Here is a 55,821-nt window from a genome sequence, read left to right as displayed (position 1 = left end):
GGTAGAGCGCCCGGTGGAAGTCCCGGTTGGCCAGCGAACGGTCGGCCTGGTCGCCCGAGGAGTCGGCCCGCTCCAGCGCCTCCTGGGCCTCGTCGAGCGAGGCCCTGCGGGTGATGGAGCGGCGCAGCGCCTCCGGTTCGAGGAGCAGTCGTACGTCGTACACCTCGCGGGCCATGGTCGCGTCCACGAGGCGTACGGTCGCGCCCTTGTACTGGCTCATGACGACGAGCCCGGTTCCGGCGAGCGTCTTGAGCGCCTCGCGGACGGGGGTCTTCGACACCCCGAACCGCGCGGCGAGTTCGGTCTCGACGAGCGCCTGCCCTGGTGTCAGCTGCGCCGTGAGGATCGCGTGCTTGATCGCCTCCAGCACGTACTGGGTGCGGGACGGAATCGGGGTGGGCGCAAAGGTCATGAGTGAAGGGCTCTCGCATCTCGCGTATCGCGTCTCATATATGACGTACGAAGTACGACGCGATGAAGCTAGAGGCGCCGGGAATGTTTCGTCAACGCTTCTCGCAGAAGAACTTCGCGGAACGCGGCGACTTCCCTACCCCGCCCCCGGACCGGACCCGCGCGGCCCCTTCCGTCTAGGGCATCCGCCCGATGCCCGCCCCGGGCCTCGGCCCGCAGCCTGGCTGCGTAACGGACGCGCAGGTCAGGGAGGTTCGCATGGATACGGTGGCGGGGTCGGCGGCACGGCGGGTCCTGGGGGACCGGACGGCCGCGCTGTTCCTCACGGCGGTCGTCGTCTCGGGATTCGGCAGCTCCGCGATGACGCTGGCGGTCGGCGTCTGGGTCAAGTCGCTGACGGGGTCCAGCAGTCTGGCGGCGCTCGCCCTCTTCGCGGTCTGGCTGCCGGTCCTCTTCGGGCCCCCGCTCGGCGCGCTCGCGGACCGACTGCCCCGCAAGGCCCTGCTCGTCGCGTCGAACCTGGTCATGGCCGTGCTGCTGACCACCCTGACCGCCGTGGACTCGGCCGGGCGGGTCTGGCTGCTGTTCGCGGTCCTCGTGGTGTACGGAACGGGCTCCGTCCTCACCGACGCGGCCGAATCGGCCCTGGTCGCCCGGGCCGTGGAGACCAGGCTGCTGGGGGACTTCAACGGCCTGCGGATGACCGCCAACGAGGGCATGAAACTGATCGCGCCCCTGACCGGCGCGGCACTCTACGCCCGGTACGGGGGCGGCGCGGTGGCGCTCCTGGACGCCGCGTCCTTCGTGCTGGCCGCCGGACTGTACGCCCTGCTCAGGACGCGCGGGAGGGCCCGGGACGCCGCGCGAACGGACCGGCGGGGCGGCTGGGCGACGGGGCTGCGCCGCATCCGGGGGTCGTCCACGCTGCGGCCCCTGGTCCTCGCCGCGGGGGCCACCATGCTCTGCGCCGGCCTCAACGGGGCCACGCTGTACGCCGTCCTGGACCGCACCCTGGACCGCTCCCCCACGTACGCCGGCGTGCTGTCCGCCGTCCAGGGCGCCGGGTCCGTCGCGATCGGGCTGCTCGCCGGACCTCTCCTGCGCCGGCTGCCGGAGCGGGTCTTCGCGGCGGGAGGCACCGCGGTGTTCGGGGTGGCGGTGGTGCTGCGCGCGGTGCCGGACGACACGGTGGCCCTGGCCGCCTGCGCGCTCATCGGGGCGGGCCTGCCCTGCGTCCTGATCGCCGCGATGACGGCCGTCCAGCGGGAGACCCCGGACGCGGTCCTCGGCCGGACGTCCGCGACCGCCGGCACGCTGATGATGGCCCCGAACGCCGCCGCGCTGGCCCTCGGGGCGGGGCTGGTCGCCGTGACGGACCTCCCGGTCCTGCTGTCCCTGATCGGCGCGGCGGCCCTGCTGACCGCCGCGCTGCTGGCCCCGGGCCGGCGGGGTCGTGCCGCCGCCGGCCCGGGGCCGTCAGCCGCCGAGGTGTGACAGGACCGCGCGGACCGACGCGAGGTCGGGGTCCGAGGCCAGGCCCGCGTGGTACAGGCGCAGTTGGTTCGCGCCGAGCGAGACGGCGTGCGCCGCGTCGCGCTCCAGGGTGTCCGGGCTGCCGCCCATCCCCCCGACCACGGTGAAGTTGGCCGCGACGACGCCCGCCCGCCCGGCGAACGGGGCGAGCACCGCCGCCCGCGCCGCCTCCCCGCCCGTGCAGGGCAGCACCACACCGTCGGTCACGGACAGGATGTGCCCGGCGTCGACCCCGACGTTGGCACCGCAGCGGTGCGGGGCGGGGTCCGCGTGCAGCAGCACCTGGAAATCCGGCGCGGCGGCGGCCCGCACGGCGGCGACCACCGACTCCTGGAGCCCCCGCGCCACTTCGGTGCGCCAGGAGAGCGTGACGGCCGCGAGGTCCGCGCCGAGCAGCTTCTCCACCCCGTCCCGGCCGGCCCCCGCGTCGCCGTCGCCGGCCCAGACCGGCTCCAGCGCCCGGCGCACGGCGCGCCCCAGCTCCTCGGCGTCGAGCCCGTGCGCACCGTATCCGGCCCGGCAGGCCGAGCAGAAGCACAGCGACATCAGGTACTGCGCCGCGTCGCCGAGTCCGACGCCCGCGACTTTGTCGTGCGCGTGCAGATGGGCGAATCCGTACCAGCCGCAGGACTCCAGCTCGGTGCCCCCCGCCCCCGCGCGCGGCGCCGCCTCCGCCGCCAGCTCCACCAGATAGGCCCGCACCTCGGGCCGCGCCACGCAGGGCGCCCACGGATACCGGTCCCCGTACGCGTTCACCACGGAGGTGTCCGGATGCTCGGATCCCAGCCGCGAGTTGTGCGCGAGCACCACCCAGCTGTGCACGTCCAGACCGGCCCCGGCCAGCGCCTCGGCGGCCTCCGCGTAGGCGTCCCCCGACGCCACCCAGCCCTGCGCGTAGGGGCGCAGCGTCCGCCCCTCCCAGCGTGCCGGGTCCGGCGGATAGAGCACCGCCGCGTGCTCGGCGGTGACGATGCGGTGGCGGGGGTGACGCGGGGTCAGCGCCCGGGTGGAGTGGTAGGCGGAGGCCAGTGTCACCTGCGGGACGCCCAGCTCCGCGATCCTGTCGGCGGCGCCCGGGTCCCCGACGACGTCCCAGGGGTAGAGGAAGACCGAGGCCCTCATCCGCGCGCCCCCGCTTCCCCGCCGTCCAGCAGGGCCCTGCCTGCCGCGATGATCTCCGTCAGCTCCTTGATGTGCACGGCCGGCGGCTCGGTGAGCGGGCTGCGGACCTCCCCGACCTCCAGGCCCTGGAGCCGGACGGCCGCCTTGACCAGCGAGACGGCGTACCCGCGGCCCTTCGCCCGCAGTTCCACGAGCGGGCGGTAGAACGCGTCGAGCAGCGCGTTGACACGGCTGTCGTCACCGGCCTCCAGCGCCCGGTAGAAGGCCAGCGCGATGTCCGGGGCGAAGGCGAAGACGGCCGAGGAGTAGAGCCTGACGCCGATGCCCCGGTAGGCGAGGCCCGTCAGCTCCGCGGTCGGCAGCCCGTTGAAGTACAGGAAGTCCTCGCCCGGGAGTCCGGTGCGGACGGCGCTGACGATCCGCTGCATCAGGTCCAGGTCGCCGTAGCCGTCCTTCAGCCCGATGATCCCGGGGGTCCGGGCCAGGGCGACCACGGTCTCCGGCGTGAACACGGCGTTGTCGCGCTGGTAGACGATCGTCTCCAGCCCGGTCGCCCCGGCGAGCGCCGTGTAGTGGGCGAGCAGCCCCTGCTGGTCGGCGACGACCAGGTACGGCGGCATGGCGAGCAGCCCGTCGGCGCCGGCCTCCTCCGCGAGCTTCGCGAACCGCACGGCCAGGGCGGTGCCGTAGCCGGCGCCGGCGACGACGGGGACCTCGCCCGCGGTCTCCTCGACGGCGGCGCCGACCAGGAGGCGGAACTCCTCCGGCGTCAGGGCGTGGAACTCCCCCGTCCCGCAGCAGGCGAACACGGCCGCCGCGCCGGCGTCGACACCGGCCCGCACGTGCGCGCGAAAGGCGTCGAGATCGACGGAACCGTCCGGTCCATACGCGGTGACGGGGAAGAACAGAGGCCCGGCGACGGCGGTGAGCCGGGCGGCGAGAGGGGCTGAGGTCACGGGGCGCTCCCTGAGCGGCTTCAGGCGTGCACGTTTCTGATTAACGTCCACATTCATGAACGCCTTCACGCTAGAGCAGAGGCCCGACGGGGTCAAGGCACCCACGGGCGCCCTGCGGGCTGCGGGTGGGGGTGCGCCTCTGTCCGGTGGGTGGGGGTGGTGCCCCTCCGGGGAGACTCCTCAGAAATGGCGTGCGCACCCAGGTCCGAACAGTGGGCCGGGTCGTACGCCATTTCCTGCGGGGACTCCCCTGCGCGCCCCCACCCGGCCGGTTCCGCGTCTTCCCCCCGGTGGAACCCGAGACCCACGAAGGCGCCCCGCCGGTTACCGCCCCCCGCCGGCGAATCCCCGGGCCGCAGACGCAGAACCGGCCGGGTCCGGGGGCGTGCAGGGGAGTCCCCGCAGAACGACGAACACAGACCGGGGTACGTATCCGTCGTGCCCGCACGTTCGTCGTTCGAGGAGACGCCCCGGAGGGACCCCGGACCCCACACGACGACCCTGGGCGCACCCCACGGGAAACCCGCACAAACAAGCCCGTCCGGCGATTGAGGACGGAACCCCGAGCACGGAGCACCCCGCACCCCACGGGAAACCGCAGCCCCTTGACGCCACCCCCCACCGCTCCCTAACTTGTCCACGCATGTGAACCCCATCCAAGGACCCGGCGAGCAAAGCCGCCCCCGTACCGAGGAGCCCCCGTATGCCCGCCCCCCGCACCGTCCTGCTCACCGGCGCCGCCGGCGGCCTCGGCACCCTGATGCGGGAACTGCTGCCCGCCCACGGCTACACGCTCCGGCTGCTCGACATGGTCCCGATCGAGGGCGAACCGGACGCGATCACCGCCGACCTCGCGGACAAGGAGGCGCTGCGCGAGGCCGTACGGGGCGTCGACGCGATCATCCACCTTGCGGGCATCTCGTTGGAAGCCTCGTTCGACAAGATCCTCAGGGCGAACATCGAGGGTACGTACAACCTGTACGAGGCCGCGCTGGCGGAGGGCGTACGGCGGATCGTGTTCGCCTCCTCCAACCACGCGGTCGGCTTCACGCCCCGCCCGCTCCCGGGCGACCCGCTGATTCCGATCGACACCCCGCGCCGCCCGGACACCTTCTACGGACTGTCGAAGTCGTTCGGGGAGGACCTGGCGCAGCTCTACTGGGACCGGCACGGACTGGAGACCGTCTCGGTGCGCATCGGCTCCTGCTTCCCGGAGCCGACGTCGGTGCGGATGCTGTCGGTGTGGATGAGCCCGGCCGACGGGGCCCGGCTCTTCGACGCCGCGCTCACGGCGGAGAACGTGGGGCACACCGTGGTCCACGGGTCCTCGGACAACACCCGGCTGTGGTGGGACCTGACGTCGGCCCGGTCGCTGGGGTACGCGCCGCAGGACGATTCGGAGGAGTTCGCGGAGAAGCTGATCGCCGAGCAGGGCGAACTGGACCCGGACAATCCGGATCACGCCCGTCTCGGCGGGCACTTCTGCACCCACCCGCCGCTCTGGCCGCACTGAGCGTCCACCGCGTCCGCCCTGTCCACCGCGTCCGCCCCGTCCACGGCGGGCACACCGCACCCCGCGCCCCGCGCCCCCGAGGCCGCTGCCGCCGTCCGGGCGAAGGAGCCGGAAGGTAAGGGAACGGCAAAGCCGGGTCGTTCGTTACGTCGGACATGACCGCAATGACACCTGGCTCGAACCTTCCCCTCCCCGCCGTCCGCGTGGCGGTGGACGTCGCCGCTCCCGTGCGGCTGGACGTCTCGGGCCTGCTGCTCACCGCCGACGGCAAGGTGCGCTCCGACGACGACTTCATCTTCTACAACCAGCCCGCCGGTCCGGGCGTGACGTACCGCTCCGGCGGTGGCAGCGCGCCCGACGCGATCGTGGTGGACACGGCCGCGGTGCCGCCCGCCATCGAGAAGATCGTCGTCACGGCGAGCCCGGACGGGGCGGGCCAGACCTTCCAGGGCATCGAGCCGACGGCGACCGTGCGCAACGCGGACGACGGCACGCCGCTGGCCTCGTTCACCCCGCCCCAGCTGGGCGCGGAGACCGCACTGGTCGTCATGGAGGTCTACCGGCGCGGCGGCGCCTGGAAGGTCCGGGCGGTGGGCCAGGGCTATGCGAACGGGCTGGCCGGCATCGCCACGGACTTCGGGGTCTCGGTGGAGGAGGAGCCCGCGGCGGCCCCCGCCCCGGTCGCACCCCCGGTGGCGGCGCCCGCCCCGGTCGCGCCCCCGGTGGACCCCAGGGTCCCCGCTCCTCCGGTCCCGCAGGCACCGCCCGCCGCCCCGCCCGCGCCCCCGGCCGCCGCCCCCGGGCGGATCAATCTGGACAAGGGCCGGGTCAGCCTGCGGAAGAACGAGACGGTGTCCCTGGTCAAGGGCGGCCGACCGCTGCTCTCCCAGGTCAAGATGGGGCTCGGCTGGGAGCCCGCGTTCCGGGGCAAGGACATCGACCTCGACGCCTCGGTGATCGCCTTCGGCCCCAACCGCAACCACCTGGACAGCTGCTACTTCGGCAAGCTCACCATTCTCAAGGGGGCGATCAAGCACTCCGGGGACAACCTCACGGGCGAGGGCGCGGGCGACGACGAGGTGATCGTCGTCGATCTGGGCCGGATCCCCCAGAAGGCGACGGGGCTGGTGTTCACCGTCAACTCGTTCACCGGCCAGAAGTTCACCGAGGTCGCCAAGGCGTACTGCCGGCTGCTCGACGCGGCCACCGGCGAGGAGCTGGTCCGCTTCGACCTGACCAACGCCGAGCCGCAGACGGGCGTGATGATGGCCAAGCTGATCAGGCAGTATTCGGGCGAGTGGGAGATGACGGCCATGGGCGAGTTCGTGAAGTCGCGGACGGTGCGCGGCATGGTGAAGCCGGCCGCCCAGGCCCTGTAGGGCTGCGCGTGGTCCGCGGGTGCCCGGCCCCGCCCGCCGCTGGGCACCCGCGGACCGCACGGGGTCCTACTTGTTGTGCTGGCGCTTCCAGGGACCCGTGATGGCCACCATGATGCCGGGGGTCTGGATGTTGGCGAACAGCGTCCTGCCGTCGGGCGAGAAGGTGACGCCGGTGAACTCGCTGTACTCCGGGTCGTCGGCGGAGCCGATGTTCAGCTCGTTGCGGGCGATCGGGTAGGTGCGGCCGCTCTCCGTCGCCCCGAAGAGGTGCTGGATGCCGTCGCCGTCCTCGGCGATGACGAGTCCGCCGTAGGGCGAGACGGTGATGTTGTCCGGTCCGTCGAAGGCGCCGTCCTTGGACGGGTCGGCGTTGACGCCGAGGAGCACCTTCAGGGTGAGGGTGCGCCGCTTGGGGTCGTAGAACCAGACCTGTCCGTCGTGCTGGACGGGGCTCTCGGCGCGGGCGAACGAGGAGACGATGTACGCGCCGCCGTCACCCCACCACATGCCTTCGAGCTTGCGGGCGCGGGTGATCTCCTTGTCGCCGAACTGCTTGCGCGTGGAGACGGTCCGGGCGTCGCGGTCGGGCACGTCGACCCAGTCCACGCCGTACACGGTGCCGATCGCCGTGGCACGGGAGAGGTCGTCGACGAACCGGCCGCCCTTGTCGAAGCACTTGAACGCCTGGAGGACACCGGCGTCGTCGGCGAGGGTGCGGAGCTTGCCCCGGCCGTGCTTGAAGCCGTGCGGCGGAACCCAGCGGTAGAGCAGCCCGTTGGGGCCGGAGGCGTCCTCGGTGAGGTAGGCGTGGCCCTGCTTGGGGTCGATGACGACGGCCTCGTGCGCGTACCGGCCGAACGCCTTGATCGGGCGCGGGTCGCGGTTGGCGCGCTTGTCGTAGGGGTCGACCTCGAAGACGTAGCCGTGGTCCTTGAGCAGGCCGTTCTTGCCGGCCTTGTCCTCGGTCTCCTCGCAGGTGAGCCAGGTGCCCCACGGGGTGGCGCCGCCGGCGCAGTTGGTGGAGGTGCCGGCGATGCCGACCCATTCGGCGGTGCGGCCGTCGCGGCGGGTCTCCACGACCGTGCAGCCGCCCGCGGCGATCGGGTCGTAGACCAGGCCGTCGGTGAGCGGGACGGGGTGCTCCCAGCCGGCCCGGGTGCCGCTCAGCTCGTGGTTGTTGACGAGCAGGGTCACTCCGCGGGCGCCCTCGAAGGCGGCCGTGCCGTCGTGGTTGGAGGGGGTGTACTCGCCGCTCTCCAGCTTGGTGACGCCGCAGTGGGTGATGACCTTGTAGGAAAAGCCTGCGGGCAGCGCGAGCAGGCCCTTGGGGTCGGGAAGCAGCGGGCCGTAGCCGGGCTCGCGGTCGTGACCGTGGCCGTGGCCGTGCTCGTCGTGGCCGTGGTGACCGTGGCCGTGCTTCGAGTCCTCGGCGGCGAGTGCGCCGGGTGCGGTGGCCAGGGCGGAGACGGTCCCGGTGAGGGCGATACCGGCGCCGGTGAGGGCGGACTGTCTGGTGAATTCCCTGCGCGTGAAGGCCATCACGTACTCCTGGTGCTGCTGGGGCGGGTTGTTGGCCCGCTCACGGTCCCTCCCCCGCCCCAACACCAGTTGAACTGCGGACGACTTCGAGGGAAGCCCTTCCGTGAACTTCCCCGGTCCCGCACCGCGCCCCGGCCGGTCTCCCCGGCCGGGGCGTGCCCTGGTCGGCCGGTCAGCGCATCAGCGGGTCAGCCGGCCGAACCGCTCCGGGAGCGGGCCTTGAACGCGGCCTTGCGGGCGTCCTTCGCCTGCTTCTTGTCGCTGTGCAGACGCCCCATGGCCTCCAGGACGTCGGCGGTCGCCGGGTGGTCCACCCGCCACGCCTCGTCGAAGAAGCCGCTGTGCTGGCCGGAGAGTCCCTCGACGAGGCCCTGGAGTTCGTCGAGGTCGCCGTCGGCCTCCAACTGGGCGGCGATCGTGTCGACGGCCAGCCAGAAGATCATGGCCTCGGAGGGGGCGGGGACGTCGGTGGCGCCCCGTTCGGCGAGCCAGACGCGGGCGAGGCCGCCCAGTTCCGGATCGCCCAGCACACCGCGTACGGCGTCCTCGGCCTCCGCTCCGACCAGGGCGAGGGCCTGCTGGCAGTGGAGCCGGCGCAGCGGGGCCTCCGGGTCGTTGCCGCGGGCGGCGTCCAAGAGCCCGGCGGCGGCGCCCTCGGCACCGTGCCGGGCGAGCCAGAGCTCGATCTCGCCCCGGGCGGCGGCCTCCGGGTATCGCGCGATCCCGGCGAGCAGCGCGTCCGCGCCCTTGTCCGCGAGGTCGCCGATGGCCGGGGCGTCCACTCCGGCCTCCAGCATCCGGGCCCGGACACCGTAGACGCCGAGCGGGGTGAGCCGGACCATCCCGTAGCGGGAGACGTCCTCGTCGTCGGCGGGCGGGGCGTCCTCCCCGGTCTCCTCGACGAGCAGCGCCTCGTCCACCGGGCGGTACTCGACGATCCCGATGGGTTCGAGCACCCGGAACTGGTCGTCCAGGCGCATCATCGCGTCCGACACCTGTTCAAGGACGTCGTCCGTGGGCTCGCCCATGTCGTCGGGCACGATCATGGAGGCGGCGAGCGCGGGCAGCGGGACGGGGGCGTCGCCGGCGCCCTCGCCGACGGTGAGGAGGTAGAGGTTGCCGAGCACCCCGTCGAGGAACTCGGCCTCGCTCTCCGGGTCCCAGTCCAGGGCCTCGAAGTCGATGGAGCCGTCCTCGCCGACGAGGTCGGTGAGGTCGTCGAAGACCGGGGCGGTGGCGTCGGCGTGGGCGGCCTCCAGGCCGTCGAGCCAGATGGACAGGACGTCCTGGGGCGACCCGCCGGTCAGCAGCGCCAGGTTCTCGCCGGCGGTCACGGTTCCCTCCGCCTGCGCGTCGAAGCCGTCCTCGTCCCCGTCCGCGTCGGGGGACGGGTCCTCGACCTCGACGAGGCCGGTGTCGACCGCGAGCCGCCATGCCTCGCTGGCCTCGGCCGCGCCGTCCTCGTCCGCCGCGAGACCGAGGTGCGCGGCCGCCTCGGGCAGTTGCGCGTCGACGAGTTCGCCGCCGGCGCCGACCCGCGTCGCGGGGCCGGCCCAGCGGGCGAGCCGGACGGCGCGGGCGAGCAGCGGCGCGGCGAGCGCGTCCCGTGCCAGCTCGGCCTCGGTGTGCAGCCGTACCGGCGGCAGGGTGGGGCGCTCTGCGGACATCAGGGGGGTCTCCTCGGAACGTGCGGGACGTACGCGTCACCGGGCCACGGCTCCGGTCGCGTACGGGGTCGGGCGGCCCCCAGCGTAGACGCATTTCGCCCTTCGCCGCCCGGCACCCGGGGAGAAGGCAGCGGTGCGCGCAACCGGCGGACCCCTGCGGTGCGTCCGCGCCCTCATCCGGAGGTGCCGACACAGACTGGGATCACCAGCGGACCGGGCCGGCCGTCCGGCCGGACAACGAACGGAGCACCGTATGACGCTGAGGGTCGGGGAGATCACGCGCGAACAGCATCTGGCGTTCGTCGCCGGGCAGGGTTCGGCCAGCCATATGCAGGTCCCGTCGTGGGGCGGGGTGAAACCGGACTGGCGGGCGGAGAGCATCGGCTGGACCGGCCCCGACGGAAGGATCGTGGGGGCGGGCCTGGTGCTGTACCGCGCGGTCCCCCGGCTGAAGCGGTGTCTGGCGTATCTGCCGGAGGGGCCGGTCATCCCGTGGCACGAGGGCGAGTTGGGCCCGTGGCTGGAACCGCTGGTGGCCCACGCCAGGGCGCGGGGCGCGTTCACGGTCCGGATGGGGCCCCCGGTGATCGGCCGGCGCTGGGAGGCGCGGACGGTCAAGGAGGCGATCGCGGATCCGGCGGCGAAGCGGCTGCGGGACGTCGCCGCGGACACGACGGACCCGCGCGCCGCCGAGGTCGAGAGGCACCTGCGCGAGCTGGGCTGGCGGCCGGTGTCGGGCGGCGACGGCTCGGGGTTCGGCGCCGGGCAGCCGGCGTACGTCTTCCAGGTGCCGTTGGCCGGACGGTCGCTGGAGGAGGTCCGGGAGGGGCTGAACCAGCAGTGGCGACGGAACGTCAAGAAGGCCGAGAAGGCGGGGGTGAAGGTCGTCGAGGGGGACTACGCGGACCTTCCGGTCTTCTACGAGCTGTACCGCGAGACCGCCGCGCGCGACGATTTCCTCCCCCGCCCGCTCGCCTACTTCCAGCGCATGTGGACGGCGCTGCGCGCCGAGGACCCCGGCCGGATGCGGCTGTATCTCGCCCACCACGACGGGGAGGTGCTGTCCGCCGCGACGATGCTGACGGTCGGTTCCCACGTCTGGTACTCGTACGGCGCCTCCACCGCCCGCCGCCGCGAGGTGCAGCCCAGCAACGCGGTCCAGTGGCGGATGATCAGCGACGCGCACGAACGGGGCGCCGCCGTCTACGATCTGCGCGGCATCACCGACACCCTGGACGAGGGCAACCCTCACGTGGGCCTGCTCCGGTTCAAGGCGGGTACGGGCGGGACGGCCGCCGAGTACGTCGGCGAGTGGGACTTCCCGGTGAACAGGGTGCTGCACAAGGCGTTCGGGCTGTACCTGGCCAGGCGCTGAGCACGGACCGCGACGGGCGGGGCGGGGCGGCCCGTCGCGGTCCGTGGCAGTCAACCGGTGGTCTTGGTACGCCAGCCCGTCATGTTGAACTCGTCGAGGAGCCGCACGTCGCTGCCCTCCAGCGGGAACGTCCGGGCTTCGAGGCCGGGCGCCGGGGCGATCTCCAGGGCGTCGCCCTCGATCAGGTCGCCGCCCGTCGGGGTGGAGACCCAGACGAGCAGGGAGCGCATGGTCTTCCCCGGCGCGAGCATGACGGGCTCGGGGCCCTTGTCCGGGCCGAAGTACGAGCCGCCGGGGTTCACCTTGACGGGGAGCGGGTCGCCGTTCTCGTCGAGGGCCTGGACGGAGGGGTAGCCGTCGACGTACCGGGGCTTGCCGCCGCAGTTGGTCAGGGTGAGGCCGACGGCGCGGTGCATCATGGCGGCCTCGACGGGGCCCATCGAGACGACGAGGCCCGAGGACGGGCAGCCCGTGGGGGTGGGCGTGGGGGCCGGCGGGGTGGGGGCTCCCGGGCGGGGCGCCACGGGCGTCGCGACGTCGATCGGGCCCGGGGGCGTCGCGCGCACCGCCCCGGTGGAGGAGTGCGAGGGGCTGGGGGCGGGCTCGCCCTCGCCGGCCGGGACGAGGAATCCGGAGCACCCGGAGAGCCCCAGCATCCCGGTGAGGGCCAGGGCCGCAGCCGCCGCCCCGCGCCTTCCGGTGTCCGCCGCCGTCCGCGTCCTCACGCACCCACCCCCGGTCGCCCCGCCCCATGTTCGCGGCCGATCATGCCAGAACCGCACCATAGTTGAGTGCTGCTTCACCTTCACCCAGAGAAGATCTAAGTAGACCTTCATGGTCGGGTGGACCGAGACTGCGACCATGACACCGCACGACGTTCCCCGCCCCCGCCCCTTCGGCCGCGCCCTCTGCGCCATGATCACGCCCTTCACCGCCGACGGGGCCCTCGATCCGGACGCCGCCGTCGCGCACGCGGCCCGCCTGGTCGCCGCCGGCTGCGACGGGCTGGTGCTCAACGGCACCACCGGGGAGTCACCGACCACCTCCGACACCGAGAAGACGGACCTGCTGCGCGCGGTCCGGGAGGCGGTGGGGCCGGCGGTGCCCCTGGTGGCGGGGATCGGCACCGCGGACACGCGGCACACCGTGGCGCAGGCCCGCGCGGCCGAACGGGCCGGTGCCGACGGGCTGCTGGTCGTCACCCCCTACTACAGCCGGCCCCCGCAGGCCGCCGTCGAGGCGCACTTCCGGCAGGTGGCCGACGCGAGCGGACTGCCCGTGATGCTGTACGACATCCCCGCCCGCACCGGCACCCGGATCGAGCCGGAGACGATGCTGCGGCTCGCGGAGCATCCGCGCGTGGTCGCGGTGAAGGACTGCGCGATGGACCTGCTCGGCAGCACGAAGGTGATCGCGGCGACCTCACTCGCCTACTACTCGGGGTGCGAGGAGCTGAACCTGCCGCTGTACGCGGTGGGCGGGGCGGGCTATGTGAGCACCGTGGCCAATGTGGCGCCCGGTGCGCTGCGGGCCGTGCTGGACGCCTTCGACGCCGGGGACACGGCCGGGGCGGCGCGGCTCAACGCGCGGCTGACGCCGCTCACGGAGCTGATGATGGCCTCCGGGCTGCCCGGCACGGTCACGGCCAAGGCCCTGCTGGACGCGGGGCCGGTCCGCGCACCGCTGCAGCCCGCCGGGCACGAGGTGTCCGACGGGCTGCGCGGGGCGTACGACCGGCTGCTCGCCGTGGGGCACACCCCTTCGTCCGCAGCCCGCTGACATCGCGGCCGATCCGGACGGAAGGCCCCAGGGGTTGGCCCGTCATCCCTGGCAGGACAACCCTCAGTCGTTTTTTAGTCGTTGCTGTGCAGGACGTCGTTGAGGCCGTCCCAGACCGCGTTGTTCGGGCGGGCCTCGACGGCCCCCGTCACCGAGTTGCGGCGGAAGAGGATGTGCGAGGCGCCGGAGAGTTCGCGCGCCTTGACGACCTGGCCGTCCGGCAGGGTGACGCGGGTGCCCGCGGTGACGTACAGACCGGCCTCGACGACGCATTCGTCCCCGAGCGCGATGCCGACACCGGCCTCGGCGCCGACCAGGCAGCGCTCGCCGATCACGATGCGCTCCTTGCCGCCGCCGGAGAGCGTGCCCATGGTGGAGGCGCCGCCGCCGATGTCCGAGCCGTTCCCGACGACGACGCCCGCGGAGATCCGGCCCTCGACCATGGAGGTGCCGAGCGTCCCGGCGTTGAAGTTGACGAAGCCCTCGTGCATCACGGTGGTGCCGGACGCCAGGTGGGCGCCGAGGCGGACCCGGTCGGCGTCGGCGATCCGCACGCCCTTCGGCGCGACGTAGTCCGTCATGCGCGGGAACTTGTCGACCGAGGTGACCTGGAGGTGCAGACCCTCGGCGCGGGCGTTGAGCCGCACCTTCTCCAGGTCGTCCACGGCGACCGGGCCGAGCGAGGTCCAGGCGACGTTGGCGAGGTGGCCGAAGATGCCGTCCAGGTTCTGTCCGTGCGGCTGTACCAGGCGGTGCGAGAGCAGGTGCAGGCGCAGATAGACGTCGTGGGTGTCGAGCGGCTTGTCGTCCAGCGAGCCGATGACCGTGCGCACGGCGACGACCTCGACCCCGCGGCGGGCGTCGACGCCGATGGCCTTGGCGGCCCCCTCGCCCAGGAGGTTGACGGCCTGCTCGGGGCTGAGCCGCTCGGTTCCGGCGGGGCCGGGCTCGGCGGTGAGCTCGGGGGCGGGGAACCAGGTGTCGAGAACGGAACCGTCGCCGGCGACGGTGGCGAGGCCGGCGGCGACGGCGCCGGTGGTGCGGGTGGAAGTCGTGTCGGTCATGCCCGAAACCTAACCGGCCGGGGCCCGCTCGGGCCAACCGGTCTCAGCGTCCGGGCGTCGCGCCCGCCGCCGTACGGGAACACCCCCGCGTCCCCCGTACGGCGGCCGGACGCCCGTGCCCGCGACCGCATCGCGAAGTCGGGGCCCCGACCCCGGCGGCCGGCTCTCCCGCGGGGTCTCGCGGCCGGGAGCGGAGGCCCCGGGCCGGACCGGAGCGGGGGGCGCTACCGTGGGCCGTCCAGTACATGCCAGTTCATGATCGACGGACCGACGGAGCAGCAGTGGCGCAGGACGCGGGGTGGGGCGGTGGTGCGTACGGGGGTGCGCCGTACGGAGCGCCGGGAGGGCCGCCCGGATGGGGTGGCTGGGGCGGCGGCTGGACGGTGCCGAAACCGGGGGTGATACCCCTCGGGCCGCTGCGGGTCGGTGATGTGTTCGGTGGCGCGTTCGCGACCCTGGGCCGGTACGGCAAGCAGTTGTTCGGGGTCGGGGCGGCCGCCTTCGGCGGGGCGCTGGCCGTGATGGCGGCCGGGGCGCTGATCGCGTACTCGGCGGTCGCGGACCATGTCGACCGGCTGCTGGCGCTGCGCGAGGGAGACTCGGCCGACCGGGCGGACTGGGTGCCGGTCGTCGTCGCGTTCTCCTCGATCGCGCTGGTGGCGCTGGTCACCGGTGTGCTCGCCACGGCGCTGACCTACACGGCGGTGCCGGCGGTCCTCCAGGAGGCCGTTCTGGGCCGTACGACGACGTTCTCGGCGATATGGCGGCGGGCCTGGTCGCGGGTGGCCTCCGTGATCGGGACGGTCCTGCTGACCGGGCTGATCGCCATGGTCCCGGTACTGCTCGGCTGGACGGCCTTCGTGGCCCTGATCATCGGCGCGTTCAGCATCGACGGGGGCGGCGGCGCGGTGGCCCTGGTCGTGGTCGGTTTCCTGGGCTTCGTGGCGACGGCTCCGCTGGCGCTGTGGCTCTGGGTGAAGTTCAGTCTGGCCCCGTCGGCCGCCGTGTTCGAGCGTCTGCGCCCGGTGGAGGCGATGCGCCGTTCGTTCCGTCTGGTGCGCGGCGACTGGTGGCGGATCTTCGGGATCACGCTGCTGGCCGGGGTGATGGCCATGGTGGCGAGCTATGTGATCCAGATGCCGTTCACGTTCGTCGGGATGTTCTCCGGAATGCTCGGCTCGGTGGGCCTGGGCGAGGACCCGAGCCGGGCGTCGTTCCTGGTCGCGATGAGCGGCTACGCGGCCTCGCTGCTGCTCGGCCAGATGGTCAGCCAGCTGGTGGTGGCCACGTTCCCGCCGCTGGTGACGGGGCTGCTGTACGTGGACCGCCGCATCCGTACGGAGAACCTCGGCCCGGTCCTGGCCGAGGCGGCGGCGGAGCCCCCGCAGTACGTCGAGTAGGCGTGCGGTGCCGAAACGGCCCCCGGCATGGCTGCCGGGGGCCGTTCGCACACGTACGGGGCGAACTCAGACGTTGAAGCCCAGCGCGCGGAGCTGCTCGCGGCCGTCGTCCGTGATCTTGTCCGGGCCCCACGGCGGCATCCAGACCCAGTTGATCCGGAGTTCGTTGACGATGCCGTCGGTGGCGGACCGCGCCTGGTCCTCGATGACATCGGTCAGCGGACAGGCCGCGGACGTCAGGGTCATGTCGAGGGTGGCGATGTTGGCGTCGTCGATGTGGATGCCGTAGATCAGCCCCAGATTGACGACGTCGATGCCCAGCTCGGGGTCGACGACGTCGTACAGCGCCTCGCGGACCTCCTCCTCGGAGGCCGGCTTGGTGGTCAGGGTCTCGTTCTCGCTCATGCCGTCTTCCCTTCGGACAGCGCCTTGGCCGTCGCGTCCTTCCACGCCATCCAGCTCAGCAGCGCGCACTTCACCCGGGCCGGGTACTTGGAGACGCCGGCGAACGCGACCGCGTCCTCCAGCACCTCCTCCATCGCGTCGTCCGGCTCCAGCTGGCCCTTGGACTGCATCAGCTCCAGGAACACCTCCTGGATCTTCTGCGCCTCGGCCAGCTCCTTGCCGACCAGCAGCTCGTTCAGCACGGAGGCGCTGGCCTGGCTGATGGAGCAGCCCTGGCCCTCGTAGCTGACGTCCGCGACGGTGTCCCCGTCGTAGCGCACCCGCAGCGTGATCTCGTCGCCGCACGTCGGATTGACGTGGTGCACCTCCGCGTCGCCGTCCCGCAGGCCGCGCCCGTGGGGGTGCTTGTAGTGGTCCAGGATCACGTCCTGGTACATCGAGTCAAGCTTCACCAGTCAACCCTCAGCCGCTGTCTAACCGAAAAAGTTCCGGACGTGTTCCAGACCGTCCACCAGGGCGTCGACCTCGGCGGGCGTGGAGTACAGATAGAACGACGCTCGCGTCGTCGCAGGAATTCCGTACCTCAGGCAGACGGGTCGTGCGCAGTGGTGTCCGACCCGGACCGCGATGCCCTGCTCGTCGAGGACCTGGCCCACGTCGTGCGGGTGGATGTCACCGAGCGTGAAGGAGATCGTGGCGCCGCGGTCCTCCGCGGTGGCCGGACCGATGATCCGGAGGTCCGGGACCTCCAGCAGGCGCTTCACCGCGTATCCGGTGATGGCCTGCTCGTGGCGGTGGATGTTCTCCATGCCGACGGCCGTCAGGTAGTCCACGGCCGCGCCGAGGCCGACGGCCTGGGCGATCGGGGGCGTCCCGGCCTCGAACTTGTGCGGCGCGGGCGCGTAGGTCGACGAGTGCATCGACACGGTCTCGATCATCTCGCCGCCGCCGAGGAACGGCGGCAGGTCCTCCAGGAGCTCCTGCCGTCCCCAGAGCACGCCGATGCCGGTCGGGCCGACCATCTTGTGACCGGTGAAGGCCACGAAGTCGGCCTGGAGCGCCTGCACGTCCAGCACCATGTGCGGGGCGGCCTGCGAGGCGTCGACGCAGACGAGCGCACCGACCTCCTGGGCGCGCCGGACGATCTTCTCGACCGGGTTGATCGTGCCCATGATGTTCGAGACCAGCGTGAAGGAGACGATCTTCGTCTTCTCGGTGATGATCTCGTCGATGTTGGAGAGGTCGAGCCGGCCGTCGTCCGTGATGCCGAACCACTTCAGCTTCGCGCCGGTGCGCTGCGAGAGCAGCTGCCACGGCACGATGTTGGAGTGGTGCTCCATCTCGGTAATGACGATCTCGGTCTCGTGGTCGACCCGGTAGGGCTCGTCGGCCCAGCCGAGCATGTTGGCCACGAGGTTGAGCGACTCCGAGGCGTTCTTGGTGAAGATCACCTCGTTGCGGCTGGGCGCGTTGATGAACGCGGCGACCTTGTCACGGGCGCCCTCGTACAGCGCCGTGGCCTCCTCCGCGATCGTGTACACGCCGCGGTGCACATTGGCGTTGTGCCGCTCGTAGTACTCGTTGAGGGCGTCGAGCACCTGGCGCGGCTTCTGCGAGGTGGCAGCACTGTCCAGATAGACGACCTTCTTCCCGTCGTGGACCGTGCGGTCCAGCAGGGGGAAGTCCTTACGGATCGCCTCGGTGTCGAGGAGGCCCGGCAGTTGTGTCACGCTACTGCGCCGCCCTTCACGTATGCCTCGTAGCCCTCGTTCTCCAGCTTGTCGGCCAGCTCGGCGCCGCCGGACTCGGCGATACGGCCGTTGGCGAAGACGTGCACGAAGTCGGGCTTGATGTAGCGGAGGATCCGGGTGTAGTGGGTGATCAGCAGGGTGCCGACCTCGCCGGTCTCGCGGACCCGGTTGACCCCCTCGGAGACGATGCGCAGGGCGTCGACGTCCAGGCCGGAGTCGGTCTCGTCGAGGATGGCGACCTTCGGCTTGAGGAGCTCCAGCTGAAGGATCTCGTGGCGCTTCTTCTCACCGCCGGAGAAGCCCTCGTTGACGTTGCGCTCGGCGAAGGACGGGTCCATCTGGAGGCCGGACATGGTCTCCTTGACCTCCTTCACCCAGGTGCGCAGCTTGGGGGCCTCGCCGCGGACGGCGGTGGCGGAGGTGCGCAGGAAGTTGGAGACGGAGACGCCGGGGATCTCGACCGGGTACTGCATGGCGAGGAACAGGCCGGCGCGGGCGCGCTCGTCGACGGACATCGCGAGGACGTCCTCGCCGTCCAGCGTGACGGTGCCGCTGGTGACGGTGTACTTGGGGTGTCCCGCCAGCGAGTACGCGAGGGTGGACTTGCCGGACCCGTTGGGGCCCATGATGGCGTGGGTCTCGCCCTGCTTCACGGTCAGGTCGACGCCCTTGAGGATCTCCTTCGTGGCGTTGTCGGCCTCGACGGTGACATGCAGGTCGCGGATTTCAAGCGTTGCCATGGGTGACTCAGGACTCCTGGGTGACGGAGACGAGCACATCGTCCCCTTCGATCTTGACGGGGTATACGGGGACGGGGCGCGTCGCGGGAAGGCCGGACGGCTTGCCGGTGCGCAGGTCGAAGCTCGATCCGTGCAGCCAGCACTCGATCATGCAGTCCTCGACCTCGCCCTCGGAGAGGGAGACGTTCGCGTGCGAGCAGATGTCGTTGATCGCGAACACCTCGCCCTCGGTGCGGACGACGGAGACCGGCGTGCCGTCGAGTTCCACCCGCTTGGGGGTGTCCTCCTCCAGCTCGCTCAGCGTGCACGCCTTGACGAAGGCCATCAGACGGACGCCTTCAGCTCGGCCTCGATCTTGTCGAGGAGACGGGCTTCGACGTCGGGCAGTCCGATCTGCTGGACCAGTTCCGCGAAGAACCCGCGCACGACGAGGCGGCGGGCCTCCTCGGCGGGGATACCGCGGGACTGGAGGTAGAACAGCTGCTCGTCGTCGAAGCGGCCGGTCGCGGAGGCGTGGCCGGCGCCGACGATCTCGCCGGTCTCGATCTCCAGGTTGGGCACGGAGTCGACCCGGGCACCGTCGGTGAGGACCAGGTTGCGGTTCATCTCGTAGGTGTCGGTGCCCTCGGCGGCGGCCTGGATGAGGACGTCTCCGATCCATACGGCGTGGGCGCCGTCGCCCTGCAGCGCGCCCTTGTAGGCCACGTTGGAGGTGCAGTGCGGGGTGTTGTGGTCGACCAGGAGGCGGTGCTCCTGGTGCTGGCCCCGGTCGGTGAAGTAGAGGCCGAAGAGCTCGGCCGCGCCGCCGGTGCCCGCGTAGGCGATCCGCGGGTGGAGGCGGACGACGTCGCCGCCGAAGGTGACGACGACGGACTTGAAGGAGGCGTCGCGGCCGACCAGCGCGTTGTGCTGGCCGACGTGGACCGCCTGCTCGTCCCAGTCCTGGACGGAGACGACGGTGAGCTTGGCCCCGTCGCCCAGGACGTAGTCGACGTTGGCGGCGAGCACGGCGTCACCGGTGTGGTCGATGACGACGAGGGCCTCGGCGAAGGCGCCCAGCTCGATGACCTGGTGGCCGAAGGCCACGCCGCCCTCGCCGTGCACCGCGATGCGGATCGGCTCGGTGAGCACGGCCTCCTTGGGGACCGTGACGACGGTGGCCTGCTCGAAGGAGGAGTACGCCTGGGCGGCGACCCGGTCCACCGGCGTGCCCGCCCTGCCGAGGCGGGCGTCGTCGCGGCCGACGGTCTCGACCGTGACGCCCGCGGGGGCCTCGACGGCGACCTTCACTCCGCCGCCGGTGGCGACGGCCGTGCCGTCGTGCAGTCCGCGCAGCCGCTCCAGCGGGGTGAACCGCCACTCCTCCTCGCGGCCGTGCGGGACCGGGAAGTCCGCGACGTCGAAGGACGGCGGCGCGCTCATGCGCGTGGCGACGGTCGACTCGGCGGCCACCGCGATGGAACCGGCGGTCGTGGACCCCGCAGGAATGTTCTGAGCCTCAGCCATGGCTGTCGTAGTGCTCGCTTTCTCGGTCGGACAGGTGTCGGAGGGGTGCGGTCGGCTGCGTACGGGACGCCGCCTAGCCGACCGAACCCTCCATCTGCAGCTCGATCAGCCGGTTCAGCTCCAGGGCGTACTCCATCGGGAGCTCCTTGGCGATCGGCTCGACGAAGCCGCGCACGATCATCGCCATGGCCTCGAACTCGGTCATGCCGCGGCTCATCAGGTAGAAGAGCTGGTCCTCGGAGACCTTGGAGACGGTCGCCTCGTGGCCCATCGACACGTCGTCCTCGCGGACGTCGACGTACGGGTAGGTGTCGGAGCGCGAGACGGTGTCGACGAGCAGCGCGTCGCAGAGCACGTTGGACTTCGCGCCCGGCGCGCCCTCGCCGATCTCGATCAGACCGCGGTACGAGGTGCGGCCGCCGCCCCGGGCCACCGACTTGGAGACGATGTTGGAGGAGGTGTTGGGCGCCATGTGGACCATCTTGGCGCCGGCGTCCTGGTGCTGGCCCTCGCCCGCGAAGGCGATGGAGAGGGTCTCGCCCTTGGCGTGCTCGCCCATCAGGTAGACGGCCGGGTACTTCATGGTGACCTTGGAGCCGATGTTGCCGTCGACCCACTCCATGGTCGCGCCCTCGTAGGCCACGGCGCGCTTGGTGACCAGGTTGTAGACGTTGTTCGACCAGTTCTGGATCGTCGTGTAGCGGCAGCGGCCGCCCTTCTTGACGATGATCTCGACGACCGCGGAGTGCAGCGAGTCGGAGGAGTAGATCGGCGCGGTGCAGCCCTCGACGTAGTGGACGTAGGCGTCCTCGTCGACGATGATCAGCGTCCGCTCGAACTGGCCCATGTTCTCCGTGTTGATACGGAAGTAGGCCTGGAGCGGGATGTCGACGTGGACACCCTTGGGCACGTAGATGAACGAGCCGCCGGACCACACGGCCGAGTTCAGCGAGGCGAACTTGTTGTCACCGACGGGGATGACGGTGCCGAAGTACTCCTTGAAGAGCTCGGGGTGCTCCTTCAGCGCCGTGTCGGTGTCGAGGAAGATGACGCCCTGCTCCTCCAGGTCCTCGCGGATCTGGTGGTAGACGACCTCGGACTCGTACTGCGCGGCGACACCGGCGACCAGGCGCTGCTTCTCGGCCTCGGGGATGCCGAGCTTGTCGTACGTGTTCTTGATGTCCTCGGGCAGGTCCTCCCAGGACTCCGCCTGCTTCTCCGTCGAGCGGACGAAGTACTTGATGTTGTCGAAGTCGATGCCGCTGAGGTCCGAGCCCCAGCTGGGCATGGGCTTCTTCTCGAAGAGCTTGAGGCCCTTGAGACGCAGCTTCAGCATCCAGTCCGGCTCGTTCTTCTTCTCCGAGATGTCGCGGACGACGGCCTCGGAGAGGCCGCGCTTGGCCGCCGCGCCTGCCTCGTCGGAGTCGGCCCAGCCGAATTCGTACGTGCCCAGGCCATCGAGCTCAGGGTGGGCAGTCTCCGTGGGGAGCGTCATGCGGGGTTCCTCCCGGCTGTGCTTGCAGATGCTGAATCGGTGGTCTGTGGGGTGGGGTGTCCGCTGCGCGGAATGTACGTCGTACACACCCCGTCGCCATGGGCGATGGTGGCGAGACGCTGCACATGGGTCCCCAGGAGGCTGGAGAAGATCTCCGTCTCCGCCTCGCACAGCTGCGGGTACTGCTCGGCGACATGGGCGACCGGGCAGTGGTGCTGGCACAGCTGCTCGCCCTGCTGCGGGGCCGGCGCGCTGCGCGCCGTAGCAGCGTACCCGTCGGCGGACAAGGCCTTGGCCAACGCCTCCGTGCGCGCTTCGGGGTCCGCGGCCTCGATCGCCGCCCGGTAGGCGGCCGACTGGTCGGCGACCCGGGCGCGGGCGAAGGCCATGACCGCGGCGTCTCCCGCCGTCTCGGCGATCCAGCGCAGGGCGTCCGCGGCGAGGGCGTCGTACGACTGGTCGAAGGCGTCCCGGCCGCAGTCGGTCAGGGCGAACACCTTGGCCGGGCGGCCGCGGGTCCGCGCCCCGTAGATCCGCTGCTCGCGCGGTTCGACGACATCGTCCGAGACGAGGGCGTCGAGGTGGCGACGGACGGCCGCCTGGGTCAGCCCCAGGCGCATCGCCAGCTCGGCGACGGTGGACGGGCCGTGGTCCAGGATGGAGCGCGCGACCCGGTTGCGCGTCGAGCGCTCACCGGTCGCGAGTTCCTCCTGCGGAGCCTCGCCCGTGTATTTCACAACGCCATTGTTGCGTAATTCTTCCGGCCTTGACAACCACGGTCCGGAACGATCAAAGGTGGAATCCATCACTTAGGGTCACCTAATCCAGGCCCCCGGGCCGGGCCTCCCCCGGCCGCTGCCTAGAATTGCGGCCCATGAAGAGCGAGCCCGTTTCACCCCCGTCCGGCCCGGTCGTCCAGATCCGCGGCCTGGTGAAGCGGTACGGCGCCAAGACCGCCGTCGACGGCCTCGACCTGGACGTCGCGGCCGGCACGGTCACCGCCGTCCTCGGCCCCAACGGGGCCGGGAAGACCACCACCGTCGAGACCTGCGAGGGCTACCGCCGCCCCGACGCCGGCACGGTCCGGGTCCTCGGCCTCGACCCGGTCGCCGACGCCGCCCGGCTGCGCCCCCGGATCGGCGTGATGCTCCAGTCCGGCGGCGTCTACTCCGGCGCCCGCGCCGACGAGATGCTCCGCCACATGGCGAAACTGCACGCCCACCCGCTCGACGTGGACGCCCTGATCGAACGGCTCGGCCTCGGCGGCTGCGGCCGCACCACCTACCGCAGGCTCTCCGGCGGCCAGCAGCAGCGGCTCGCCCTGGCCATGGCCGTCGTCGGCCGCCCGGAACTGGTCTTCCTCGACGAGCCCACCGCCGGTCTCGACCCGCAGGCCCGCCGCTCCACCTGGGAGCTGGTCCGGGAGCTGCGCGCCGACGGGGTCTCCGTGATCCTCACCACCCACTTCATGGACGAGGCCGAGGAGCTGGCCGACGACGTCGCCATCATCGACGCCGGACGCATCGTCGCCCAGGGCAGCCCCGAGGCCCTGTGCCGCGGCGGCGCCGAGAACACCCTCCGCTTCACCGGGCGCCCCGGGCTCGACCTCGGCTCCCTGCTCAAGGCACTGCCCGACGGCACCGAGGCGGCCGAGCTCGCCACCGGCGCGTACCGCATCACCGGCGGCGTCGACCCGCAACTGCTGGCCACCGTCACCTCCTGGTGCGCGCAGCACGGGGTGATGCCCTCCGGCATCTCCGTGGAGCGCCACACCCTGGAGGACGTCTTCCTCGAACTGACCGGCAAGGAGCTGCGCGCATGAGCGCCGGTACGTACGCCCCCCGGCCGGGCGCCGCCCCGCTGACCCGCATGATCGCCGCGCAGACCGCGCTGGAGACCCGGATGCTGCTGCGCAACGGCGAGCAGCTGCTGCTGACGGTGATCATCCCGACCCTGCTGCTGGTGCTGTTCAGCGCCGTCGACGTGGTGGACACCGGCGCGGGCGATGCCGTGGACTTCCTGGCCCCCGGCGTCCTGGCCCTCGCGGTGATGTCCACCGCTTTCACCGGCCAGGCCATCGCCACCGGTTTCGAGCGGCGGTACGGGGTGCTCAAGCGGCTCGCCGCCTCGCCGCTCCCCCGCTGGGCGCTGATGACCTCGAAGACCCTCGCGGTGCTGGTGACCGAGGTGCTCCAGGTGGTGCTGCTCACCGCGGTCGCCCTGGCGCTCGGCTGGTCGCCGCACGGCAACCCGTTCGCGGTGCTGCTGCTCCTGGTGCTGGGGACGGCCGCGTTCTCCGGTCTGGGGCTGCTGATGGCCGGCACGCTGAGGGCGGAGGCGACGCTGGCCGCCGCCAATCTGGTCTTCCTGCTGCTGCTGGTCGGCGGGGGCGTGATCGTGCCGCTGGACAAGTTCCCCGGGGCGGTGCGCCCGGTGCTGGAGCTGCTGCCGATCTCGGCGCTCTCCGACGGTCTCAGGGACGTGCTCCAGCACGGGGCGGCGCTGCCCTGGGGGAACGCCGCGATCCTGGCCGTCTGGGCGGTGCTGGGGCTGGGCGCGGCGGCCCGGTTCTTCCGCTGGGAGTGAGCCCGCGGCAGCGCTCCGTAGGCGATTGGGGTAACTCGTCCCCCTCGTGAAAGCTTGCACAAGCCGCCGCCTACGATGGTGCGCGTGCCCAAGCTGACCCGAGCCGAAGTCGCTCAAGCCGCGCGGAATCCGCTCCTCTACATCGCCGAACGCTGGACGCCGACGCCGCGTACGGTCCGTCGTGCCGCGATGACGGCCGTCGTCATGTCGGTCGTCATCGTCGTCACCGGCGGGGCCGTCCGGCTGACGGGCTCCGGCCTCGGCTGCCCGACCTGGCCCAAGTGCACCGACGAGAGCCTGACCACGACCAGCGCGATGGGCTTCCACGGGGCGATCGAGTTCGGCAACCGGATGCTGACGTACGTGCTGTGCGCGGCGGTGGGCTGGGCGATCATCGCCGCCCGCGCCGCGAAGCCGTGGCGGCGGAGCGTGACCCGGCTGGGCTGGGCGCAGTTCTGGGTGGTCATGGGCAACGCCGTGCTCGGCGGCATCGTGGTCCTGGTCGGTCTGAACCCGTACACGGTCGCGGCCCACTTCCTGCTCTCCACGGCGCTGCTGACCATCGCCGTGGTGATGTGGCAGCGGATCCAGGAGGGCGACGAGGCGCCGCGTCCGCTGGTCGGCAAGGCGGTCGCGCAGCTCACCCGGCTGCTGACGGTGGCCGCCGGTCTGCTGGTGGCGGTCGGCACGGTGGTCACGGGCGCCGGGCGGCACGCCGGTGACTCCAGCGATGTGCACCGCATCCCGATCGACTGGAAGATGATCGCCCAGCTGCATGCGGACCTGGCCTGGGTCGTGGTGGCGCTGACCGTGGCGCTCTGGTTCGTCCTGAAGGCCGTGGACGCGCCCGTGGGGCCGCTGCACCGGACCCGGGACCTGTTCCTGGTCCTGCTCTCCCAGGGCGTCATCGGCTATGTGCAGTACTTCACCGACACGCCCGAGATCCTGGTCGGTCTGCACATGTTCGGCTCGTGTCTGGTGTGGATCGGGGTCGTGCGCGTCGTGCTGTCGCTGCGCGAGCGTCCGGTGGGCGCGGCGCCGCTGCCCGGCCCGGCGGCCGAGCGGCCCGAGCCCGCGACGACGGGCTGATCCCGGGGAGACCCGCGCACCAACGCGTTCGGGGCTTCCGTACGGCGGCTGTGCCGCCCGTACGGAAGCCCCGAACGCGTTGTGGTGTCTCAGGCCTCGTTGGAGGGGCCGCCGACCTGGATGCCGGCCATCCGGCTCCATTCGTAGGGGCCCGTGCGGACCTTCGCGGCGAACTCGCCGTCGAAGGACTCGTGCATCGTGATGCCGGACTTCCGCGCGGCGCTCTCGGCGACCGCGTACGAGGGGGCCACCAGGTCGCCCCAGCCGCCGTCCTCGCCCACCAGGACGATGCGGGTGCCCATCTCACCGATGTAGGCGAGCTGCCCCTCGGCGCCGCCGTGCGCCTTCGCGAAGGCGCCGATCTGCTTGGCCAGCCGGGCCGCCCTGCGCTCCGCGCGCGCCGCCTGCCTGCCGTCCACCTGCTGGGTCTCAGCCGTCTCTGCCATGAACAGGATGCTACCGAGCGGTAGATCAACGTGCGACGGGCGGGGAGCGTGGCGTGGGCCACGCTCCCCGCCCGTCGGCGGAGTCGACCGTCGCGGCTACCGCAGGAAGGGGTCCACGGCCACGGCCACGAACAGCAGCGAGACGTAGGTGATCGACCAGTGGAACAGCCGCATCTCCTTGAGCTTGGCGCCCGTCACTCCGGCCTTGGCCCGGCTGAGCAGCGCGTGCGCCTCCCAGAGCCAGAAGCCGCCGGTGAGCAGGGCCACCGCGGTGTAGAACCAGCCGGTGTAGCCCAGCGGGGTCAGCAGCAGCGAGACGGCGACCATCACCCAGCTGTAGGCGACGATCTGGCGGGCCACCACCCGGTTGGAGGCGAGGACCGGGAGCATCGGGACGCCGACGCGGGCGTAGTCGTCCTTGACCTTCATGGAGAGCGGCCAGTAGTGCGGCGGCGTCCAGAAGAAGATGACGGCGAAGAGGATCACCGCGGCCCAGGACATCGAGTCGGTGACGGCCGACCAGCCGATGAGGACGGGCATGCAGCCGGCGATGCCGCCCCAGACGATGTTCTGCGCGGTGCGGCGCTTCAGCAGCATCGTGTAGACGACGACGTAGAAGAGCAGGGCACCGAGCGACAGGGCCGCCGACAGCCAGTTGACCAGCAGGCCGAACCAGACCGTCGAGACCACCGCGAGCGTGATGCCGAACGCCAGGCACTCGCGCGGCGACACCATGCCGGTGACCAGCGGGCGCTGCGACGTGCGGTCCATCAGCGCGTCGATGTCGCGGTCGATGTACATGTTCAGCGCATTGGCACCACCGGCGGACAGATAGCCGCCGATCGTGGTTGTGAGCACGAGCCACAGGTCGGGTACACCCTGAGCGGCCAGGAACATCACCGGAACAGTGGTGATCAGCAACAGCTCGATGATCCGAGGCTTGGTCAGTGCCACGAAGGCCTTGACCCGGGCCCCGAACGGGCGATGGCCCCCTGGGCTCGGAGTCAAGGCGACCCCTGCGGGTCGGGACTCGACGGCCGTCACGCACACCCCTGACAGAGAAATCCCAGCAAGCTCCGGGTGTGAGGGCCCGGTAAAGACTTGCGCGAACCCGACCACTGTAGACGTTGGGGACAGGCCGTCCTTCGCGGGGGTGGGGTCGTGTTGATGTGGCGCGCGGCGCCGCGCCCGGGCGGGTGCGCGCGCGTTCGCACACCCCTGCGGAAGGGACGCCCGCCCACCCGGGCGCGGCGGCTCGCGCGGGGCGCTCCCGACGCGCCCGGCGGAGGGGCGCAGGTGTGCGCGTACACGCTCGTCGGAGGCCTCAGGAGTGGGCTTCCGCGCTCATCGGAGAGGGCCCATCGGTGAGCCTCTCCGCTCATACGGGAGGCGGATCCGGCGGGCCGCCCGCACCCTGGAAGTACCCGGAAATCGCGGGTCCCGACGGGGGTAGGCTCGACTACGCCCGGTGCGGTCACAGCCACCGGTTTACAACAGTGGAGAGGAGCCCTGACTCAGGGTGAGCACCAAGCCGACCACCACAGACCTCCAGTGGACCGAATTGGACCAGCGGGCCGTGGACACCGTCCGCGTACTCGCCGCGGACGCCGTACAGAAGGTCGGAAACGGCCACCCGGGTACGGCCATGAGCCTGGCTCCCGCCGCGTACACCATCTTCCAGAAGGTGATGCGGCACGACCCCGCCGACGCGGAGTGGACCGGCCGCGACCGGTTCGTGCTCTCGGCGGGCCACAGCAGCCTGACCCTCTACATCCAGCTCTACCTGGCCGGCTACGGCCTGGAGCTCGACGACCTGAAGGCCTTCCGCACCTGGGGCTCGAAGACCCCCGGGCATCCGGAGTACGGCCACACCACCGGCGTGGAGACGACGACCGGCCCGCTGGGCCAGGGTGTCGCCAACGCGGTGGGCATGGCCATGGCCGCCCGCTACGAGCGCGGTCTCTTCGACCCGGACGCGGCCCCCGGCACCTCGCCGTTCGACCACATGGTGTGGGTCGTCGCGGGTGACGGCTGCCTCCAGGAGGGCATCTCCGCGGAGGCGTCCTCGCTGGCCGGGCACCAGAAGCTGGGCAACCTGGTCCTGCTCTGGGACGACAACCACATCTCGATCGAGGGCGACACGGAGACCGCGGTCTCCGAGGACACCCTGAAGCGCTACGAGGCGTACGGCTGGCACGTCCAGCGCGTCGACCAGCTGCCCAGCGGCGACCTGGACCCGGCGGGCCTCTACCGGGCGCTGCTGGCCGCCAAGGCCGAGACGGAGCGCCCGTCGTTCATCGCGGCCCGCTCGATCATCGCCTGGCCCGCGCCGAACGCCCAGAACACCGAGGCGGCCCACGGCTCCGCGCTCGGCGCCGACGAGGTCGCCGCGACCAAGCGGGTGCTGGGCTTCGACCCGGAGAAGAGCTTCGAGGTGGCCGACGAGGTCATCGCGCACACCCGCCGGGCGCTGGACCGGGGCCGCGAGGCCAGGGGCGAGTGGGAGAAGACCTTCGCCGCGTGGCGCACCGCCAACCCGGAGCGCGCCGCCGAGTTCGACAGGATCGCCGCGGGCGAGCTGCCCGAGGGCTGGGAGGACAAGCTCCCGGTCTTCGAGCCGGGCAAGGGCGTCGCCACCCGCGCCGCCTCCGGCAAGGTCCTCCAGGCGCTCGGCGAGATCGTGCCCGAGCTGTGGGGCGGCTCCGCCGACCTGGCCGGCTCGAACAACACGACGATCGACAAGACCTCGTCGTTCCTCCCCGCGGGCAACCCGCTGCCGGAGGCCGACCCGTACGGCCGCACGATCCACTTCGGCATCCGCGAGCACGCCATGGCCGCCGCCATGAACGGCATCGCGCTGCACGGCAACACCCGCGTCTACGGCGGCACCTTCCTGGTGTTCTCCGACTACATGCGCAACGCGGTGCGGCTCTCCGCGCTGATGCACCTGCCGGTGACGTACGTGTGGACGCACGACTCGATCGGCCTGGGCGAGGACGGTCCGACCCACCAGCCGGTGGAGCACCTGGCCTCGCTGCGCGCCATCCCGGGGCTGAACGTGGTCCGTCCGGCCGACGCCAACGAGACCTCCGTCGCCTGGCGCGAGATCCTGCGCCGCTACACCAAGGTGTTCGGCAAGGGCGCCCCGCACGGTCTGGCGCTGACCCGCCAGGGCGTGCCGACGTACCCGCTGAACGAGGACGCGGCCAAGGGCGGCTACGTGCTCCTGGACGCCGAGGGCGGAGAGCCGCAGGTCGTGCTGATCGGCACCGGCTCCGAGGTGCACCTCGCCGTCGAGGCGCGCGAGGAGCTGCAGGCCGCGGGCATCCCGACCCGCGTGGTGTCGATGCCGTCGGTCGAGTGGTTCGAGGAGCAGGACCAGGCGTACAAGGACAGCGTGCTTCCGCCGTCCGTGAGGGCCCGGGTCGCCGTCGAGGCGGGCATCGGCCTGACCTGGTACCGGTACGTCGGGGACGCCGGCCGGATCGTCTCGCTGGAGCACTTCGGCGCCTCGGCGGACGCGGGCGTGCTGTTCCGCGAGTTCGGCTTCACCGGTGAGGCCGTCGCGGCCGCCGCCCGGGAATCCCTCGCCGCCGCCCAGCGCTGACGCCTCTATACGACTAGTAGGAGATGCAATTCTCATGACAGACGCACTCAAGCGCCTCTCCGACGAGGGCGTGGCGATCTGGCTCGACGACCTGTCGCGCAAGCGGATCACCTCGGGCAACCTGGCCGAGCTGATCGACCAGAGCCACGTCGTGGGTGTCACGACCAACCCGTCGATCTTCCAGAAGGCGATCTCGCACGGCGACGGTTACGAGCAGCAGCTGGCCGACCTCGCGACCCGCAAGGTCACCGTGGACGAGGCCATCCGGATGATCACGACGGCGGACGTCCGCGACGCCGCCGACATCCTGCGCCCCGTCTTCGACGCGACGGACGGCCAGGACGGCCGGGTCTCCATCGAGGTCGACCCGCGTCTGGCGCACCGCACGGACGCCACGGTCGCCGAGGCCAAGCAGCTGGCCTGGCTGGTGGACCGGCCCAACACGCTCATCAAGATCCCCGCGACGAAGGCCGGTCTGCCGGCGATCACCGAGGTCATCGGCAGGGGCATCAGCGTCAACGTCACGCTGATCTTCTCGCTGGAGCGCTACCGCGCCGTCATGGACGCCTACCTGGCGGGCCTGGAGAAGGCGAAGGCCGCGGGCCTGGACCTCTCCAAGATCCACTCGGTGGCCTCGTTCTTCGTGTCCCGGGTGGACACCGAGATCGACAAGCGGCTGGACGGCATCGGCACCGACGAGGCCAAGGCGCTCAAGGGCAAGGCGGCGCTCGCCAACGCCCGGCTGGCGTACCAGGCGTACGAGGAGGTCTTCGCCTCGGACCGCTGGGCCGCGCTGGACAAGGCGCACGCCAACAAGCAGCGTCCGCTCTGGGCCTCCACGGGCGTGAAGGACCCCGCCTACAAGGACACCCTGTACGTGGACGACCTGGTCGCCCCGGGCACGGTGAACACGATGCCCGAGGCCACCCTGGACGCCACCGCGGACCACGGGCAGATCACGGGCAACACGATCGCCGGCACCTACGAGCAGGCCCGCGCCGAGCTGGATGCCGTGGGCAAGCTGGGCATCTCGTACGACGACGTCGTCCAGCTGCTGGAGGACGAGGGCGTCGAGAAGTTCGAGGCGGCCTGGATCGACCTGCTCAACTCGACCGAGGCGGAGCTCAAGCGCCTCGCCCCTTCGGAGGGCTGACCACTTTGTCTGGTGTTCCCGGAGCCAACCCGCTCCGTGACGCCCAGGACCGACGGCTCCCGCGCATCGCGGGGCCGTCGGGCCTGGTCATCTTTGGCGTCACGGGCGATTTGTCCCGTAAAAAGCTGATGCCCGCCGTCTATGACCTGGCCAACCGCGGTCTGCTGCCGCCGGGCTTCTCCCTCATCGGTTTCGCGCGCCGCGAATGGCAGGACGAGGACTTCGCCCAGGAGGTCCACGACGCCGTCAAGCAGCACGCCCGTACGGAGTTCCGCGAGGAGGTCTGGCAGCAGCTCATCCAGGGGATGCGCTTCGTCCAGGGCACCTTCGACGACGACGCCGCCTTCGAGACCCTGAAGGCGACCATCCAGGAGCTGGACCAGGCGCAGGGGACGGGCGGCAACTTCGCCTTCTACCTCTCCGTGCCGCCGAAGTTCTTCCCCAAGGTCGTCCAGCAGCTCAAGAAGCACGGGCTGGCGGACCAGAAGGAGGGTTCCTGGCGGCGCGCCGTCATCGAGAAGCCCTTCGGCCACGACCTGAAGAGCGCGCAGGAGCTGAATCAGCTCGTGCACGACGTCTTCCCGCCCAACGAGGTCTTCCGGATCGACCACTACCTGGGCAAGGAGACGGTCCAGAACATCCTGGCGCTGCGGTTCGCCAACACGATGTTCGAGCCGATCTGGAACCGGAGCTACGTCGACCACGTGCAGATCACGATGGCCGAGGACATCGGCATCGGGGGCCGGGCCGGCTACTACGACGGCATCGGCGCCGCGCGCGACGTCATCCAGAACCACCTGCTCCAGCTGCTGGCGCTGACCGCGATGGAGGAGCCCGGCTCCTTCCACCCGAAGGCGCTGGTGGCCGAGAAGCTCAAGGTCCTCACGGCCGTGGAGCTCCCGGACGATCTGGGCAAGCACACGGTGCGCGGCCAGTACGCGCACGCCTGGCAGGGCGGCGAGGAGGTCCTCGGCTATCTGGAGGAGGACGGGATCGACCCCAAGTCGAAGACCGACACCTTCGCCGCGATCAAGCTGACGGTCAACAACCGCCGCTGGGCCGGCGTGCCGTTCTACCTGCGGACCGGCAAGCGGCTCGGCCGCCGGGTCACGGAGATCGCGGTCGTCTTCAAGCGCGCCCCGTACCTCCCGTTCGAGTCCGGGGCCACGGAGGAGCTGGGCGGCAACGCGCTGGTCATCCGGGTCCAGCCGGACGAGGGTGTGACCGTGCGCTTCGGCTCCAAGGTGCCGGGCACCTCGATGGAGGTCCGGGACGTGACGATGGACTTCGCCTACGGCGAGTCCTTCACCGAGTCCAGCCCGGAGGCGTACGAGCGGCTCATCCTCGATGTGCTGCTCGGCGACGCCAACCTCTTCCCGCGCCACCAGGAGGTCGAACTCTCCTGGAACATCCTCGACCCGATCGAGCAGTACTGGGACAAGCACGGAAAGCCCGCGCAGTACCCGGCGGGCACCTGGGGCCCGGCCGAGGCGGACGAGATGCTCGCACGAGACGGACGGAGCTGGCGCCGGCCATGAAGATCGACCTCACGGAAACCACGTCCAGCAAGATCAACCAGGCGCTGGTCTCGGCCCGCCGGGCGATCGGCACCCCGGCGATCGGCATGGTCCTCACGCTGGTCATCGTCACCGACGAGGAGAACGCGTACGACGCGCTCAAGTCGGCCGGCGACGCCTCGCGCGAGCACCCCTCGCGGATCATCGCGGTGATCAAGCGGGTCAGCCGCTCGCCGCGCAACCGGCGCGACGCCCGGCTGGACGCCGAGGTCCGGGTCGGCTCGGACGCGGGCACCGGCGAGACCGTGGTGCTCCGGCTCCACGGCGAGCTGGCCAACCACGCCCAGTCGGTGGTCCTTCCGCTGCTGCTGCCGGACGCCCCGGTCGTCGTCTGGTGGCCCGAGGGCGCCCCGGCCGATCCGGCGAAGGACCCGCTGGGCGCGCTCGCCCAGCGCCGGATCACCGACGCCTACTCGGCGGAGCACCCGAGCGACGAACTGGCGGTGCGCGCCCGGTCGTACACCCCGGGCGACACCGATCTGGCCTGGACCCGGATCACCCCCTGGCGCTCCATGCTGGCGGCGGCCCTGGACCAGCAGGCGGTGCGGGTCGTCTCGGCGACGGTCGAGGGCGAGTCGGAGAACCCGAGCTGCGAGCTGCTGGCCATGTGGCTGGCGGACCGGCTCCAGGTCCCGGTCGAGCGGACCATGTCCGGCGGTCCGGGTCTGACGGCCGTGAAGATGGAGACCGAGTCCGGCACGATCGTGCTCGACCGGGCCGACGGTTCGCTGGCCACGCTCTCCATGGTGGGGCAGCCGGACCGCGCGGTGGCGCTCAAGCGCCGGGAGACGGCGGAGCTGCTGGCCGAGGAGCTGCGCCGGCTCGACCCGGACAACACCTACGCCTCCACGGTGAAGTTCGGCGTGGAGCGGCTCGGCGAGACGGCGAAGCCGAAGGCGGCGGCCGCGTCGGCGCCGGCCGCTAAGAAGGCCGCGCCCGCGAAGAAGGCGGCGGCGAAGTGACCGTCGTCCCGCAGCTCGTCGTGCACCGCGACAAGGAGCTGATGGCCCAGGCCGCCGCCGCCCGGCTGATCACCAGGATCGTGGACGCCCAGTCCGCGCGCGGCGAGGCCTCGGTGGTGCTCACCGGCGGGCGCAACGGCAACGGCCTGCTGGCCGCGCTCGCCGCCGCGCCCGCCCGGGACGCGATCGACTGGTCTCGGCTCGACCTGTGGTGGGGCGACGAGCGGTTCCTGCCGGAGGGCGATCCGGAGCGCAATGTCACGCAGGCCCGCGCGGCCCTGCTGGACTCGGTGCCGCTGGATCCGGCGCGGGTGCACGCGATGCCCGCGTCGGACGGTCCGCACGGCACGGACGTCGACGCGGCGGCCGCCGCGTACGCCGCCGAACTGGCCGCCGCGGCCGGTCCGGTGGACCACGGCCCGGTGCCGGTCTTCGACGTGCTGATGCTGGGCGTCGGCCCCGACACGCATGTCGCCTCGCTCTTCCCCGAGCTGCCGGGTGTCCGGGAGACCGAGCGCACCGTCGTCGGGGTGCACGGCGCGCCCAAGCCGCCGCCCCTCCGGGTCTCGATGACGCTGCCCGCCATCCGGGCGGCGCGCGAGGTGTGGTTGCTGGCGGCGGGCGAGGACAAGGCGGAGGCCGCGGAGATCGCGCTGTCGGGGGCCGGGGAGATCCAGGCCCCGGCGGCCGGCGCGTACGGCCGCAGCCGCACCCTGTGGCTGCTGGACGCGGCGGCGGCCTCCCGGCTGCCGCGTGCCCTGTATCCTCCGGCGTCCGCCTGACGTCGCGTCAGAACCGAGGCGTACGGGCCCGGTCCGCCCCCGGTGCGGGGCGGACCGGGCCCGCCCGCGTGAGAGGGTCGGCCCATGGTGCGCATCGGATCGGTGGTGATGGGCGCGTCCGACGTACGACGCGCGGCGGCCTTCTGGAAGGCGGCGCTCGGCTATGTCGAGCGCGAGCCGGCGACGGAGGACTGGGTGGTGCTGGTGCCCGCCGACGGGAAGCCGGGTCCGGGGCTCTCCCTGGGGCTCAGCGGCTCGCCCGTCCAGGAGGTCCCCCGGGTCCACCTCGACCTGTACACGGAGGAGCAGGACGCCGAGGTGGCGCGGCTGCTCGCGCTCGGGGCCGCGGAGACGGCGTGGGAGCGGTATCCGGAGGATCCGGATTTCGTGGTGCTGGCCGATACCGAGGGCAATCGCTTCTGCGTCATCGACACGACGCACGGCGGCTGACCGGCCTCACTCCCCCGGCGGGACGGGCTCCAGGAAGGGCTCCAGCAGCCCCGGAACGGCCTCCGACGCGAAGGTGAGCCCTTCGGACGCGTCGGCGTCGTACACGGTGTAGGCGCCCGCTCCGGCGGCCGTCGTGGCGGTGACGTTCAGGAGGCCGGCGCGCCGCTGGAAGTACGTCCGGCGGACCGTCCAGCCGATCACCCCGGCCCGTTCCAGCGCGGCGGTGGAGCGGCGCAGCGCGCCGGAGCGGGTGACCAGGTAGCCGCCGCCGATTCCGTGGCCGAGGCTCCGGTACGCCTCGCGTGCCAGCAGCAGTCCCCCGGGCAGTCCGGCGACGGCGCAGCCCAGCGCGGTCCACAGCAGGACGGGGGTCAGCAGGGCGCCGAGGACCGCGAGGACGGCCACGGGGAGCAGGACGGCCCACAGGGCCCGGCGCAGCCGGCGTCCGGACGCGGCGGGCGGGTGCGCGGTGAGCGGAGTGGCGGTCGGGGAGGTGTCCTCGCGCAGCACGGCCGCGGCGAGGCCGTCGGCGAGGGGCCGGGGCGCCGGGGGCAGCAGGGTATTGCGGTCGCCGCCGTGCTGGTCCTCCTCGTCCTTGGCCAGGCCGGTGGTGATGGCGTCGAGGCGGGCGGCGCCCAGGAGGCGTACGCCGAGCGGTTCGACGAGGTCGACGCCGCGCAGCCGGCGCTCCTCCACGGAGACGGACCGGGAGGTGAACAGTCCGCGGCGGATGCGCAGGGTGCCGCCCGGCTCGCGCTCCAGCCGGTAGTTCCACCACATCTCGACCCACAGGCCCAGGGCGCCGACGACCCCGGCGAGCAGGGCGGCCGACGCGACGACTACGACGACGGTGAGCGGCGAGGACTCGCGGAACCGTTCCCCGGCCCAGGCGATGACCCGGCCCTGGGCGCCGAACCAGTCGCTGACCTGGAGCACCGCGCCGAGCGCGGCGCCGCCGAGCGCGGGGGCGACGAAGGAGACGGGCGCGTAGCGGATCCAGCGCGGGTCGAGCGTGACGAGTTCGCCCTCGCGGTGGTGGCCGGGGGTCCCGCCCACGTGCCGTTCCAGCAGGGCCCGGCGGAGCCGTTCGCCCTCGGCGCGGGCGACCGGGTCGAGTTCGAGGGTGGAGTCGCCGCCGCTCTGCTCGCCGGTGCCGATGCGGACGGTGACCAGTCCGAGGACGCGCTGGACGGGGTGGGCGGTGAGGTCGACGCTGCGGATGCGATCCCGGGCCAGGGAGCGCTTCTTGACGAGCAGCAGACCGGTGTGGAGTTCGACCCGGTCGGTGGTGACGCGGTAGCGGGTGCGGCGCCAGCGCACCAGGTCGGCGCCCGCGCTGCCGGAGATCAGCACGGCCGCGCCGGCCAGCACCCAGGCGAGGGCGGGGCCGGTGCCGAGGCGGCCGGCGAGTCCGAGCGTGGTCGGCACGGCGGCGCCGGCCGCCACCCCGGCGGTGACCAGGGCAGTGAGCCCGATGGTGCGGCGGTCGAGCGCCCGCCAGTCGCCGGGCGGCGCGGGGGTGCTCATGTGGCGTCGCCGGGGGTGTCCTGGGTGATCCTGGTCAGCTGTTCGGCCAGGTCCGCCGCGTGTTCGTGGTCGAGGCCCGCGATGCGGAGCTCGCCGTGGGCGGAGGCGGTGGTGACGGTGACGGTGGCGAGGCGGTGGAGCTGTTCGAGGGGGCCGCGCACGGTGTCCACGGTCTGGATCCGGGACATCGGCGCGATCCGCCACTCCTGCCACAGCACCCCCGTGCGCACGTACACGGCCTCGCCGGTGACCTCCCAGCGGTGGGTGCGGAAGCGCCAGAGGGGGACGAGAAGGGCGCAGCCGGTGCCGAGGACCGCGAGGGCCCCGGCGGCGAGCAGCAGCCAGAACCGGGCGGGGGCCAGCAGGGCGCCCAGCACGGCCAGGACGGCCACCGGGGCCGCCGTTCCCAGCAGCCAGCGGGTCCGCCACCAGCGGACGGCCCGCGGGTCCGGTGTGCGGGCCGGGGCCCGCAGCCGTACCCTCCCCTCCCCCTCGGGCATGGCCTCAGCGCCCCCGGCGCTCGCGGTAGGCGGCGACCAGCGCGGCCGTCGAGCTGTCGAGCCCCTCGGCGCCCTCGGCGCCGGTGAGCACCGGCTCGATCCGCTTGGCGAGGACCTTGCCGAGTTCGACGCCCCACTGGTCGAAGGAGTCGATGTTCCAGACGGCGCCCTGGACGAAGACCTTGTGCTCGTAGAGCGCGATGAGCTGGCCGAGCACGGACGGGGTGAGCCGGTCGGCGAGGATCGTCGTCGTGGGGTGGTTGCCGCGGAAGGTCTTGTGCGGCACCAGCTCTTCGGGGACGCCCTCGGCGCGGACCTCGTCGGGGGTCTTGCCGAAGGCGAGCGCCTGCGTCTGGGCGAAGAAGTTGGCCATCAGCAGGTCGTGCTGGGCGACCAGTCCGGGCTCCAGGGCCTCGACGGGCTCGGCGAAGCCGATGAAGTCCGCCGGGATGATCTTGGTGCCCTGGTGGATCAGCTGGTAGTAGGCGTGCTGGCCGTTGGTGCCGGGGGTGCCCCAGACCACGGGTCCGGTCTGCCAGTCGACGGGGTTGCCGTCGCGGTCCACGGACTTGCCGTTGGACTCCATGTCGAGCTGCTGGAGGTAGGCGGTGAACTTGGAGAGGTAGTGGCTGTAGGGCAGCACGGCGTGCGACTGGGCGTCGAAGAACGCGCCGTACCAGACGCCGAGCAGGCCCAGCAGCAGCGGGGCGTTCTCCTCGGCGGGGGCGGTGCGGAAGTGCTCGTCGACGAGGTGGAAGCCGTCGAGCATCTCGCGGAACCGGTCGGGGCCGATGGCGATCATCAGGGAGAGGCCGATGGCGGAGTCGTACGAGTAGCGCCCGCCGACCCAGTCCCAGAACTCGAACATGTTGGCCGTGTCGATGCCGAAGTCCGCGACCTTCTCCGCGTTCGTGGAGAGCGCCACGAAGTGCTTGGCCACGGCTTCCTGACCGGCCCTCAGCCCGGTCAGCAGCCAGTTCCTGGCGGAGGTGGCGTTGGTGATGGTCTCGATCGTCGTGAAGGTCTTGGACGCGATGACGAACAGCGTCTCGGCCGGGTCGAGGTCGTGCACGGCCTCGTGGAGGTCGGCGCCGTCGACGTTGGAGACGAAGCGGACGGTGAGGTCGCGCCGCGTGAAGGAGCGCAGCACCTCGTAGGCCATGGCGGGGCCGAGGTCGGAGCCGCCGATGCCGACGTTGACGATGTTCTTGATCGGCTTGCCGGTGTGGCCGGTCCACTCCCCGGAGCGGACGCGCTCGGAGAAGGCGGCCATCCGGTCGAGCACCGCGTGGACGGCGGGCACCACGTTCTCGCCGTCGACCTCGACGACGGCGCCGCGCGGGGCGCGCAGCGCGGTGTGCAGGACGGCGCGGTCCTCGGTGGTGTTGATCCTGTCGCCGCGGAACATCGCGTCCCGCAGTCCGGCGACGTCGGTGGCCTCGGCGAGACGGCGCAGCAGCGTCAGCGTCTCGTCGGTCACCAGGTGCTTGGAGTAGTCGATGTAGAGGTCACCGACCCGCAGGGTGTACCCGGTGCCGCGTTCCGGATCGTCCGCGAACAGGCCGCGCAGATGCGTCGTGCCGAACTGTTCACGGTGCTTGCCCAGTGCCGCCCATTCCGGCGTCTGGTCGAGCCTGGTACGGCTTTGTGCGTTCATCCCGGACATCAGCCCACTTCTTCTCGTAACCGCAGTTTCCCCGCTGCCCCTCCAACCTAATTGATCGTGGCGGTGGACGGCGCAACGGCGGGCTGAGGCCCGGCGAAAGCGGGCCGGCCGGGCACCCTGGGGGTGTCCGGCCGGTGAACTTCTATGCGGGCACGTCTCAGATCTCGCCGCGGAGTTTGGCGAGGGCCTCGGCGAGGATCGCCTCGCCGTCCGCATCGCTCCGCCGCTCGCGCACGTACGCGAGATGCGTCTTGTACGGCTCGGTGCGCGGCGGGTCCGGCGGGCTGTCCTGGTCCTGGCCGGCCGGGAAGCCGCAGCGCGGGCAGTCCCAGGTCTCCGGTACCTGCGCGTCATGGGCGAAGCTCGGCTGCGTCTCGTGCCCGTTCGAGCACCAGAAGGAGATGCGGAGACGTGGCGCGGACTCACCGCGCTCGGCCTCCCCCATCGGCCCCGCTCCGACCCGGCTTCCCCGGATCGCGTTGCCACTTGCCACGGTCGTAACTCCCTGCGTGATGGTGCTCGAGGATGCCCCAGTCTACGTAAGGCCCAACGCGCGTCCAGTGAAAGGAGTTACACCTCCACCGGCGAATCGCACGCGCGGGGTCAGTTGTCCAGCTTGATGAGCAGACCAAGCACGACGATGCACGCGAACCAGGCCAGACCGACCACCACGGTGATCCGGTCGAGGTTCCGCTCGGCGACGGAGGAACCGCCGACGGACGACTGCATGCCGCCGCCGAACATGTCGGAGAGACCGCCGCCCTTTCCCTTGTGCATCAGCACCAGCAGCATCAGCAGCAGGCTGAAGACGATCAGGGCGATCTCGAACGCCAAAACCACGGCTGGTCCCTACTTTCCGGAAATCCTGGACTGCGTATGCGAACAACGGGGGCCGGGAGGTGGTGCCCTCCTGGCCCCCGCAAGGGTACGACGGATCCGCGCTACCGCATACTCACTGGTCGCGGAAGCGGACGATCTTGACGAACTCGTCGGCGTCCAGGGCGGCACCGCCGATCAGCGCGCCGTCCACATCGGGCTGCGCCATGATCGCGGCCACGTTGCCGGACTTCACCGAGCCGCCGTACTGGATGCGGACCGCGTCGGCCAGCTCCTGCGAGTACAGCTCCGCGAGGCGGACGCGGATGGCACCGCAGACCTCCTGCGCGTCCTCGGGGGTGGCGACCTCGCCGGTGCCGATGGCCCAGACGGGCTCGTAGGCGACGACGATCGTCTCGGCCTGCTCGGCCGGGACGTCCTTCAGCGCGCCGTCGAGCTGCGCGAGGGTGTACGCGACCTGCTCACCGGCCTTGCGGACGTCGAGGCCCTCGCCGACGCAGAGGATCGGGGTCAGTCCGTGCGCGAAGGCGGCCTTCACCTTGGCGTTGCAGACCTCGTCGGTCTCCGCGTGGTACTGGCGGCGCTCGCTGTGGCCCACCGCGACATAGGTGCACTTCAGCTTGGCGAGCATGGGGCCGGAGATCTCACCGGTGTACGCGCCGGAGTCGTGCGCCGAGATGTCCTGGGCGCCGTACTTGATCTTCAGCTTGTCGCCGTCGACCAGCGTCTGCACGGAGCGCAGGTCGGTGAAGGGCGGCAGGACGGCGACCTCCACGGCGTCGTAGTCCTTGTCGGCCAGGGCGAAGGCGAGCTTCTGGACGTGGGCGATGGCCTCCAGGTGGTTGAGGTTCATCTTCCAGTTGCCCGCCATCAGCGGGGTCCGGCCGTGGGCAGTAGCAGTCATGAAAGGTCAGTCCTCCAGAGCGGCGAGGCCGGGAAGCGTCTTGCCCTCGAGGTATTCGAGGCTGGCACCGCCACCGGTCGAGATGTGTCCGAACGCGTTCTCGTCGAAGCCCAGGATGCGGACCGCGGCGGCCGAGTCGCCACCGCCGACCACGCTGAAGCCCGAGGAGTCGACGAGGGCCTGGGCGACGGCCCGGGTTCCCTCGGCGAAGTCGGGGTGCTCGAAGACGCCCATCGGGCCGTTCCAGAAGACGGTGGCCGCGTCGGCGAGCTTCGATGCGTAGAGCTTGTTGGTCTCCGGACCGTTGTCCAGACCCATCTGCCCGGCCGGCATGGCGTCGGCGGGGACGGTGTCGGGGTGGGCCGGGGCCTTGGTCTTGAGGTCGGGGAAGGCGGGCGCGACGACGACGTCGACGGGGAGGACGAACTCCACGCCCTTCTCCTCGGCGCGTCGCAGGTACTCCTGGACCGCCGGGATCTGGTCCTCCTGGAGCAGCGAGCTGCCGACCTCGTGGCCCTGGGCCTTGAGGAAGGTGTACGCCATGCCGCCGCCGATCAGGATGCGGTCGGCGCGCTCCAGCAGGTGGTCGATGACGCCGAGCTTGTCGGAGACCTTGGCGCCGCCGAGCACCACCGCGTACGGGCGCCGCACGTCGTCGGTGAGCTTCTTCAGGACGCCGACCTCGGTGGCGATCAGGTCGCCGGCCGCGTGCGGGAGGCGGGCGGGGAGGTCGAAGACCGAGGCGTGCTTGCGGTGGACGGCGCCGAAGCCGTCGCCCACGTACAGGTCGGCCAGCTCGGCCAGCCGGTCGGCGAACGCGCCGCGCTCGGCGTCGTCCTTGGACGTCTCGCCGGGGTTGAAGCGCAGGTTCTCGATGACGGCGACCCGGCCGTCGGTGAGCGCGGCGACGGTGGCGCGGGCGGACTCGCCGACGGTGTCGGTCGCGAAGGCCACCTCGGCGCCCAGCAGCTCGCCGAGCCGGGCGGCGGCGGGGGCCAGGGAGAACGCCGGGTCCGGGGCACCCTTGGGGCGGCCCAGGTGCGAGGCGACGACGACCCGGGCGCCGGCCTCGGCCAGCTTCCGCACGGTCGGCTCGACGGCGCGGATCCGGCCGTCGTCGGTGATGGTGGTGCCGCTGAGCGGCACGTTGAGGTCGGCGCGGACGAATACCCGCTTGCCGGCGACCCCTTCGGCGAGAAGTTCGTCGATCGTCTTCATCTGTCTGGACTCCTTGGAGGGCGAGGGAGCATGCGACGGGGCTCGAACGGCGCGCCGTTGCGCCGTTCGAGCCCCGTGCTCACATCGAGGTGCCTGCCGGATCGACGGTCAGAGCTGGCCGCCGACGAACACCGTCAGGTCGACGAGGCGGTTGGAGTAGCCCCACTCGTTGTCGTACCAGCCGAGGATCTTCACCGTGTTGCCCTCCTGGACCATGGTCAGGGAGGAGTCGAAGGTGCAGGACGCCGGGTCGCTGACGATGTCCGAGGACACGATCGGGTCCTCGGTGTAGTACAGGATGCCCTTCAGGTCGCCGTCGTCGGCGGCCTTCTTGAACGCGGCGTTGACCTCGTCCTTGGTGACCTCGCGCTGGAGGGTGACGACGAGGTCGGTGGCGGAACCGGTCGGGACCGGGACGCGCATCGCGATGCCGTCGAGCTTGCCCTTGAGCTGCGGGAGGACCAGGGCGGTGGCCTTGGCGGCACCCGTGGTCGTCGGGATGATGTTCTCGGCGGCGGCGCGGGCGCGGCGCAGGTCCGAGTGCGGGAAGTCCAGGATGCGCTGGTCGTTCGTGTACGCGTGGACCGTCGTCATCAGGCCCTTGACGATGCCGAAGTTCTCGTCGAGCACCTTGGCCATCGGCGCGACGCAGTTGGTCGTGCAGGAGGCGTTGGAGATGACGTGGTGGTTGGCCGCGTCGTACTTGTCCTGGTTGACGCCCATCACGATGGTGATGTCCTCGTCCTTGGCCGGAGCCGAGATGAGGACCTTCTTGGCGCCGCCCGCGATGTGCTTCTCGGCGTCGGCCTTCTTGGTGAAGATGCCGGTCGACTCGATGACGATGTCGACGCCCAGCTCACCCCAGGGGATGTCGGCCGGGTTGCGCTCGGAGAGCACCTTGATGGTGTGGCCGTCGACGGTGATGGTGTCGGCGGTGTGGCTGACCTCTGCCTTGAGACGACCCAGGATGGTGTCGTACTTCAGCAGGTGGGCCGTGGTCGCGGTGTCACCCAGGTCGTTGACAGCCACGATCTCGATGTCCGCACCCTGCTCCAGCAGCGCGCGGAAGTAGTTACGACCGATGCGGCCAAAGCCGTTGATGCCTACGCGGATCGTCACGAACCGATCTCCTCGTTAGGTACGCCGGTTTTCGACGCCGGCGAGTTGTATGGGATGTCCCCGACCGCCTACGACCCTACCCTTCCGAGGCCCCCGGGGTGACATCGAGCGGGGCCGTAAGAACGCGGCGGGCCCGTACTCCCCGGTAGGGGTACGGGCCCGTCGCGCTCCGCTCCCGGCGGGCGCGCCGGTCACGCAGCGTCAACCACCGCCGGTGCGCGGCACGTTCCCACGCGGACCGGCCGAAAAGGGGGCCGGACTCAGCCGACCAGACCGTCGGCCAGCTCTTCGCTGAGAGTGGATTCCGTTCCCGGAATGCCGAGGTCCTGGGCGCGCTTGTCGGCCATGGCGAGCAGCCGGCGGATGCGTCCGGCGACGGCGTCCTTGGTGAGCGGCGGGTCGGCCAGGGCGCCCAGCTCCTCCAGCGACGCCTGCTTGTGCTCCATGCGCAGCCGGCCGGCCGCCGCGAGGTGCTCGGGGACCTCCTCGCCCAGGATCTCCAGGGCGCGGCCCACCCGGGCCCCGGCGGCGACGGCCGCGCGGGCGGAGCGGCGGAGGTTCGCGTCGTCGAAGTTGGCGAGCCGGTTGGCGGTGGCGCGGACCTCGCGGCGCATCCGGCGCTCCTCCCAGGCCAGCACCGACTCATGGGCGCCGAGCCGGGTGAGCAGGGCGCCGATGGCGTCGCCGTCGCGGACGACGACCCGGTCCACACCGCGCACCTCGCGGGCCTTCGCAGCGATGGAGAGCCGGCGGGCGGCGCCGACCAGGGCGAGCGCGGCCTCCGGGCCGGGGCAGGTCACCTCCAGGGAGGAGGAGCGGCCCGGCTCGGTGAGCGAGCCGTGGGCGAGGAAGGCGCCGCGCCAGGCCGCCTCCGCGTCGCAGGTGGCCCCCGAGACCACCTGCGGGGGAAGACCGCGGATGGGGCGGCCGCGGCCGTCCACCAGGCCGGTCTGGCGGGCCAGCTGGTCGCCGCCCGCCACCACCCGAACGACGTAGCGCGAGCCCCGGCGCAGCCCGCCGGGGGCCATCACGATCAGCTCCGAGCTGTGCCCGAAGATCTCCAGGATGTCCCGCTTGAGCCGGCGCGCCGCCATCGCGGTGTCCAGCTCCGCCTCGATCACGATCCGGCCGCTCACCAGGTGCAGCCCGCCCGCGAACCGGAGGATCGCCGAGACCTCCGCCTTGCGGCAGCAGGTACGGGTCACGGGAAGCCGGGAGATTTCGTCCTTCACCGCTGGCGTCATCGCCATGGGCCGATCCTTCCATGCATCCGAAAAATACGGTCGTACGCGGCGGCCAACAGCTCCGGATCATGAATCGGAACGCCGTCGGGTGAGGCCACGGGCGCCAGCTCGACCGCGGCGCCGAGCCGTTTGGCGGCATCGGCGAGGGACTCGCGGTCGGGCACGGCGGCCTCGTCGGCCAGCACCACGTCCAGGGCGAGTTTAGGGGCGTGTCGTCCCAAAACCTCCAAATGACGCTGCGGAGAGAAGCCATCTGTTTCGCCGGGTTGCGGTGCGAGGTTCAGCGAGAGGACCTTGCGGGCCTTGGTCTCGATCAGCGCGTCCAGCAGTTCGGGGACCAGAAGGTGCGGGATGACCGAGGAGAACCAGGAGCCGGGGCCGAGCACCACCCAGTCCGCGTCCAGCACCGCGGCGACCGCCTCGGGGACGGCCGGCGGGTCGGCGGGGACCAGGTGCACCGACTGGACCTCGCCGGGGGTGAGCGCCACCGTGGCCTGCCCGCGCACGGTGTCCACGTCCTCCGGGCGCTCGGGGTCGTGCCCCTTGACGAGCGCCTGGAGCTCCAGCGGCACGGCGGACATCGGCAGCACCCGGCCGTGCGCGCCGAGCAGCTTGCCGACCAGGTCGAGGGCCTGGACGTGGTCGCCCAGCTGCTCCCACAGGGCGACGATCAGCAGATTGCCGACCGCGTGCTCGTGGAGGTCGCCCTTGGACTGGAAGCGGTGCTGGATGACCTGGGACCAGGTGCGTCCCCATGCGTCGTCGCCGCACAGGGCGGCGAGCGCCTTGCGCAGGTCGCCGGGCGGCAGGACGCCCAGCTCCTCGCGGAGGCGTCCGCTGGAGCCGCCGTCGTCGGCGACGGTGACCACGGCGGTCAGATCGCCGGTGATCCGCCGCAGCGCGGTGAGGGAGGCGGACAGGCCCATGCCGCCGCCGAGGGCGACGACCTTGGGCTGTGCGCCGCGGGTGCGTCCCAGCGGCGAGGGAACGCCTCTGCGCAGCCGGCGCAGACGCATGGTGCGACTGGTCACTCGCGCCCCATGTCCCGGTGTACGAGCACGGTCTCGATCCCCTCCGTGGCGAGCCGGGCCGCCAGCTTCTCCGACATGGCCACGGACCGGTGCTTGCCCCCGGTGCAGCCGACCGCGATGGTCACATAGCGCTTGCCCTCGCGGCGGTAGCCGGCGGCGACGAGCTGGAGCAGTTCGGTGTACTGGTTGAGGAATTCCTTGGCGCCCGGCTGGTCGAAGACGTACGAGGACACCTCCTCGTTGAGCCCGGTGAAGGGGCGCAGCTCCGGGACCCAGTGCGGGTTGGGCAGGAAGCGGCAGTCCACGACGAGGTCGGCGTCGACGGGCAGCCCGTACTTGAAGCCGAAGGACATCACCGTGGCGCGCAGCTCCGGCTCCTCCTCGCCGGCGAACTGGGCGTCCATCTTGGCGCGCAGCTCGTGGACGTTGAGGCTGGAGGTGTCGATCACCAGGTCGGCGTCACCGCGCAGCTCGCGCAGCAGGTCGCGCTCGGCGGCGATGCCGTCGACGATGCGGCCGTCGCCCTGGAGCGGGTGCGGGCGGCGGACCGACTCGAAGCGGCGGACCAGGGCGTCGTCGGAGGACTCCAGGAAGACGATGCGCCGGGTGACGCCCTTGGACTCCAGGTCGGCGAGGGATTCCCGCAGGTTGTCGAAGAAGCGCCGGCCGCGGACGTCGACGACGACGGCGATCCGGGCCACATTGCCCTGCGAGCGGGCGCCGAGCTCCACCATGGTGGGGATCAGCGCGGGCGGCAGGTTGTCCACGACGAACCAGCCGAGGTCCTCCAGACACTTGGCGGCGGTGCTGCGCCCGGCGCCCGACATGCCGGAGATGATCACCAGCTCGGGGATGGCCACCGTGCTGTCGGCCGTCTCGGTCGAGGTGCCCGTACTCACGTGTGCTGCTCCGTCTGCTCGGTCCGTGCGGTCGTGCGCGTGTTCATGGTCGTGCTCGGTCATGTCGTGCGGCCCCCGTCGTCCTCTTCCATGATCTCTCCTGTCGCCGTGTTCACGGCGGGCGCGGCCGGGGCGGCCGAGGCGAGGGCGGCCGCCACGGACTCCGCCGTCCGGCGGCCTATCCCCGGAACCTGGCAGATCTCGTCGATTGTCGCCTGCCTCAGCTTTTTGACGGAGCCGAAATGCTTGATCAGAGCCTGTTTCCGGGTGTCGCCGAGGCCCGCGACAGCGTCCAGGGGGCTGGACCGGATGCGCTTGGCCCGTTTGGCTCGCTGGTAGGTGATGGCGAAGCGGTGCGCCTCGTCGCGGACGCGCTGGAGGAGGTAGAGGCCCTCGCTGGAGCGGGGCAGGACGACCGGATCGTCGTCGTCGGGCAGCCAGACCTCCTCCAGGCGCTTGGCGAGGCCGCAGACGGCGATGTCATCGATGCCCAGCTCGTCCAGGGCCCGCTTGGCCGCCGCGACCTGGGGCTGTCCGCCGTCGACCACCAGGAGCTGGGGCGGGTAGGCGAAGCGCTTGGGCCGGCCGTCGTCCTCGCGGGGCTCACCGGAACCGGCGCCCTCGTCGTCGGCCGGCGCGGGTCCGGTGGGGGCGGGTCCGGTGGGGGCGGGGCCGGCCGGGACGGGGCCGGTGGGGGCGGGGCCCGTGGGGGTCTCCTCCCACTCGCCCGTCCGCTCCTTCTCCTGGAGGTAGCGGCGGAAGCGGCGGCTGATCACCTCGTGCATCGAGCGGACGTCGTCCTGGCCCTCGAAGCCCTTGATCTGGAAGCGGCGGTACTCCCCCTTGCGGGCCAGACCGTCCTCGAAGACGACCATCGAGGCCACGACGTCGTCGCCCTGGAGGTGCGAGATGTCGAAGCACTCGATCCGAAGCGGGGCGGAGTCCAGGCCCAGCGCCTCGGCGATCTCCTCCAGGGCCCGGGAGCGGGTGGTGAGGTCGGAGGCGCGCTTGGTCTTGTGCAGGGCGAGGGCCTGCTGGGCGTTGCGCTGGACCGTGGCCATCAGGTCCTTCTTGTCGCCGCGCTGCGGGATGCGCAGGCTGACCTGGGAGCCCCGGCGGCCGGCCAGCCACTGGGAGACCGCGTCCGGGTCTTCGGGAAGGGCCGGGACCAGGACCTCCTTGGGGACGGAGTCGCCGCTCTCCTCCCCGTAGAGCTGCTGGAGCGCGTGCTCGACCAGTCCGGAGGTGTCGACGTTCTCCACCTTGTCCGTCACCCAGCCGCGCTGGCCGCGCACCCGGCCGCCGCGCACGTGGAAGATCTGGACGGCGGCCTCCAGCTCGTCCTCCGCGACGGCGATCAGATCGGCGTCGGTGGCGTCGGCGAGGACGACGGCGCTCTTCTCCATGGCGCGCCGCAGCGCCTCGACGTCGTCGCGCAGCCGCGCCGCGCGCTCGTACTCCATCTCCTCGGCCGCCGCCATCATGTCCTTCTCCAGGCGGCGGATGTACGTGCCCGTGCGGCCGGCCATGAAGTCGCAGAAGTCGTCCGCCAGTTCGCGGTGCTCCTCGGGGGTGACGCGGCCGACGCAGGGCGCCGAGCACTTGCCGATGTAACCGAGAAGGCAGGGGCGGCCGGTCCGGGCGGCGTTCTTGAACACCCCGGCGGAGCAGGTGCGGACGGGGAAGACCCGGAGCATCAGGTCGACCGTCTCGCGGATCGCCCAGGCGTGCCCGTACGGACCGAAGTAGCGCACGCCCTTCTTCTTGGCGCCGCGCATGACCTGGACGCGCGGGAACTCCTCGTTGAGCGTGACGGCGAGGTAGGGGTAGCTCTTGTCGTCCCGGTACTTGACGTTGAACCGGGGGTCGAACTCCTTGATCCAGGAATACTCCAGCTGGAGCGCCTCGACCTCGGTGGCGACGACGGTCCACTCCACGGAGGCGGCCGTGGTCACCATCGTGCGCGTGCGCGGGTGGAGGCCGGAGAGGTCCTGGAAGTAGTTGGCCAGGCGCTGGCGCAGGCTCTTCGCCTTCCCGACGTAGATCACCCGGCGGTGCTCGTCGCGGAATTTGTAGACCCCCGGGGAGTCGGGGATCTGTCCCGGCTTGGGGCGGTAGCTGGAGGGGTCTGCCATGGTCCCCACCCTACTTGCGGGCAGTGACAGCGCGGGTGCCCCGGAAGGGAGCCGCGCCCCCGGGGCACGCGGTGGGATCGCGTGCCCCGGCGGCGCGGTGCACCGGGGAGGCGCGGACCGTGCCGTCGTCGTGCGGGACGGCACGGTCCCGGGCGTCACGGTCCGGCGGCTCGCGGTCCGTGGCCGCGCGGACCGGAGATCATCCGGTGCGGCGCCGGTGGCGCAGGCGCAGGACCGCCGCCCCGCCCAGGGCGAGCAGTCCGGCCGTCCCGGCGGCCGTCACGGTGGCGGCGGCGCCGTCGCCCGGGGCGGTGGAGCCGGCCGCAGCGACGGCCGGACCGGAGCCGTGGGCCGGGGGCGCGGCGGACGGGCCGTATCCGCCGGCCCGGCCGGAGCGGGCGTAGCGGGAGCCGGGGAGCTTGTCGGCGTAGGCGGCGCGGACCCGGGTGCGGTAGGCGGCGAGCGTCGTGCCGTGCGCGCCGACGGCCTTCACGGCGTCCTCGTCGAGCGGGACCACCCGGCCGCCCTTCTGGACGTACCAGGCGTCGATCTGCGGTTCGCGGAACACGGTGCCGCCGGGCAGGGCGCGGGCCCCGGCCGCCGCGTAGCGGGTCTCGTCGTCACCGGAGGCGATGTTCACCACCTGCCAGTCCCCGTTCCCGTCGGGTGCGGGCAGTGTCCACAGGGAGGCCTTCTGCCCGTCCGAGGAGACGGCGGTGCTGGCCAGGTAGTCGAGGGAGGCGACGGACGCCCCCGGTTCGCCCGCGACGAACGCCGGGTTCAGGCTGCGTACGGGCACGGCCGCGCCTTCGACGCGGGGTGCGGCCGCCGCCCTGCTGACGGCGCCCTCCCGGGCGAAGAACCGGGAGAGGGTCTGGAGGGTGGCGCTGTCGGTGGCCGCCTCGTGGGCGGCCTCCAGGGCCGCCGGGGTGGCCGAGGGGCCGTCGGCGGCCGCCGCCTGCGGGGCGGCGGTGAGCAGGGCGGCCCCGGCGAGCAGGCCGCCGGCGAGGACGGCGGCGGCGACGGGGCGCGCATTGCGTGCGCTGCGGAGGGAGGTCATGCCGTCACGCCCCGATCCGGTAGAGGGAGTGGGTCCAGGAGAACTCGTTGTTGTTCACGTACCAGGCGTGGGAGGCCCAGTTGTAGCGGTTGCTGGAGGGCCAGGGGTCGCCCCAGTAGACCCAGCTCCCGGAGTCGTCGTAGCCGTACAGGACGTGCATGTGGCCGCCGCCGGAGGACCACTGGATCCGGGTCTCGACCGGGCGGCCCGCGGCGATCTCGGCCTGCACGGTCGGGTAGCGGAGCCAGCCGTTGACGTACGAGCCGGGGTTGATGCCGGCCCAGTAGAGGCCGTCCTGGACGTTGCCGAGGGTGGCCTGCGAGTTGGGGCACTCGTAGCCCTGGGCGCGGCCGAAGGCGGCGTTGCAGAACTGGTTCTGCGAGTAGGACCGGCCGTACCAGGTGGCGATGGTGTTGCCGGAGGCGGCCCAGCACCAGTTGCTCTTCTGCTGGGCCTGCATGGTGATGTTCAGGCGCTGGGTGGCGGCGAGGGCGGCGGCCGGCGCGGCGGCGGTGTGTTCGGCGGTGGTGCGGTCGGCGGCGGTGGCGGTCGCGGTGACCGCGGGGGCGGTGAGCAGCAGGGCCGTGAGTACGACGGTCACCGACCGCCGCAGTCCTCGTGCTCTTCGGTTGCGCATGTCGATCCTCCCGTGGTGGGACGGGGTGGGGGTTTCAGGAGCGCGTCCGGACGCTGTCGAGGAGCATCAACCGTTGTCGGGAACGGGTCAACGCGCTTCAATGCGGGGAAACACCGCGGTGTGAATGCCGGTGGCGGGTGCGTGAACGCGCCGCCCCGTCCACCTGCGGCCCCGCAGTCCCCCGGTGCGGCCGCCCGCCCGCCCGTCGTGAACGTTCACCTGGAGGACCCATGCAGCACACCGAGGCCGAACTGGCGCAGGTGCTGCACACCGGCCCGTTCCATCTGGCGCTGCGCACCGCGCTCTCGGTGCGCGGGCTGCCGCTCCAGCGGGTGCAGCACCATCTCGCGCACCGCGGGGTCAAGGTCGGGGTGACCAGCCTGAGCTACTGGCAGCAGGGGGCCCGGCGCCCGCAGCGTCCGGAGTCCCTGCGGGCCGTGAAGGCACTGGAGGAGGTGTTGCGGCTGCCGGAGAACTCGCTGCTCGGGCTGCTGGACACCGGGGAGTCCCGCGCCGAGTCCGAGCGCCCGCCGGCCCGCTCGTACCGCTCGCTGGTGGAGGGGTCCGGGGCGGTGGAGCGGCTGCTGGCCGCCATGGAGTCACCGGCGGACGGCGGGCTGCACACGGTCGGTCACCAGGAGCGGGTACGGATCGGGCCCGGCCGCCGGCTCCAGCGCCGGACCTCGCAGCACGTCGTACGCGCCCATCGCGACGGGATCGACCGCTATCTGGCCGTCTACCGGGGCGACGCGGGCTGCGACCCGGCCCGGGTCACGGTCTCCGCCCGGGAGAACTGCCGGACCGGACGGGTCCGCTGGGACGCGGAGTGCGGGGTGCTGGTCGCCGAGCTGCTCTTCGACACCCGGCTGCGGGCCGGCGAGACGTACCTCTTCGGCTACGGCTTCGAGGACGGCACGGGCGGGCCGTGCGGCGAGTACGTCCGCGGCTTCAGCTTCGGCGGCGGACAGTACGTGCTCCAGGTCGGCTTCGACGAGGCGGCGCTACCGGTACGGTGCCGGCGCTTCGCTCAGGTCTCGGCGGGGGCCCCGCGCGGTGCCCGCTCCGACCTCACCCTCAGCGGCCGCCACCGGACGGTGCACCTGGTGGAGCAGGGGGTGCGTCCGGGGCTGGTCGGGATCGACTGGGACTGGGAGTGACGGGGCGGAAGCCCGCCGCCGGGGCCCCGAGTGACCGGGGCCGGGGGCCGAGAAAGAGGAGGCAGCAGGTGGCCGGGGGCGTGAGTGACGGGGCCCTGGGCGACCGGGCCCCGAGTGACCGGGACGGCGGGCGAGCCGGGCCGTGAGCGACCGGAGCCGGGCGGCCCTGGCGGGTGGCCCGGGGCGTGAGTGGCTGCGGCCGGGGCGACCCGGACCGCGAGCGACCGGAGCCGGGCGGCCCGCGCGGCGGGGGGTCTCAGGCGTCGGGGCCGGCGATCAGCTTGCCGCCCTCGACCCGGACCGGGACGGAGGGCAGCGGCACGGTCGCCGGGCCGTGCAGGGCCTTGCCGGTGGTGGTGTCGAAGAGGCTGCCGTGGCAGGGGCAGTGGCCCTCGTTCTTCTCGACCCGGTCCAGCAGGCAGCCCGCGTGGGTGCACTGGGCGCTGAAGCCCTTGAACTCGCCCTTGGCCGGGCAGCTGACGATGACGCGCTGCTCGCGGTAGAGCTTGGACTGGCCGACCGGGATCTCGTCCGGGGCGCCCAGCTCGACCGGCGCGGTGGGGGTCGGCGACTTGGCGTGTCCCAGCTTGGAGTCGGTCGAGCAGGCGGCGGCGCCGAGACCGGCGACGCCCGCGAGGGCGGCGCCCTTCAGCACGGTGCGGCGGGCGGCGGGCTGGCCGGACATGCGGTCTCCACGGGTCTCGGGGCTGCGGGGCAGGGGGTCGGCGATGTCCGGGCACCCGGGGCGACGGCGGGCATCGGTGACGGAACCGACGATACCGGCGGCGGAGGAGGCGACCGCGCCGGGGTGGCGGCCACGCCGGAGTGGCGGCCACGCCGGAGTGGCGGACGCTGTCGGGGCGACGGACGCCACGGCCCCCGGCCCGTGGATGTCCATGGGCCGGGGGCCGGGGCGTCCGTCCACGGGCCGGGGCCGGGGTCGCCCTCCGCCGCCGGGCGCTCCCGGGGTCAGGCCTTGCGGGCCCGGGTCGCCTTCTTCGCCGCGGTCTTCCCGGTCGCGGCCTTCTTCGCCGCGGCCGTCGCGGTCTTCTTGGCCGCCGTCTTCTTCGCGGCGGCCTTCTTGGCCGGGGCCGCCGAGGCGGCCGTCTTCCGGCCGGTCTTCCTCGGGGCCGGGAGCGCCGCCGCCTCGCTCACGCGGTCGGCGTCCAGGATGTCCTGGAGGAACTTCCCGGTGTGGCTGGCGGGGACGGACGCCACATGCTCCGGGGTGCCCTCGGCGACGACCAGACCGCCGCCGCTGCCACCCTCGGGCCCCATGTCGATGACCCAGTCCGCCGTCTTGACGACATCGAGGTTGTGCTCGATGACGATCACCGAGTTGCCCTTGTCGACCAGGCCGGAGAGCACCTGGATCAGCTTGGAGATGTCCTCGAAGTGCAGACCGGTGGTGGGCTCGTCCAGAACGTAGACCGTCCGCCCGGTGGAGCGCTTCTGCAGCTCGCTCGCCAGCTTCACGCGCTGGGCCTCACCGCCGGAGAGCGTCGGCGCGGGCTGGCCGAGCCGCACGTACCCCAGACCGACCTCGTTGAGCGTGCGCAGATGGCGGGCGATGGTCGGGACGGCCTCGAAGAACTCCAGGCCCTCCTCGATCGGCATGTCCAGCACCTCGGCGATGGACTTGCCCTTGTAGTGGACCTCCAGGGTCTCCCGGTTGTAGCGCGCTCCGTGGCAGACCTCGCACGGGACGTAGACGTCCGGCAGGAAGTTCATCTCGATCTTGATCGTGCCGTCGCCGGAGCAGTTCTCGCAGCGGCCGCCCTTGACGTTGAAGGAGAACCGGCCCGGCAGATAGCCGCGGACCTTGGCCTCCATCGTCTCCGCGAACAGCTTGCGGACATGGTCGAAGACGCCGGTGTACGTCGCCGGGTTGGAGCGCGGCGTACGGCCGATGGGCGACTGGTCGACGTGCACCACCTTGTCGACCAGATCGTCACCGTCGACCCGGGTGTGGCGGCCGGGCACCGACTTGGCACCGTTCAGCTCGCGGGCCAGATGGGTGTAGAGGATGTCGTTGACCAGGGTCGACTTGCCGGATCCGGAGACGCCGGTGACGGCGGTGAGGACGCCGAGCGGGAAGGAGACGTCGATGTCCCGGAGGTTGTTCTCCCGGGCGCCGTGCACCGTGAGCAGTCGCGAGGGGTCGACCGGGCGCCGCACCTCGGGGGTGGCGATCGCCTTCTTGCCGCTCAGATACTGGCCGGTGATCGACTTGTCGTTGGCCAGCAGCTCCTTGAGCGATCCGGAGTGGACCACCTTGCCGCCGTGCTCGCCGGCACCGGGGCCGATGTCGACGACCCAGTCGGCGATCTTGATGGTGTCCTCGTCGTGCTCGACGACGATGAGCGTGTTGCCCATGTCGCGCAGGCGGACCAGGGTCTCGATCAGCCGGTGGTTGTCCCGCTGGTGCAGGCCGATGGAGGGCTCGTCCAGCACATAGAGGACGCCGACCAGGCCGGAGCCGATCTGGGTGGCGAGCCGGATGCGCTGGGCCTCGCCGCCGGACAGGGTGCCGGCCGCGCGGTTGAGCGAGAGATAGTCCAGGCCCACGTCGACCAGGAACTTCAGCCGCTCGTTGACCTCCTTCAGCACCCGCTCGGCGATCTTCTTGTCGCGGGCGTTCAGCTTCAGCCGGCCCAGGAACTCGGCGCACTCGCTGATCGACATGGCGGAGACCTCGGCGATGGACTTCTCCATCACCGTGACCGCCAGGACGATCGGCTTGAGGCGGGTCCCCTCGCAGGTGGGGCAGGGCACCTCGCGCATGTAGCCCTCGAAGCGCTCCCGGCTGGAGTCGCTCTCGGCCTCGGAGTGGCGCCGCTTGACGAACTGGACGGCGCCCTCGAAGGACGGCGTGGTGTAGGCGCGCTCGCGCCCGTAGCGGTTGCGGTAGCGCACCTCGGTCTGGATCTTGTGACCGAAGAGCAGCGCCTTCTTGGCGCGCTGGGGCAGCCCGGCCCAGGGGATGTCCGTACGGAAGCCGAGGGCGTCGGCCAGGGCCCGGATCTGGCGGCCGAAGTACTCCTTGGTGTGGCCGTGGGACCAGGGGTGGATGGCGCCCTCGTCGAGGGACTTCTCCTCGTCCGGGACGATCAGCTCCGGGTCGACCTCCATGCGGGTGCCGATGCCCGTGCAGTCGGGGCAGGCGCCGAACGGCGAGTTGAAGGAGAAGGAGCGCGGCTCCAGCTCCTCGAAGGAGAGGTCGTCGTACGGGCAGTAGAGGTGCTCCGAGTACATCCGCTCGCGCTCGGGGTCGTCCTCGGGGAGGTCGACGAAGTCGAGCACGACCATGCCGCCGGAGAGGCCCAGCGCGGTCTCGACGGAGTCGGTCAGCCGGCGCTTGGCGCTGTCCTTGACGGTGAGGCGGTCGACGACCACCTCGATGGTGTGCTTCTCCTGCTTCTTGAGCGTGGGCGGCTCGGCGAGCTGGATGGTCGTGCCGTCGACCCTGGCCCGGCTGTACCCCTTGGTCTGGAGATCGGAGAAGAGGTCCACGAACTCGCCCTTGCGCTCGCGCACCAGCGGCGAGAGCACCTGGAAGCGGCTGCCCTCGGGCAGGCCGAGGACCTTGTCCACGATGGCCTGCGGCGACTGGCGGGAGATCGGCCGGTGGCACTCGGGGCAGTGCGGCTTGCCGATGCGGGCGAAGAGCAGCCGGAGGTAGTCGTAGACCTCGGTGATCGTGCCGACCGTCGAGCGCGGGTTGCGCGAGGTCGACTTCTGGTCGATGGAGACGGCGGGCGAGAGGCCCTCGATGAAGTCGACGTCCGGCTTGTCCATCTGCCCGAGGAACTGGCGGGCGTACGAGGAGAGGGACTCCACGTAGCGCCGCTGGCCCTCGGCGAAGATCGTGTCGAACGCGAGCGACGACTTGCCCGACCCGGAGAGCCCGGTGAAGACGATCAGGGAGTCGCGGGGAAGGTCGAGCGAGACGTTCTTGAGGTTGTGCTCGCGAGCGCCACGGACGATGAGACGGTCGGCCACGCCGGTCCGCACCTTTCTAGAGAGAAGCGGGGGAACTGAGCCCCTGCCCAGGGTATGGGGGGCGCCACAGCGGTGTAGGAAGCTTTCGACTTCGAGCGTATAGCACGCGCATTCGATTTACGGACGGTTGAAGACTCCTTCACCCGAATGAGTGGCGGCACTACGCTCGGGGCCATGAATGATCACGCGCACGACCTGGCCGCACTTCGGGAAGCGACCGATCGACTGCTCAGCGCCACGGGAAAACTGGACGACGCGGCCCTCGCCGCACCCTCGCGTCTGCCGGGCTGGAGCAGGAACCATGTCGTCGCCCACCTGTCACGTAACGCCGACGCGCTGGTAAATGTTCTCCGGGGCCGGCCGATGTACGCAGACAGCGAAACCCGCGACCGGGACATCGAGCGCGACGCCCGCCGCCCCCACGCGGAGCAGCAGGCCGACCTGACCGCGAGCGCGGAGCGCTTCGCGGCGGCCGCGGCCGTTCCGGCGGACTGGTCGCGCACGGTGGAGCTGCGCAACGGTGTGACGGACTCCGCGTCCCGGATCCCGTTCCGCCGCTGGGTCGAGGTCGATCTGCACCATGTCGACCTGGGGATCGGCTACGAGCTGGAGGACCTGCCGGAGGAGTTCACCGCGCGGGAGATCGACTTCCTGGCCGAGCGGTTCGCCGGGCACCCCTCGGTCGTGTCGACCGCACTGGCCGACGGCACGGGCCGCACCTGGACGACGGGCGGCGGCGCCGAGGGCGGTCCGGTCGGGGTGCGCGGCTCGGCGACGGAGCTGCTGGGCTGGCTCAGCGGCCGGCGGGACGGCTCGGCCCTCACGGTCGACGGCGGATCGCTGCCCGCACTTCCTCCGCTATAGGGTGATATGCGTGACGTACAGCGGAGCGGTGAAGGTCGGCGGGCGCGCGGATGTGCACGAGCTGACGGATCTGATGATTTCCAAGGTCGCGGTCGGGCCGATGGACAACAACGCCTATCTGCTGCGGTGCCGGGCCACGGGCGAGCAGCTGCTGATCGACGCGGCCGCCGAGGCCGGGACGCTGCTGCGGCTGATCGGTGACGACTCGATCGCCTCGGTCGTCACCACCCACCGGCACCGCGACCACTGGCGGGCCCTGGCCGAGGTGGTCGCGACGACCGGTGCGCGGACGTACGCCGGCCGCTACGACGCCGAGGGCATCGAGGTCCCCACGGAGGTGCTGGTCGAGGACGGCGACACCGTCCTGGTGGGCGAGGTGGCGCTGACCGCCCGCCATCTGACCGGCCACACCCCCGGCTCGATCGCGCTGGTCTACGACGATCCGCACGGGGCTCCGCACCTGTTCACCGGCGACTGCCTCTTCCCCGGCGGAGTCGGCAACACCCGCGGGGACGCCGACGCCTTCGCGCGCCTGCTGCACGACGTGGAGACCAAGCTCTTCGACGCGCTGCCGGACGAGACCTGGGTCTACCCGGGGCACGGCGGCGACACCACGCTCGGCGCCGAGCGCCCGCATCTTCCGGAGGCCGGCCCGGCGAGCCCGCGCGGACCCTCTCGCCCTCGCAGGCCGCCAAGGAGGCCGAGGTCGACTCCCCCAACACGGCCGACGTGCG

General features: G+C 71.9%; 50 protein-coding genes and 1 pseudogene (1 of these 51 cut by a window edge). 18 read left to right on the top strand and 33 right to left on the bottom strand.

Annotation, left to right across the window (positions count from 1 at the left end; all coding sequences use genetic code 11):
- Positions 1-412: the 5' portion of a GntR family transcriptional regulator gene (locus ACWCXC_RS22780; protein WP_450682623.1), read on the bottom strand. 245 nt of this gene lie to the left of the window's left edge; 412 of the gene's 657 nt are visible here — the first part of the coding sequence; the start codon lies at positions 410-412; the stop codon falls past the left edge of the window.
- A 257-nt stretch (positions 413-669) separates the two neighbouring features.
- Between ACWCXC_RS22780 and ACWCXC_RS22775 the strand changes: the two genes are divergently transcribed.
- A complete protein-coding gene (locus tag ACWCXC_RS22775; protein WP_450890378.1) occupies positions 670-1,905 on the top strand; it encodes an MFS transporter in 1,236 nt (411 codons plus the stop codon).
- Here the strand turns inward: ACWCXC_RS22775 and ACWCXC_RS22770 are convergent.
- Positions 1,888-3,066 carry a hypothetical protein gene (locus tag ACWCXC_RS22770; protein WP_450890377.1) on the bottom strand — a complete coding sequence of 393 codons (1,179 nt, stop codon included), beginning with the start codon at positions 3,064-3,066 and terminating at the stop codon, positions 1,888-1,890. The genes ACWCXC_RS22775 and ACWCXC_RS22770 overlap by 18 nt on opposite strands.
- Positions 3,063-4,022, bottom strand: coding sequence for a 5-dehydro-4-deoxyglucarate dehydratase (locus ACWCXC_RS22765; protein WP_450682620.1), 960 nt, complete (start codon positions 4,020-4,022; stop codon positions 3,063-3,065). Before ACWCXC_RS22765 ends, ACWCXC_RS22770 begins: the two co-directional genes overlap by 4 nt.
- A 703-nt stretch (positions 4,023-4,725) precedes the next feature.
- Here ACWCXC_RS22765 and ACWCXC_RS22760 point away from each other — a divergent pair.
- Positions 4,726-5,535 carry an NAD-dependent epimerase/dehydratase family protein gene (locus tag ACWCXC_RS22760; RefSeq protein WP_450685566.1) on the top strand — a complete coding sequence of 270 codons (810 nt, stop codon included), beginning with the start codon at positions 4,726-4,728 and terminating at the stop codon, positions 5,533-5,535.
- 155 nt (positions 5,536-5,690) lie between these two features.
- A complete protein-coding gene (locus ACWCXC_RS22755; RefSeq protein ID WP_450890376.1) occupies positions 5,691-6,914 on the top strand; it encodes a TerD family protein in 1,224 nt (407 codons plus the stop codon).
- A 66-nt stretch (positions 6,915-6,980) separates the two neighbouring features.
- Here the strand turns inward: ACWCXC_RS22755 and ACWCXC_RS22750 are convergent, their stop codons facing one another.
- A complete protein-coding gene (locus ACWCXC_RS22750) occupies positions 6,981-8,453 on the bottom strand; it encodes an alkaline phosphatase PhoX (RefSeq protein ID WP_450685564.1) in 1,473 nt (490 codons plus the stop codon).
- Between the two features lie 188 nt (positions 8,454-8,641).
- Entirely contained in the window at positions 8,642-10,120 is a 1,479-nt protein-coding gene (locus ACWCXC_RS22745; RefSeq protein WP_450685563.1) for a hypothetical protein, read from the bottom strand.
- Between the two features lie 253 nt (positions 10,121-10,373).
- Here ACWCXC_RS22745 and ACWCXC_RS22740 point away from each other — a divergent pair, with 253 nt between their 5' ends.
- On the top strand, positions 10,374-11,495 hold the full coding sequence (locus tag ACWCXC_RS22740; RefSeq protein WP_450890375.1) for a lipid II:glycine glycyltransferase FemX: 1,122 nt from the start codon (positions 10,374-10,376) through the stop codon (positions 11,493-11,495).
- A gap of 50 nt (positions 11,496-11,545) precedes the next feature.
- Here the strand turns inward: ACWCXC_RS22740 and ACWCXC_RS22735 are convergent, their stop codons facing one another.
- On the bottom strand, positions 11,546-12,151 hold the full coding sequence (locus ACWCXC_RS22735; protein WP_450685567.1) for a DUF4232 domain-containing protein: 606 nt from the start codon (positions 12,149-12,151) through the stop codon (positions 11,546-11,548).
- A 205-nt stretch (positions 12,152-12,356) separates the two neighbouring features.
- Between ACWCXC_RS22735 and dapA the strand changes: the two genes are divergently transcribed.
- On the top strand, positions 12,357-13,274 hold the full coding sequence (gene dapA / locus ACWCXC_RS22730) for a 4-hydroxy-tetrahydrodipicolinate synthase (RefSeq protein WP_450890374.1): 918 nt from the start codon (positions 12,357-12,359) through the stop codon (positions 13,272-13,274).
- Between the two features lie 74 nt (positions 13,275-13,348).
- On the opposite strand, the gene dapD is transcribed toward dapA, so the two are convergent.
- Positions 13,349-14,338, bottom strand: coding sequence for a 2,3,4,5-tetrahydropyridine-2,6-dicarboxylate N-succinyltransferase (dapD, locus tag ACWCXC_RS22725; RefSeq protein ID WP_450685560.1), 990 nt, complete (start codon positions 14,336-14,338; stop codon positions 13,349-13,351).
- Positions 14,339-14,736: 398 nt separating this feature from the next.
- On the opposite strand from dapD, the gene ACWCXC_RS22720 reads away from it, so the two are divergent.
- Positions 14,737-15,738, top strand: a complete 1,002-nt coding sequence (locus ACWCXC_RS22720) for a hypothetical protein (protein ID WP_450685559.1) — start codon at positions 14,737-14,739, stop codon at positions 15,736-15,738.
- A 66-nt stretch (positions 15,739-15,804) separates the two neighbouring features.
- Here the strand turns inward: ACWCXC_RS22720 and ACWCXC_RS22715 are convergent, their stop codons facing one another.
- The 8 genes from ACWCXC_RS22715 to ACWCXC_RS22680 form a co-directional block, all read right to left on the bottom strand.
- On the bottom strand, positions 15,805-16,143 hold the full coding sequence (locus tag ACWCXC_RS22715; RefSeq protein ID WP_450685558.1) for a metal-sulfur cluster assembly factor: 339 nt from the start codon (positions 16,141-16,143) through the stop codon (positions 15,805-15,807).
- Positions 16,140-16,595, bottom strand: a complete 456-nt coding sequence (gene sufU, locus ACWCXC_RS22710) for a Fe-S cluster assembly sulfur transfer protein SufU (RefSeq protein ID WP_383649652.1) — start codon at positions 16,593-16,595, stop codon at positions 16,140-16,142. Before sufU ends, ACWCXC_RS22715 begins: the two co-directional genes overlap by 4 nt.
- A 21-nt stretch (positions 16,596-16,616) precedes the next feature.
- Positions 16,617-17,873: a cysteine desulfurase gene (locus tag ACWCXC_RS22705; protein ID WP_450685557.1), complete on the bottom strand. Its 1,257-nt coding sequence runs from the start codon at positions 17,871-17,873 to the stop codon at positions 16,617-16,619.
- The gene (gene sufC, locus ACWCXC_RS22700; protein ID WP_450685556.1) at positions 17,870-18,634 is read right to left on the bottom strand and encodes a Fe-S cluster assembly ATPase SufC; all 765 of its coding nucleotides are present in this window, start codon (positions 18,632-18,634) and stop codon (positions 17,870-17,872) included. The genes ACWCXC_RS22705 and sufC overlap by 4 nt, the downstream gene beginning before the upstream one ends.
- A gap of 7 nt (positions 18,635-18,641) precedes the next feature.
- Entirely contained in the window at positions 18,642-18,959 is a 318-nt protein-coding gene (locus ACWCXC_RS22695; protein WP_383649665.1) for a bifunctional 3-phenylpropionate/cinnamic acid dioxygenase ferredoxin subunit, read from the bottom strand.
- A complete protein-coding gene (gene sufD / locus ACWCXC_RS22690; RefSeq protein ID WP_450890373.1) occupies positions 18,959-20,140 on the bottom strand; it encodes a Fe-S cluster assembly protein SufD in 1,182 nt (393 codons plus the stop codon). The genes ACWCXC_RS22695 and sufD overlap by 1 nt, the downstream gene beginning before the upstream one ends.
- 73 nt (positions 20,141-20,213) lie before the next feature.
- Positions 20,214-21,635 (bottom strand): Fe-S cluster assembly protein SufB, encoded by a 1,422-nt coding sequence (gene sufB, locus ACWCXC_RS22685; RefSeq protein WP_450685553.1) that lies wholly within the window; start codon positions 21,633-21,635, stop codon positions 20,214-20,216.
- Complete coding sequence (locus ACWCXC_RS22680) at positions 21,632-22,372, bottom strand: helix-turn-helix transcriptional regulator (RefSeq protein WP_383649676.1); 741 nt, start codon at positions 22,370-22,372, stop codon at positions 21,632-21,634. Before ACWCXC_RS22680 ends, sufB begins: the two co-directional genes overlap by 4 nt.
- Before the next feature lie 137 nt (positions 22,373-22,509).
- On the opposite strand from ACWCXC_RS22680, the gene ACWCXC_RS22675 reads away from it, so the two are divergent.
- The 3 genes from ACWCXC_RS22675 to ACWCXC_RS22665 all read left to right on the top strand — a co-directional run bounded on the left by ACWCXC_RS22675 (position 22,510) and on the right by ACWCXC_RS22665 (position 25,310).
- Positions 22,510-23,457, top strand: a complete 948-nt coding sequence (locus ACWCXC_RS22675) for an ABC transporter ATP-binding protein (protein ID WP_450685552.1) — start codon at positions 22,510-22,512, stop codon at positions 23,455-23,457.
- A complete protein-coding gene (locus ACWCXC_RS22670; RefSeq protein WP_450685551.1) occupies positions 23,454-24,221 on the top strand; it encodes an ABC transporter permease in 768 nt (255 codons plus the stop codon). The genes ACWCXC_RS22675 and ACWCXC_RS22670 overlap by 4 nt, the downstream gene beginning before the upstream one ends.
- Before the next feature lie 75 nt (positions 24,222-24,296).
- A complete protein-coding gene (locus ACWCXC_RS22665) occupies positions 24,297-25,310 on the top strand; it encodes a COX15/CtaA family protein (protein WP_450890372.1) in 1,014 nt (337 codons plus the stop codon).
- Between the two features lie 89 nt (positions 25,311-25,399).
- Here the strand turns inward: ACWCXC_RS22665 and ACWCXC_RS22660 are convergent, their stop codons facing one another.
- The gene (locus tag ACWCXC_RS22660; protein WP_450685377.1) at positions 25,400-25,756 is read right to left on the bottom strand and encodes a hypothetical protein; all 357 of its coding nucleotides are present in this window, start codon (positions 25,754-25,756) and stop codon (positions 25,400-25,402) included.
- A 96-nt stretch (positions 25,757-25,852) separates the two neighbouring features.
- Positions 25,853-26,806: a heme o synthase gene (locus ACWCXC_RS22655; protein ID WP_450685378.1), complete on the bottom strand. Its 954-nt coding sequence runs from the start codon at positions 26,804-26,806 to the stop codon at positions 25,853-25,855.
- Between the two features lie 469 nt (positions 26,807-27,275).
- Here ACWCXC_RS22655 and tkt point away from each other — a divergent pair, with 469 nt between their 5' ends.
- From tkt to ACWCXC_RS22625, 6 genes are all read left to right on the top strand, one after another.
- The gene (tkt, locus tag ACWCXC_RS22650) at positions 27,276-29,363 is read left to right on the top strand and encodes a transketolase (RefSeq protein ID WP_450685379.1); all 2,088 of its coding nucleotides are present in this window, start codon (positions 27,276-27,278) and stop codon (positions 29,361-29,363) included.
- 34 nt (positions 29,364-29,397) lie between these two features.
- Positions 29,398-30,516 (top strand): transaldolase, encoded by a 1,119-nt coding sequence (gene tal, locus ACWCXC_RS22645; protein ID WP_450685380.1) that lies wholly within the window; start codon positions 29,398-29,400, stop codon positions 30,514-30,516.
- Positions 30,517-30,521: 5 nt separating this feature from the next.
- A complete protein-coding gene (gene zwf / locus ACWCXC_RS22640; protein WP_450685381.1) occupies positions 30,522-32,054 on the top strand; it encodes a glucose-6-phosphate dehydrogenase in 1,533 nt (510 codons plus the stop codon).
- Complete coding sequence (gene opcA / locus ACWCXC_RS22635) at positions 32,051-33,055, top strand: glucose-6-phosphate dehydrogenase assembly protein OpcA (RefSeq protein ID WP_450890371.1); 1,005 nt, start codon at positions 32,051-32,053, stop codon at positions 33,053-33,055. The genes zwf and opcA overlap by 4 nt, the downstream gene beginning before the upstream one ends.
- Positions 33,052-33,837, top strand: a complete 786-nt coding sequence (gene pgl, locus ACWCXC_RS22630; protein ID WP_450890370.1) for a 6-phosphogluconolactonase — start codon at positions 33,052-33,054, stop codon at positions 33,835-33,837. The genes opcA and pgl overlap by 4 nt, the downstream gene beginning before the upstream one ends.
- Before the next feature lie 84 nt (positions 33,838-33,921).
- Positions 33,922-34,287, top strand: coding sequence for a VOC family protein (locus tag ACWCXC_RS22625; RefSeq protein ID WP_450685384.1), 366 nt, complete (start codon positions 33,922-33,924; stop codon positions 34,285-34,287).
- Between the two features lie 6 nt (positions 34,288-34,293).
- On the opposite strand, the gene ACWCXC_RS22620 is transcribed toward ACWCXC_RS22625, so the two are convergent.
- The 14 genes from ACWCXC_RS22620 to ACWCXC_RS22555 all read right to left on the bottom strand — a co-directional run bounded on the left by ACWCXC_RS22620 (position 34,294) and on the right by ACWCXC_RS22555 (position 49,064).
- Positions 34,294-35,814, bottom strand: a complete 1,521-nt coding sequence (locus ACWCXC_RS22620; protein ID WP_450890369.1) for a PH domain-containing protein — start codon at positions 35,812-35,814, stop codon at positions 34,294-34,296.
- Entirely contained in the window at positions 35,811-36,314 is a 504-nt protein-coding gene (locus ACWCXC_RS22615) for a PH domain-containing protein (RefSeq protein ID WP_450685386.1), read from the bottom strand. The genes ACWCXC_RS22620 and ACWCXC_RS22615 overlap by 4 nt, the downstream gene beginning before the upstream one ends.
- Positions 36,315-36,318: 4 nt before the next feature.
- Positions 36,319-37,971 carry a glucose-6-phosphate isomerase gene (pgi, locus tag ACWCXC_RS22610; RefSeq protein ID WP_450890368.1) on the bottom strand — a complete coding sequence of 551 codons (1,653 nt, stop codon included), beginning with the start codon at positions 37,969-37,971 and terminating at the stop codon, positions 36,319-36,321.
- A 166-nt stretch (positions 37,972-38,137) separates the two neighbouring features.
- Complete coding sequence (locus tag ACWCXC_RS22605) at positions 38,138-38,473, bottom strand: RNA polymerase-binding protein RbpA (RefSeq protein ID WP_383643923.1); 336 nt, start codon at positions 38,471-38,473, stop codon at positions 38,138-38,140.
- 110 nt (positions 38,474-38,583) lie between these two features.
- Positions 38,584-38,820, bottom strand: a complete 237-nt coding sequence (gene secG, locus ACWCXC_RS22600; protein ID WP_383643920.1) for a preprotein translocase subunit SecG — start codon at positions 38,818-38,820, stop codon at positions 38,584-38,586.
- A gap of 112 nt (positions 38,821-38,932) precedes the next feature.
- Entirely contained in the window at positions 38,933-39,721 is a 789-nt protein-coding gene (gene tpiA / locus ACWCXC_RS22595; RefSeq protein WP_450685388.1) for a triose-phosphate isomerase, read from the bottom strand.
- A 6-nt stretch (positions 39,722-39,727) separates the two neighbouring features.
- Complete coding sequence (locus ACWCXC_RS22590) at positions 39,728-40,939, bottom strand: phosphoglycerate kinase (protein ID WP_450685389.1); 1,212 nt, start codon at positions 40,937-40,939, stop codon at positions 39,728-39,730.
- A gap of 108 nt (positions 40,940-41,047) precedes the next feature.
- On the bottom strand, positions 41,048-42,058 hold the full coding sequence (gap, locus tag ACWCXC_RS22585) for a type I glyceraldehyde-3-phosphate dehydrogenase (protein ID WP_073968324.1): 1,011 nt from the start codon (positions 42,056-42,058) through the stop codon (positions 41,048-41,050).
- A 260-nt stretch (positions 42,059-42,318) separates the two neighbouring features.
- On the bottom strand, positions 42,319-43,308 hold the full coding sequence (whiA, locus tag ACWCXC_RS22580; RefSeq protein ID WP_030919772.1) for a DNA-binding protein WhiA: 990 nt from the start codon (positions 43,306-43,308) through the stop codon (positions 42,319-42,321).
- A complete protein-coding gene (locus tag ACWCXC_RS22575) occupies positions 43,299-44,333 on the bottom strand; it encodes a gluconeogenesis factor YvcK family protein (protein WP_450685390.1) in 1,035 nt (344 codons plus the stop codon). Before ACWCXC_RS22575 ends, whiA begins: the two co-directional genes overlap by 10 nt.
- A complete protein-coding gene (gene rapZ / locus ACWCXC_RS22570; protein WP_450685391.1) occupies positions 44,330-45,295 on the bottom strand; it encodes an RNase adapter RapZ in 966 nt (321 codons plus the stop codon). The genes ACWCXC_RS22575 and rapZ overlap by 4 nt, the downstream gene beginning before the upstream one ends.
- Positions 45,292-47,367, bottom strand: coding sequence for an excinuclease ABC subunit UvrC (gene uvrC / locus ACWCXC_RS22565; protein WP_450890367.1), 2,076 nt, complete (start codon positions 47,365-47,367; stop codon positions 45,292-45,294). The genes rapZ and uvrC overlap by 4 nt, the downstream gene beginning before the upstream one ends.
- A gap of 199 nt (positions 47,368-47,566) precedes the next feature.
- Complete coding sequence (locus tag ACWCXC_RS22560; protein WP_450890366.1) at positions 47,567-48,427, bottom strand: hypothetical protein; 861 nt, start codon at positions 48,425-48,427, stop codon at positions 47,567-47,569.
- 4 nt (positions 48,428-48,431) lie between these two features.
- On the bottom strand, positions 48,432-49,064 hold the full coding sequence (locus ACWCXC_RS22555) for a papain-like cysteine protease family protein (protein WP_450890365.1): 633 nt from the start codon (positions 49,062-49,064) through the stop codon (positions 48,432-48,434).
- Positions 49,065-49,294: 230 nt separating this feature from the next.
- On the opposite strand from ACWCXC_RS22555, the gene ACWCXC_RS22550 reads away from it, so the two are divergent.
- Entirely contained in the window at positions 49,295-50,221 is a 927-nt protein-coding gene (locus ACWCXC_RS22550) for a hypothetical protein (RefSeq protein ID WP_450685395.1), read from the top strand.
- A 256-nt stretch (positions 50,222-50,477) separates the two neighbouring features.
- Here ACWCXC_RS22550 and ACWCXC_RS22545 read toward each other — a convergent pair whose 3' ends face one another.
- Entirely contained in the window at positions 50,478-50,906 is a 429-nt protein-coding gene (locus ACWCXC_RS22545) for a Rieske (2Fe-2S) protein (RefSeq protein WP_450685396.1), read from the bottom strand.
- Positions 50,907-51,190: 284 nt separating this feature from the next.
- Entirely contained in the window at positions 51,191-54,223 is a 3,033-nt protein-coding gene (uvrA, locus tag ACWCXC_RS22540) for an excinuclease ABC subunit UvrA (RefSeq protein ID WP_450686069.1), read from the bottom strand.
- A gap of 174 nt (positions 54,224-54,397) precedes the next feature.
- On the opposite strand from uvrA, the gene ACWCXC_RS22535 reads away from it, so the two are divergent.
- Positions 54,398-55,087 carry a maleylpyruvate isomerase family mycothiol-dependent enzyme gene (locus tag ACWCXC_RS22535; protein WP_450890364.1) on the top strand — a complete coding sequence of 230 codons (690 nt, stop codon included), beginning with the start codon at positions 54,398-54,400 and terminating at the stop codon, positions 55,085-55,087.
- 10 nt (positions 55,088-55,097) lie between these two features.
- A pseudogene (locus ACWCXC_RS22530) lies at positions 55,098-55,733 on the top strand (MBL fold metallo-hydrolase); the annotation flags it as partial.
- Positions 55,734-55,821: the final 88 nt, after the last annotated feature.

The organism is Streptomyces sp. NPDC001515, assembly GCF_053597115.1.
Note: the sequence above shows the minus strand (reverse complement) of the source record. Positions and strands in the feature narration are given on the sequence as shown.

Excerpts from the sequence above, each read along its gene's own strand:
- sufD (WP_450890373.1), bottom strand. The coding sequence starts at position 20,140 with ATGGCTGAGGCTCAGAACATTCCTGCGGGGTCCACGACCGCCGGTTCC.
- ACWCXC_RS22740 (WP_450890375.1), top strand. The coding sequence starts at position 10,374 with ATGACGCTGAGGGTCGGGGAGATCACGCGCGAACAGCATCTGGCGTTC.
- ACWCXC_RS22670 (WP_450685551.1), top strand. The coding sequence starts at position 23,454 with ATGAGCGCCGGTACGTACGCCCCCCGGCCGGGCGCCGCCCCGCTGACC.
- ACWCXC_RS22560 (WP_450890366.1), bottom strand. The coding sequence starts at position 48,427 with ATGACCTCCCTCCGCAGCGCACGCAATGCGCGCCCCGTCGCCGCCGCC.
- dapA (WP_450890374.1), top strand. The coding sequence starts at position 12,357 with ATGACACCGCACGACGTTCCCCGCCCCCGCCCCTTCGGCCGCGCCCTC.
- ACWCXC_RS22665 (WP_450890372.1), top strand. The coding sequence starts at position 24,297 with ATGGTGCGCGTGCCCAAGCTGACCCGAGCCGAAGTCGCTCAAGCCGCG.
- rapZ (WP_450685391.1), bottom strand. The coding sequence starts at position 45,295 with ATGACCGAGCACGACCATGAACACGCGCACGACCGCACGGACCGAGCA.
- ACWCXC_RS22590 (WP_450685389.1), bottom strand. The coding sequence starts at position 40,939 with ATGAAGACGATCGACGAACTTCTCGCCGAAGGGGTCGCCGGCAAGCGG.
- ACWCXC_RS22660 (WP_450685377.1), bottom strand. The coding sequence starts at position 25,756 with ATGGCAGAGACGGCTGAGACCCAGCAGGTGGACGGCAGGCAGGCGGCG.
- ACWCXC_RS22775 (WP_450890378.1), top strand. The coding sequence starts at position 670 with ATGGATACGGTGGCGGGGTCGGCGGCACGGCGGGTCCTGGGGGACCGG.
- ACWCXC_RS22675 (WP_450685552.1), top strand. The coding sequence starts at position 22,510 with ATGAAGAGCGAGCCCGTTTCACCCCCGTCCGGCCCGGTCGTCCAGATC.
- ACWCXC_RS22535 (WP_450890364.1), top strand. The coding sequence starts at position 54,398 with ATGAATGATCACGCGCACGACCTGGCCGCACTTCGGGAAGCGACCGAT.
- ACWCXC_RS22625 (WP_450685384.1), top strand. The coding sequence starts at position 33,922 with ATGGTGCGCATCGGATCGGTGGTGATGGGCGCGTCCGACGTACGACGC.
- uvrC (WP_450890367.1), bottom strand. The coding sequence starts at position 47,367 with ATGGCAGACCCCTCCAGCTACCGCCCCAAGCCGGGACAGATCCCCGAC.
- ACWCXC_RS22770 (WP_450890377.1), bottom strand. The coding sequence starts at position 3,066 with ATGAGGGCCTCGGTCTTCCTCTACCCCTGGGACGTCGTCGGGGACCCG.
- ACWCXC_RS22715 (WP_450685558.1), bottom strand. The coding sequence starts at position 16,143 with ATGAGCGAGAACGAGACCCTGACCACCAAGCCGGCCTCCGAGGAGGAG.
- ACWCXC_RS22555 (WP_450890365.1), bottom strand. The coding sequence starts at position 49,064 with ATGCGCAACCGAAGAGCACGAGGACTGCGGCGGTCGGTGACCGTCGTA.
- whiA (WP_030919772.1), bottom strand. The coding sequence starts at position 43,308 with ATGGCGATGACGCCAGCGGTGAAGGACGAAATCTCCCGGCTTCCCGTG.
- ACWCXC_RS22615 (WP_450685386.1), bottom strand. The coding sequence starts at position 36,314 with ATGCCCGAGGGGGAGGGGAGGGTACGGCTGCGGGCCCCGGCCCGCACA.
- ACWCXC_RS22545 (WP_450685396.1), bottom strand. The coding sequence starts at position 50,906 with ATGTCCGGCCAGCCCGCCGCCCGCCGCACCGTGCTGAAGGGCGCCGCC.
- ACWCXC_RS22620 (WP_450890369.1), bottom strand. The coding sequence starts at position 35,814 with ATGAGCACCCCCGCGCCGCCCGGCGACTGGCGGGCGCTCGACCGCCGC.
- dapD (WP_450685560.1), bottom strand. The coding sequence starts at position 14,338 with ATGACCGACACGACTTCCACCCGCACCACCGGCGCCGTCGCCGCCGGC.
- ACWCXC_RS22750 (WP_450685564.1), bottom strand. The coding sequence starts at position 8,453 with ATGGCCTTCACGCGCAGGGAATTCACCAGACAGTCCGCCCTCACCGGC.
- ACWCXC_RS22695 (WP_383649665.1), bottom strand. The coding sequence starts at position 18,959 with ATGGCCTTCGTCAAGGCGTGCACGCTGAGCGAGCTGGAGGAGGACACC.
- opcA (WP_450890371.1), top strand. The coding sequence starts at position 32,051 with ATGAAGATCGACCTCACGGAAACCACGTCCAGCAAGATCAACCAGGCG.
- pgi (WP_450890368.1), bottom strand. The coding sequence starts at position 37,971 with ATGAACGCACAAAGCCGTACCAGGCTCGACCAGACGCCGGAATGGGCG.
- ACWCXC_RS22550 (WP_450685395.1), top strand. The coding sequence starts at position 49,295 with ATGCAGCACACCGAGGCCGAACTGGCGCAGGTGCTGCACACCGGCCCG.
- ACWCXC_RS22735 (WP_450685567.1), bottom strand. The coding sequence starts at position 12,151 with ATGCTGGGGCTCTCCGGGTGCTCCGGATTCCTCGTCCCGGCCGGCGAG.
- ACWCXC_RS22755 (WP_450890376.1), top strand. The coding sequence starts at position 5,691 with ATGACCGCAATGACACCTGGCTCGAACCTTCCCCTCCCCGCCGTCCGC.
- ACWCXC_RS22745 (WP_450685563.1), bottom strand. The coding sequence starts at position 10,120 with ATGTCCGCAGAGCGCCCCACCCTGCCGCCGGTACGGCTGCACACCGAG.
- ACWCXC_RS22760 (WP_450685566.1), top strand. The coding sequence starts at position 4,726 with ATGCCCGCCCCCCGCACCGTCCTGCTCACCGGCGCCGCCGGCGGCCTC.
- sufB (WP_450685553.1), bottom strand. The coding sequence starts at position 21,635 with ATGACGCTCCCCACGGAGACTGCCCACCCTGAGCTCGATGGCCTGGGC.
- sufC (WP_450685556.1), bottom strand. The coding sequence starts at position 18,634 with ATGGCAACGCTTGAAATCCGCGACCTGCATGTCACCGTCGAGGCCGAC.
- tpiA (WP_450685388.1), bottom strand. The coding sequence starts at position 39,721 with ATGACTGCTACTGCCCACGGCCGGACCCCGCTGATGGCGGGCAACTGG.
- tal (WP_450685380.1), top strand. The coding sequence starts at position 29,398 with ATGACAGACGCACTCAAGCGCCTCTCCGACGAGGGCGTGGCGATCTGG.